Source organism: Sphingobacterium sp. UT-1RO-CII-1 (assembly GCF_026711005.1).
GTDB lineage: Bacteria > Bacteroidota > Bacteroidia > Sphingobacteriales > Sphingobacteriaceae > Sphingobacterium.
The window spans coordinates 57,672-115,342 of sequence record NZ_JAPPVJ010000001.1 but is presented as its reverse complement, the minus strand read 5'-3'; the positions used below and the strand labels follow the sequence as shown (position 1 = coordinate 115,342).

Annotated in this window: 30 protein-coding genes (2 of these 30 cut by a window edge); 11 read left to right on the top strand and 19 right to left on the bottom strand. The window is 38.1% G+C overall.

The window, feature by feature from the left end; all coding sequences use genetic code 11:
• Positions 1-920: the 3' portion of a hypothetical protein gene (locus ORI89_RS00395; RefSeq protein WP_268228439.1), read on the top strand. The gene continues 184 nt to the left of window position 1, outside the view; the window shows 920 of its 1,104 coding nt (coding positions 185-1,104); its start codon lies off the left edge, out of view; the stop codon is at positions 918-920.
• A 52-nt stretch (positions 921-972) separates the two neighbouring features.
• Here ORI89_RS00395 and ORI89_RS00390 read toward each other — a convergent pair whose 3' ends face one another.
• The 7 genes from ORI89_RS00390 to ORI89_RS00360 all read right to left on the bottom strand — a co-directional run bounded on the left by ORI89_RS00390 (position 973) and on the right by ORI89_RS00360 (position 11,990).
• Positions 973-1,821 carry a transglutaminase-like domain-containing protein gene (locus ORI89_RS00390; protein ID WP_268228438.1) on the bottom strand — a complete coding sequence of 283 codons (849 nt, stop codon included), beginning with the start codon at positions 1,819-1,821 and terminating at the stop codon, positions 973-975.
• Positions 1,822-1,877: 56 nt separating this feature from the next.
• Complete coding sequence (locus ORI89_RS00385; protein WP_268228437.1) at positions 1,878-2,540, bottom strand: ABC transporter ATP-binding protein; 663 nt, start codon at positions 2,538-2,540, stop codon at positions 1,878-1,880.
• A 56-nt stretch (positions 2,541-2,596) separates the two neighbouring features.
• Entirely contained in the window at positions 2,597-5,023 is a 2,427-nt protein-coding gene (locus tag ORI89_RS00380) for an ABC transporter permease (RefSeq protein ID WP_268228436.1), read from the bottom strand.
• A 203-nt stretch (positions 5,024-5,226) separates the two neighbouring features.
• Positions 5,227-7,629 carry an ABC transporter permease gene (locus tag ORI89_RS00375; RefSeq protein WP_268228435.1) on the bottom strand — a complete coding sequence of 801 codons (2,403 nt, stop codon included), beginning with the start codon at positions 7,627-7,629 and terminating at the stop codon, positions 5,227-5,229.
• Positions 7,630-7,650: 21 nt separating this feature from the next.
• Positions 7,651-10,089: an ABC transporter permease gene (locus tag ORI89_RS00370; RefSeq protein ID WP_268228434.1), complete on the bottom strand. Its 2,439-nt coding sequence runs from the start codon at positions 10,087-10,089 to the stop codon at positions 7,651-7,653.
• Between the two features lie 10 nt (positions 10,090-10,099).
• Entirely contained in the window at positions 10,100-11,233 is a 1,134-nt protein-coding gene (locus ORI89_RS00365) for a hypothetical protein (RefSeq protein WP_268228433.1), read from the bottom strand.
• Between the two features lie 154 nt (positions 11,234-11,387).
• A complete protein-coding gene (locus ORI89_RS00360) occupies positions 11,388-11,990 on the bottom strand; it encodes a helix-turn-helix domain-containing protein (protein WP_268228432.1) in 603 nt (200 codons plus the stop codon).
• A 1,009-nt stretch (positions 11,991-12,999) separates the two neighbouring features.
• Here ORI89_RS00360 and ORI89_RS00355 point away from each other — a divergent pair.
• The 8 genes from ORI89_RS00355 to ORI89_RS00320 all read left to right on the top strand — a co-directional run bounded on the left by ORI89_RS00355 (position 13,000) and on the right by ORI89_RS00320 (position 28,166).
• On the top strand, positions 13,000-14,313 hold the full coding sequence (locus tag ORI89_RS00355; protein WP_268228431.1) for an IPT/TIG domain-containing protein: 1,314 nt from the start codon (positions 13,000-13,002) through the stop codon (positions 14,311-14,313).
• An 86-nt stretch (positions 14,314-14,399) separates the two neighbouring features.
• The gene (locus tag ORI89_RS00350; protein WP_268228430.1) at positions 14,400-17,480 is read left to right on the top strand and encodes a SusC/RagA family TonB-linked outer membrane protein; all 3,081 of its coding nucleotides are present in this window, start codon (positions 14,400-14,402) and stop codon (positions 17,478-17,480) included.
• 4 nt (positions 17,481-17,484) lie between these two features.
• Positions 17,485-19,470: a RagB/SusD family nutrient uptake outer membrane protein gene (locus tag ORI89_RS00345; RefSeq protein WP_268228429.1), complete on the top strand. Its 1,986-nt coding sequence runs from the start codon at positions 17,485-17,487 to the stop codon at positions 19,468-19,470.
• A gap of 18 nt (positions 19,471-19,488) precedes the next feature.
• Positions 19,489-20,460 (top strand): DUF1735 domain-containing protein, encoded by a 972-nt coding sequence (locus tag ORI89_RS00340; RefSeq protein WP_268228428.1) that lies wholly within the window; start codon positions 19,489-19,491, stop codon positions 20,458-20,460.
• A 467-nt stretch (positions 20,461-20,927) separates the two neighbouring features.
• A complete protein-coding gene (locus ORI89_RS00335) occupies positions 20,928-22,202 on the top strand; it encodes an IPT/TIG domain-containing protein (RefSeq protein ID WP_268228427.1) in 1,275 nt (424 codons plus the stop codon).
• A gap of 65 nt (positions 22,203-22,267) precedes the next feature.
• Entirely contained in the window at positions 22,268-25,288 is a 3,021-nt protein-coding gene (locus ORI89_RS00330) for a SusC/RagA family TonB-linked outer membrane protein (protein ID WP_268228426.1), read from the top strand.
• Between the two features lie 78 nt (positions 25,289-25,366).
• On the top strand, positions 25,367-27,292 hold the full coding sequence (locus ORI89_RS00325; RefSeq protein ID WP_268228425.1) for a RagB/SusD family nutrient uptake outer membrane protein: 1,926 nt from the start codon (positions 25,367-25,369) through the stop codon (positions 27,290-27,292).
• Positions 27,293-27,326: 34 nt separating this feature from the next.
• Entirely contained in the window at positions 27,327-28,166 is an 840-nt protein-coding gene (locus tag ORI89_RS00320; RefSeq protein ID WP_268228424.1) for a BT_3987 domain-containing protein, read from the top strand.
• A 68-nt stretch (positions 28,167-28,234) separates the two neighbouring features.
• Here ORI89_RS00320 and ORI89_RS00315 read toward each other — a convergent pair whose 3' ends face one another.
• On the bottom strand, positions 28,235-30,622 hold the full coding sequence (locus tag ORI89_RS00315) for an ABC transporter permease (protein ID WP_268228423.1): 2,388 nt from the start codon (positions 30,620-30,622) through the stop codon (positions 28,235-28,237).
• Positions 30,623-30,637: 15 nt separating this feature from the next.
• The gene (locus ORI89_RS00310) at positions 30,638-33,001 is read right to left on the bottom strand and encodes an ABC transporter permease (RefSeq protein ID WP_268228422.1); all 2,364 of its coding nucleotides are present in this window, start codon (positions 32,999-33,001) and stop codon (positions 30,638-30,640) included.
• Positions 33,002-33,436: 435 nt separating this feature from the next.
• Between ORI89_RS00310 and ORI89_RS00305 the strand changes: the two genes are divergently transcribed.
• Both ORI89_RS00305 and ORI89_RS00300 read left to right on the top strand, forming a co-directional pair.
• A complete protein-coding gene (locus tag ORI89_RS00305; protein ID WP_268228421.1) occupies positions 33,437-36,580 on the top strand; it encodes a SusC/RagA family TonB-linked outer membrane protein in 3,144 nt (1,047 codons plus the stop codon).
• Positions 36,581-36,596: 16 nt separating this feature from the next.
• Positions 36,597-38,486 (top strand): RagB/SusD family nutrient uptake outer membrane protein, encoded by a 1,890-nt coding sequence (locus ORI89_RS00300; RefSeq protein ID WP_268228420.1) that lies wholly within the window; start codon positions 36,597-36,599, stop codon positions 38,484-38,486.
• 56 nt (positions 38,487-38,542) lie between these two features.
• Here ORI89_RS00300 and ORI89_RS00295 read toward each other — a convergent pair whose 3' ends face one another.
• From ORI89_RS00295 to ORI89_RS00250, 10 genes are all read right to left on the bottom strand, one after another.
• Complete coding sequence (locus ORI89_RS00295; RefSeq protein WP_268228419.1) at positions 38,543-39,007, bottom strand: GNAT family N-acetyltransferase; 465 nt, start codon at positions 39,005-39,007, stop codon at positions 38,543-38,545.
• Positions 39,008-39,247: 240 nt separating this feature from the next.
• Positions 39,248-40,210, bottom strand: a complete 963-nt coding sequence (locus ORI89_RS00290; RefSeq protein WP_268228418.1) for a DUF4097 family beta strand repeat-containing protein — start codon at positions 40,208-40,210, stop codon at positions 39,248-39,250.
• Positions 40,211-40,306: 96 nt separating this feature from the next.
• Positions 40,307-42,706, bottom strand: a complete 2,400-nt coding sequence (locus ORI89_RS00285; protein WP_268228417.1) for an FtsX-like permease family protein — start codon at positions 42,704-42,706, stop codon at positions 40,307-40,309.
• 26 nt (positions 42,707-42,732) lie between these two features.
• Complete coding sequence (locus tag ORI89_RS00280; RefSeq protein WP_268228416.1) at positions 42,733-45,117, bottom strand: ABC transporter permease; 2,385 nt, start codon at positions 45,115-45,117, stop codon at positions 42,733-42,735.
• Between the two features lie 17 nt (positions 45,118-45,134).
• Positions 45,135-47,534: an ABC transporter permease gene (locus tag ORI89_RS00275; RefSeq protein ID WP_268228415.1), complete on the bottom strand. Its 2,400-nt coding sequence runs from the start codon at positions 47,532-47,534 to the stop codon at positions 45,135-45,137.
• Between the two features lie 15 nt (positions 47,535-47,549).
• A complete protein-coding gene (locus ORI89_RS00270) occupies positions 47,550-49,931 on the bottom strand; it encodes an FtsX-like permease family protein (RefSeq protein WP_268228414.1) in 2,382 nt (793 codons plus the stop codon).
• A 17-nt stretch (positions 49,932-49,948) separates the two neighbouring features.
• Complete coding sequence (locus ORI89_RS00265) at positions 49,949-52,354, bottom strand: ABC transporter permease (RefSeq protein ID WP_268228413.1); 2,406 nt, start codon at positions 52,352-52,354, stop codon at positions 49,949-49,951.
• Between the two features lie 13 nt (positions 52,355-52,367).
• Positions 52,368-54,740 (bottom strand): ABC transporter permease, encoded by a 2,373-nt coding sequence (locus ORI89_RS00260; protein ID WP_268228412.1) that lies wholly within the window; start codon positions 54,738-54,740, stop codon positions 52,368-52,370.
• Between the two features lie 26 nt (positions 54,741-54,766).
• Complete coding sequence (locus ORI89_RS00255) at positions 54,767-57,166, bottom strand: ABC transporter permease (protein WP_268228411.1); 2,400 nt, start codon at positions 57,164-57,166, stop codon at positions 54,767-54,769.
• A 20-nt stretch (positions 57,167-57,186) separates the two neighbouring features.
• Positions 57,187-57,671 carry the final stretch of an ABC transporter permease gene (locus ORI89_RS00250; protein WP_268228410.1) on the bottom strand. It continues 1,933 nt past the right edge of the window, so 485 of the gene's 2,418 nt are visible here — the last part of the coding sequence; its start codon lies off the right edge, out of view — the gene reads right to left on this strand; its stop codon occupies positions 57,187-57,189.

Genomic DNA, 57,671 nt, shown 5'->3' with positions numbered 1-57,671 from the left:
TTTACCCGGCAGACTCGAGCGAGTTTAAATTTGCAATGCGTCATATATCGCAGGCTGAAGGAGGGGCAACGATTTATTTTAACCCTTATTTAAGACACGTAATACAAGCCAGTGCAAATAAACCAGGGCGGACAGATACAGCAGTTTATATGATGTCGCTAGGCGATAAAACAGGTCTTTTGACCAATTCCAACAAACTGGGAAATCAAGCATTTTCTTTTGTTCGGGGCTTAACTTATCACCCTATGACGCAGTCGTTATATGTAGTCGAGTCACAAGGGATTAATGCCGGGATATATGTTATCAATAGACCGGCAAATAAAAGAGGGCATGCGCGCCCGATTGCTAAATTTAAGACACCCGGACTGGAGACATGGGGTGCCGTAATAGCAAACGAACGTATTTTTATGTCCAACACAAAGGCTGATGCAGGCATCTATGTGTTTGATGATATGGTCAATAAAATTAAGCTAGTGAATAAGGCGGATTCCAGCCTGACGATACAGCCTGATCGAAATCTATTGATTAAAGATGCACAGAACCTCAGAGGCATGGCTTACGACACCCTCAAAAATGTATTAGCGGTTGTCGATTATCCTAATGGAAACGAAACTGTAGGCGCAGGTAGAGTGCTGATATTTGACAATTTTTCCAGCCTGATTAACCAAGCGGAAATAACGCCGTCCCGTATCATTACAGGAGCAGCTACGTTGCTTGAGCAACCTACTGATGTGGCGCTTGATACCCGTAAAGATGGTAAATATCTATATGTTGCAGACCGTAGAGCTAAAAAAGTAATGCGTTTCAAGTTGGATGGAAATGGTAATATAGCACCTGATAAAGTGATAGATACCCAGAATATGGGAACTCCTGTAGGTCTAGCATTAGACACCCGGGATGATAGCACTTTCGGACTTTAAAAAACCTATATAGGGTTAATGTCTAGGAAGAAGAATCCGGGAGAGGAGCGTATCAATCTTTTTCAATAAAGTCTAAAAGTTCCTGTGCTTCATTTTTCTTGTCTATATTATCCACATGGGCATACGCAGCAATTAAATTACGTAATACACGTTTTATTATCGATAGGTTATCGCAGGGTTTGGTATAGCTATCATCCGGAGGTAAGTTTAGCTGCTGCAGAAAAGAAGTTACGTCTTCTGTCCGCATAATCTGACCGCGGTTAAAAACATTAATATAGAAAAGGACCTTTTCACTATCGTTTTCCTCTGTGTAAGCTAAAATAAAATGTTTAGGTAAGTTCACCCCGTAAATAGGAATGTCCAACCGCTGCGCGACCAGGCTATAAATACAGGCTAAAGATATGGGGTTGCCTTTTTTAGATTCTAACACAGAACTGATAAAGGAATTTTGAGGCGCATGGTAGTCTGAAGTGTTACCGGATAACCCAAACTCTCTGAATAAAATGTTGTTCAGCAGTTTTACCTTTTCCACGGGCGCCATTTCATACATCAGGTGATACCAAACATCTCGTCGCAATTGAGCAAGTGAGTTGTATATCTTTTCTTCTTCTAGGTTTGGGTATTGAAAACGGTTAATAACCAAAAGACCTTCTAAGAGGTCTTCCTGGTTACTAATTTTCCATAATTGTAGATCGTGTTTGATCTGATTAAACTGTATCTTATGGATAATATCTTCTAATCGTGCCTGTTGTAGAGGGTCAAATGACTCCTCCCAAGACTTCTCTAGAAAGGGCACCACTACAGGGCCGCAGGTGATGAGTTTATCTTCTAAAACAGTATAAATTTCTGTGTCAGGGTCGTCAAGTAAAGAGATCAATGCGTTTAATTCCTTTTCTTTCATATACCCAATATACGACTTTGTTTTTTTAGCCGCAAAAACAGCGGCTAATTTATGGTCTATTCTTTTATCTGACCATCCAGCAAATTAATAATCCGTTTACCGTATTCAGCGTTTTTCTCGGAATGGGTTACTTGAATTATCGTGACACCGTCTTCATTCAACTGCTTGAATAAATCCATGATTTCTTCTCCTTGTTTTGAATTAAGATTACCGGTCGGTTCATCTGCTAATAGAAGCTTCGGCGTCGCTGCCAATGCCCTTGCAATACCCACAATCTGTTGTTGCCCTCCTGATAACTGAGCGGGGAATAGGTCTTTCTTTCCAACAATCCCAAACCTGTCTAACATGTCTCCTACAATAGCCTTGCGCTCTTTACCAGATAAGTTTTTGTATATAAGGGGTGTTTCTATGTTCTCGTATACGGTCAGTTCGTCAATCAGGTGATAAGATTGAAAAACATAACCAACGTAGGATTGAAATAGAGCAGTCCGCTTTTTGGGCTTTAATGCCAATACATCTTCCTCCATGAAAAAATATTTCCCTTCGTTGGGTTCATCCAACATCCCGATAATATTCAGTAAGGTCGACTTCCCCGATCCGGAAGGACCCATGATAGAAACAAAGTCGCCCTGTTCTATGCTTAGGTTAATGTCCTTTAAGATAAACGAACGTGTCCCGCCCACATTGTACCATTTAAATATGTTCTCTAGTTTTATCATGCTATTATGCTATCTATTTTCTAAATATAAGTTTTTCTATTCTTTTTGTTATTTTATTATTCATCTCTCAAGCTGTCGACAGGGTTTGCAATAGCAGCTCGCACCGCTTGGAAGCTTATTGTAAACAGAGTGACCATAAGTGCTAGTACGCCTGCTAATACAAACATCCACCATTCTATAGTTATGCGGTAGGTAAAATCTTGTAACCATTTGTTCATAGCCCACCAGGCAAGTGGGGAAGCGATGACAGCAGCAATGAAAACTAACTTTACAAAATCTTTAGAAAGCATCTGTACAATTCCAACAACGGATGCACCTAACACTTTACGGATACCAATTTCTTTAATGCGCTGGGTGGACGTGAGGGTTGCTAAGCCAAAAAGACCCAAACAGCTGATTAATATAGTTATTCCCGTTGCCAAACTGATCAGTTTTGACATCTTATACTCGCTCTCATAAAGTTGAGCAATCGATTCATCATAAAATTTATACACAAAGGCTGCATTTGGATAAATAGACTTCCATATTTGCTCAATTTCTCCAATGGTTTTTTGAAAGTGTTTCGGATTGCTCGCAGCGAGTTTAATATTAACAGTGTTTAACTGGCGCTTAGAATTAACGAAAACTGTAGATGGAATCTCTTTTTTAAAGTCATAGACATGGAAGTCTTTTACAACCGCAACAATCGGATAAGATTGCCTCTGCATTTCCAAATGCACCCCAATTGCATCTTTAGGAGATGAAAATCCCATAGCTTTTACTGCAGATTCATTTACAATAAACTCCCGAATGGTGTCCGATTTTGTTAAATTAGTTCCAGCTAAAACTTCAAAATTATATAAATCGAGAAGATCCTCATCTGCAAATCGTACAGAAATTTTCATTTCCACTTTTCCCGTGTCACTGATGTTGTAGACACTAGTGATATAACCTGAATTATCCAAAGGTCTATCGCCTAATGCCACAGATGCAATGGAGTTGTTTTTTACTAACTCATCTTTTAGGACAAACTTTTTGTCCACGTAAGCGGGATTTCGCAAGACCTTTGCTGGAAGGTCAATCGTCACTATAGCTTCTTTATCGAATCCAAGGTTTTTATTTACTGTATAATGCAACTGTTGCCCAATGATGATTGCCGCTATCACAAAAATTTGTGCAATTATAAACTGGAAAATAATTAGTCCTTTACGAAGAGTGAGACGTGATTGTCCATTCGTGTTTTGTACCTGCCCTTTTAGTACATTCGCTGTCTGTACACGCGTAATCAACCAAGCAGGATAAATTCCTGACAGAAGAGTAATTAACAGAATCAAGACAAGAAGAAAAACCGCTAAGTCCGCATAGTTTTGAAACGACCCCATTCCCTCAGGAATAAAATCAGCAAACATTTTAAGTGCGAAAGAAGAAACTATTAGTGAGAGTAAAACAGCAAAAAATGTAATAAAAAATGTCTCGCCTAAAAAGCGCCTCATTAATTGTGATGGACTACTTCCTAATGTTTTATGGATGCCGATTTCCTTCGCTCTATTGGGCAACTGTGCTGTGCTCAAGTTTATATAATTAATACAGGCTAGCAATAAGATAAAGAGTGCTATCCCAATTAAACCATATAACACGCTGTGGTCAGTAGTCGGATGATTGGCTCCAAATGTTGCTGTAAAATGTTTGTCCGCTAAGGGGATCAAATCATACCATTGTTTGCCATACTTGTCGATGTACTCTTTTCTATGTCCATAATTTATTGTATTTATTTGGTTGATGATATTTTCTTTCACCACATTCTCCTGTAGCTTTACAAATAAGTTGTCATCTGAATTGAAACTTCCCCACCAATCGTTATTCCAATCTTTATCAGTTAGTACGAAAAACTCTTGCGAATTGAAGCTGCTCGGAAAATCCAAATCAGCAACAACACCTGAAATGCTCATAATAGAGGTGTCATTATATGCAATTGTCTTTCCTAAAAGCTCTTCCGTCGGAGTGTTTGGGAAATATAGTTCAGCCCTACTTTTTGTCAGTACAACTTGCTTGGGCGAACTAAAAGCCGTTTTTACATTTCCTACAATCCATTGATAAGGTACCATTTCAAAATAAGATTCCGAAACAGATACTTGGTATTTAGGCTGTTCAAATACTCTAATTTCCTCTTTATCCTCATTTAAAATGCTTGCTTTTAGATCAGCCTTGTGATAAACAGGAACAACTAATTCCACACCAGCTATTTCATTTTTAACGGTAATCGGGAGAGCACGTGAAATTCCAGCGAAATCTGCCGTCTTTTCTTCTCTTTCTTCTCTATTTATAAACTGATAAATACGTTCCGCATCGGGATGTTTCTGGTCGAATCTAAATTCGTAATCTACAATCTGGAAAATAATCCAACAAGCACTAATACCAATGCTCAACCCCACAATATTTAGTATTGTGAACACCCGATTACGCCAGAGATGGCGGAGGGTTAATTTTATGTGGTTTTTAAACATAATGACTATTAAGTTCTAGACGTTAGTTATAAGTACGATCTTTTGTACACAATAGATGCAAATGTTTGGCCGTTTATTTAACTATCTTGTATATAGTGGTTTGTGTTATTTGTCTTCGTCCGTTTCTGAACACTCGATGTTCGGAAACGGACAAAGGTAGGAAAGCAGTTACTGAGTTCTCAATCATCAAGGATTCAATAAAATTATTCATCTCTTAAGCTGTCCACAGGGTTTGTCCGTACGGCTTTCGCTGCATGATAACTGATGACAACCAATAGTAAGCTTGTTATACTCAAAATACCAATTGAAAATACCCCAGGACTTATGCTTATTTTATATGCAAAATTGTCGAGCCAACTGCTCAAGAGCATATAGGTTATCGGAGCAGCAATAAAAATAGCGATAAGAAATAAGCGTAAGAAAGGCTTATTCAGTTGGTAAAATACCTCTGCAGCGGATGCGCCCAGTACTTTACGTACACTCATTTCTTTTTGTCGTCTACTGATCTGATAAGCCGACATACTGAACAAGCCTAGAATAGCAATAGCGATGGAAAGCAAAGTGAAACCGTTTAGTACTGCTTTCAATTGATCCTGCCGCGCATGTATTAAAGCATACTGTTGATCTAAAAATTCGTAATCCAGGGGTAATGACTCTGCATGTGGATTATCTTTCCATTCTTTTTCAACAGCTTGGATAGCCTGTGAAACTCCTCCTACTGCTGTTTTTACGATTAAGGATGTCTTATAACGACCTGGTCCGCACTCGTTTTTATAAGAGTAAATTGTAGGAGCTACTTTATTTTCAAAACCATACGCTTTACTGTCTTTCACAATGCCTGCAACTGTAAATTCGACATCGCAACCCATTATTTTAGCGCCTGCGATATCACCTTGAATGCCCATCTGAAGAGCGGCCGTTTCATTCAGGACGGCATAGTGCATTAAGCTATCATTCACTAAACGTTCAAGAGCTACTTCTGGCTTACCCGCAACGGTTGATATTCCTAAGGTCTCGAAATATCCCTTATCGATACCGATATGTTCCATCTCCACCTTCTTGTCAATATAAGAAAAGTGCTTTTTAGGTGGCAAGTTCTGTGTGCCGGGGATATTGGTAGCGGCAGAGACAGCACTGATCGAAGGAGACTGTAGTAAGCGCTGTTTCATATTGTATAAGGAACCGTCGAGTTGTCCGTCGTAATACATACCTACGCTTTTAAAATTGATGACTTGTGAAGGTTCGAATCCTTTATCAGAAGAATGTATATAGGCCATCTGCTGATTGACAATCAATGCACCTGTGATAAAAACGATAGCTATCACAAATTGGAAACCTAATAGCGAGTTGCGGAGCAAGGTGTGTGTCGATTTTTTTTCTAATTTACCCTTTAAGGCAGTAAGCGGATGAAAACTCGACAAAGTTATAGACGGGTATATGCCGGCAATCAATGTGGTTAATACAACAGCGGCAATTAACTGAACTAAAGTTTGTAAACTTAACAAGTAATGACTTAAATCATCATTGAGCCATTTCTGCAGTAAATTCCCACTAAAAAGAAGAAGAAGCCAAGCTAAAACCGCAGCCAACAGACATTGAATAAAAACCTCCGCCAGAAACTGTACAGAAAGCAACCGCCGGCTACTGCCGAAGAGTTTTTTCATCCCTATCTCCTTTGCTCTTTTATCCGCCTGTGCCATGATCAGGTTGGTAAAGTTTGCTGCCGAAAGGGTTAAAATAACGATGGAAAGTATGCCCAGTACCCAAATGGTCAGATAAGGACTATTAGACCCATGTTGCGGTCGTAAATGTTGATGGCTCAATGGGTCAAGGTAAGTGCTGCCAAGCGCAAAGCTAGACGAACGTACCGACTCGTGCTTAGCAGTCTTATTACTGTATAATGCACTTATTTTTTTATTTAAAGCCGCAACGTCCGTGCCTGGTTTTACCTGTATAAAAGTTTGGTATGTATAGGGGTTACCTGTAGTTTCGTCCTCTATTTTTTTAATAAAAAGAATTTCATAGTCTAGATAGGATAATTTTCTGTTTTTACTTACTCCATAAATAGCTTCTTCGACCCCTAAGCTTTTGCTCAGCACAGGGACGCTTTTCGGAATCGAAAAATCCTGGTAATCATTTGGAAAAAGTTGCTTAGCCAACGTCTTTGTCACTAATGTAGCGTCTTTTTGGTCTACATTTTTATAGAGTGGTCCAGATTGACTCTCCACCTGAAAAATAGCTGCAGCAGCAGAGTCGATAAGTACCGTGTTTTTCACGTTAACAGTCTCTTCTCCAAAAACCGGATAATAGCTGTAAGAATAGTCTAATACAGAGCCCGCATGCACCACCTCAGGGAAGTTTTCCTTGATGGTTTTTGCAAGCGATGGTGGAGTTTCTACTGTATAATTTCCTTGATAGGTTAACCCCACCAAATAGATGTCGTCATAGTTTGGGTTCCAGCGGTCGTAGCTCGTTTCCCGATTGATGTATTGGTAAGCCAAAATAAATCCCGTAAAACCCAGTGCCAATCCAATGATGTTAAGCGAAGTGAATAAACGGGTCTTATACAGATTCCGGCGTAGTAAAGTGATAAAATATGTAAACATGATATATAGGTTTATAGTTTTTTATTCATCTCGCAGACTGTTAACCGGATTGTCCAATGCTGCTCTAATAGTATGTACCGACACGGTAAGGAAAGCAATGATTAAAATAGCGCCGGCACATAAAATAAGCAGGGCAGGGCTGAGTTCGTAGCGGTAGCTGAAATTATTGATCCACTCTTTTGCCAGATACCAAGCAATTGGCAAGCCGATAATTAAGGCTATACAGACCATACGGATAAAATCTTTTGAAAGTAGTACAACAAGTTGTGAAACACTGCTTCCTAAAACTTTACGGACACCGATTTCTTTTGTTCTCTTTTGCGTAGCAAGTAAAGCTGCCGAGAATAGTCCCATACAGGCAATGCTGATTGCAATAATACCGCCAGTTAAAATAATACTGCTGATCCGTTGCTCTTGTTTATACAGGCGGGTTGTGTTCTCACCCAAATAAGAGGCGTTGTTGTTATAGTCTGGGTTTATTTTTTTCCACACCTCTTCAATCTCATTAAGCGAGCTGCTTAGATCATTTGAAGCTATACGTATAAAAATATAATCGATCTCAAAGCCCAAATCCGGATCTATAGATAAGGTTAAGGGTTCGATATTTTGTCGTAAATCTTTGAAGTTATAATCGCTCACTACACCGATTATTTCCGTGTCATTGTTAAATGGGGATAATACTTTGCCAATTACCTCTTGTGGATCGCCAAGTTGTCTGGCCATTTTCTCATTGATAATAACAGCTGTTTTATCGTTCTCGCGATCCATCGAGAAATTACGACCGGCAATTAGAGGAATATCCAATGTTTCGAAATAATCAAAATCTACCCTTTGCCAATGTGTATATACTTGTGTGCCTTCGTAATCAAAACCTAGTTTAGAGGTCGATTGATTGCCATCGCGGCCCATACCAAGATTGGTGTCCGACCCCGTAACAGATAAAACGTTTGGTTGATCAGCCAATGCTTGACGCATAAGACGTAAACCTGTTTCTCCATTGATTTTAGGTCCTACAGGAATACTTATCACTTGTTCTTTGTTAAAGCCTAAGGGCATTTTATCGATATACTGCATTTGCAAGACAATTGCCGCAGTAATGATAAGAAGTACAACAGCTATGGTAAATTGTAGGATAGGAAGAAGTTTCTGTAAGCCCCAGTTATTACCAACAGATAGTTTGTTTTTAAGCAATGTAATGATGTGGTAGCGGGTTACGAAAATAGCGGGATAGCCTCCCGCAATGAGGGTGACAAGTAAAAAAAGCAGGCAAACAGTTGCTAATATTTGCCATTCCAATAACTCACTAAGCACTATAGGGAACTGTGTAATGGCTTTATACTGCGGTAAAGCAAGCCAGGCTAGGAAAAGACCTACGAGCAGAGCAAAAAAAGTGTAAATAATGGATTCCAACCAAAGTTGTACACTTATTTGCTTACGACTACCGCCTACCGATTTTTTGATTGCTATCTCTTGTGTGCGGGTCAAGGCTGTGGCAATACCAACGTTGATGAAATTACTTACAGAAATAACAAGGATCAATAGCGCTAAAGCGAGTAGTATTTTAGGAAGGAGCGGGTTAGTCCCGTTCCCGAGCTGTAGCTTGTTTAAATGTAATTGATTAATAGGTAGTACATTCAACGAGAGGTATGAGCCTTCTTTTTGAGCAATTGCCCCGTTCTGTTTGAGCAGTTCTACCTCCTTTTGAAAATGCTGTGCGGTGAAACCAGCTACTTTAGCTGCAAAAACATTTTCGTCCAGTTTTTCTGCTGTTTGTATGAAAACTGTGTGATTCTTGTCGGTCCAACTTTCTCGTTTTGATTCCCAACCCTCTTTGCCCACATAATCTGGGAAGTTTTCAAAACGCTGTAGGCTTTGAAAGTTTAAGCTTGAGTTCTTCGGTACATCGGCAGATACAGCAGCGACCTGCATAGCTTTCCAGCTGCCTGAGGAGTTTACCTCAATCTGTTTGCCGACTACGTCGGTATGACCGAAAAGACTTTTCGCTGTACTTTCGGTCAGGATGATATTATTAAGCTCAGCTAAAGCTTGTTTGTCACCCTGTAACAGTTCAAAACTGAACATGGTTAGAAAGTCAGCATCAACATAGCGTGTCCCTACGGTTATTTCCTTATCGGCTGTTTTTAAAACTATACCTCCATTTCCCCAACGGCTTGCTTTCTCAACATAAGGAACTTCAGCCTTTAATGCCGTCATGAGTGGAATTGGCATGGTTTCACTCGCTTTCTGATGCTGTATGCTGTTGTGGTCGGACGAAAAGTAAAGTAAACCTAATCGATCTTTGTTGCTATGGAAATTATCAAAGGATAGCTCGTGTTTTGCAGAAAGAAATAGAACAATACATACGGCAAAGGCAAGTGCTAAACTGAATATTTGTATAAATGACTGTAGCTTTCTTTTCCGTAGATTACGCCAAGTACTGTTGAATATTGTTTTTAACATACCTTTTGTTTTAATTTTCAAGCTGGCGCATAATTTCGCCATAGTGATGGTTTGATTTGATGTTTTTTGCTTTCCCTCGAACGGCAGTATTTAAATCGGCATTTGCTGGCATATTTTTTATAATTGCTTTAAGCACCTCCGCTTGATGATAGTCCGATTGTATGATGTCCGTTAATGCGATAGTCTGCTTCCAGCCTTCTGTATCAAGTTTATTAGAAGTGATCATCTTTTTTAGAACTTCCGCTTTATGGTAATCACTATTTATATGGGCTAGATTTTCTAGAGTTAGCTTTGCTTTTGTAGAATTTAGATCATTAGTCTTTAACAGCATGGATAAAACTTCCGCTTGATGGTAGTCCGAATTTATATTTGCTGTGATACGAATTACCTTTTCGAATTGCTTATCATTGAGTTTGTTTGTAAATAGTTTTTGGATGGTCTGTTGCTTATAATAGGCTGATTCCATATTGCTCACTACTGCCAGATAAGCATCGAAGCTATGATCGTCTTTCAGAGCGTTATCCATAACTCCTCCAATAATTTCAGCTTTGTAGTAATCACTTGCTACATATTGGTCGATATTATTTAATACGTCGCTGCGGTGAGCGTTGGAAATGTCCTGACGTAATAGTTCGGACAGATAAATCTGTTTGGTATAATCACTTGAAAAATTAGCTGTCTCTTTTAAAACAGCGTGGATACCTTTTTTATTGTAAATACGGATTGCACGTTCTTTACCGTATATTCCTTGATTAATGAGGATTTGTATGCACTCAGCTAGTAAATCTTCGTCGCTAGCGCTTAATAGCTCTGTTTCCGTACCATTGATGCGGTAAACTATTTTTCCGTTTTTATCTGAAAAGACTTCCAGTCTTTTGTTTTTTATACTGTAGTTGATTTTTCCATCTTTTGATAGCTCTGTGATGCGTTTATCATCGTCAGATAATTTTATCTGACCATGCACATCCAGGTTCATCCCATTGTTTTTTATCTTGATGCTCACATTACCATCCGACTTGCTTGCTCTTTCTATATTATTATGTCCTGATGTGGTAAGGATGCCCTTGCCTTGCTGGGCCGTGACCAAAAGAGTGGATAAGCTAAGTAGTACGAAAACAAGCAGAAAAGTATTCTTATTGACCATGATTTTTATTTTTTATAAAATCCTAAATGTGTATTTCTACACATTTAGGAATACAATCCATGTTCCAATATTTTAAACGGTTGATTTATAGGGTTTTTTTGAAGGTGTCTACTGTTCGTTTTCGAACAGTAGACGTTCATTGTCGGACAGAGGTTTACTTCAACCAATCTATTCCTACAATTGTAATTGCCCTCTCAATGATGTCCTGCGGTAGAGGGGAGTTCAATATGTATAATTTTTCGGGTTTAGTTTTTCCTTTTCTTTTTTCATTACTATCTACAATGAAAGAGGAGACTATACTTTTGTTCCATTCTATTGACTTATCTTTGAATGTATTTTGTAATTCTTCTGTTAAATATGACTTAATTTCAGAGTTTGTGAATTTAGAACCTACTTTAAAGTATTTGTTGAGTATTAAAATACAGAATAATATAAGATCCCTTCGTTGTTGTTTTCGTACAGTTTTTCCTTTTCTTGATTGGTTTGCCTTTTTAACAATTAATGGTAGATCTGTCAATCTGGGGGGGGTAAGATTTGTGTTTAATAATTTAAGCGCTGTAAGATTGTAAACGTTGTGACCTATTGATATTAATTCGTCTAACTTTATGGATTGTTTTCCAGATATTATTCTGGAATAAGTATTTTTTCCTAAACCTGCTATTTCATCAATTTCTTGCATTTCTAGATTAAAATATAACCTAAGTTTTTCTAGATTATTAAGTGCTAATTGATACTCATTTTGACTGTTTTTTATCATAATTAAGAAAATCGAGTTTAAAATATTTTTATATTCGAATATTTATTTGTACGTTTGTTTTAGCATCATGATATACTATAATAGGTGGGATGATATGCTTGTCAATAAGTTTTGCGAAAAACAATAACCTAGATCGTTCGCAAAATGGAATCTGAGAAAAAGATGTGTTTTTTTATAGTATAAGGGTGTTGTGCGTATGATCTGAGCCCTGTGAGAAAGCTTTTTTAAGTTGTGTGGGTTTAGGTGTAGATTTTCTTTTGAAGTTTTGAGACTCATGGTGTTTTGTCTCGTTAATAATTGGTTTGTTTTTAAGATTTTACTAACCGATACAGATATAATTATTAAATAATGAAAAGAAAAAAAATTAAAGAACCAGAAAATCCTCCTAGCTAAATAGGAATATGCTGTTGTTTTCATTACCCATTGTTTTAAGAATACGTTTCTTGCCGAAGCCGTGTTAGATAAACTTTGTATAAAAACCAACACAATTCCTATAGGAATGGGTAATCCTTTAAGCTCAAGCATAAAGCATACTTCGAAAACAGCATTCGTTTTGCTGATCACAAATGAAGGCCTTTATCAAGTGATCTATGTAATTGCATATTAAGTAATATTGCGGTTGCAGCGCAATAGCTTGTAGTGAATTACATGTCTAAATTACACATTTTGCCCTTATTAACAATATTGGGGAGTTTGGGTTGGCGTTTACTTGAGCTTTTTTATTTGAGAATTTAGGATTACCTGATTTTCTTTTTTTAAAATTAGAATTATGAACCAATTAATAAACTCTTCATGAATAGTCAGTTTAAACCTCCTTAGAGCAATCATTCGATTAGAAATACTTCTTTTTACGAACCTGAGCTTAAGCAGTTCTATACTCTTTTTTTTGTTGATATATAACTTTCATAGAAAGAAAGAATATAGCCTTGCTTTTTAAAGAGACGCCTGAAAAACGAAGAGTTTTATAAGGAGGGCGGAGCTTTTTCTAAACTTTTATAAAATTAATTTTATGAGTAAACCAATTGTAATTATTTTTTACTTTGTGCTCTTTATCTTCTTGTCTTGTAGTAAGAAGGAGCATGATGATGTTTTGTATGATCCTACACAACCTGTAACATTAGAAAGTTTTTACCCCGATTCGGGAGGCTTTGCAACTCGCATGATTATAAACGGTACAAATTTTGGAACGGATACCTCCTTAATTAATGTCTTTTTTAATGAGAAAAAGGCAAGTGTAGTAGGAACAAATGGAAGCCAACTTTACGTGGTAGTACCTAAACTGCCAGGTGACACCTGTGAAATAAAAGTTTTAGTAGATGGAAAACAGCAGGTATTTGATAATACATTTAAGTATTTCTCTAGCTATAGTATAACGACTGTTGCAGGAAAACAAGGAAGCTCTGTTACTTCTATGGTGGAGGGAAGTTTAGCAGAAACAGAGTTTAGCGGCTATTTAAGTTTTTTAGCTATTGATGGTGAAGGGAATATTTTTGGAACTCAACGAGAAGATAATATTCTTTTCATGATTAATGAGACAAGAAATTTATCAAAAAAACTGTTTGTTTCCTCAATTGGAGGACCTCCTAATATGCCTACAATTAATCCTTTGAACCAAAGGATTTATGTGCCCACTGATTCAGGGCCTTATTATTGGGAGTCTGACCCTGAACTACAATGGACAACTAAGGTTTTACAAATTTTGCATCCGAATGATGCTGAGAAAGACTATACACCTATAGATTGGAAACACTCTTTAGCTTTTAACGCTAAAGATAAACTGGTTTATACAAGGTCTTGGAGAGGAGACTTTATACGTTTTGACCCTAAAACTAGGGTTGGAGAATTATTAGCATCCACAACTAGTGAACAGGTATTCCCAGAACCCTTGTTCGGAAACATGGACGCTTATCATGTTTTTGATCCGAATGACGATGATATTTTATATATTATTTATCAACCTAGGCACTGTATATATACGCTTAATATTAGAACCTTAGAGCATAAATTGTTCGCCGGAACGAATGGAGTCGCTGGATATAATGATGGTGAAGCCAAGAATGCTGAGTTTAAGAATCCACGTCAACTGACAGTAGATAAGGAGGGAAATGTATATGTCGCTGATTCAGGAAATCATTGTATCCGTAAAATTAGTAATGGAATGGTTACTACTGTAGTTGGCAGGGGAGGTCAAGCAGGTTATGTTGATGGTTCTGCGGAGGATGCTTTGCTAAACGACCCATGGGGTGTAGCGGTAGATGAGAACGATGATGTTTATGTGGCAGATCGAGGAAATAGGATAATAAGAAAATTATCTTTTCAATAAGTCAATTATCGAGCTCTCATTTTTTAAATGTAGAGTAATTCACATGAAATATTCTGTATGACAGATAAAAAATAGACTATATACATATGAGAAAAATATTATGCATTCAAATACTCCTTTGGGTATTTGCCGGGGCTGCTATTGCACAAAAAAAAGGAGACCCAGTTGACCTCTCTGGCTACGTTAAAGATTTAGAAGGAAATGTGCTTTCAGGAGTTTCAGCTATTCTTAAAGATAAACCAATTGGTACAACGACAAATGATAAGGGTTATTTTGAGCTTAAAGCAGAAATTGGTGACATTATTATATTTAGTAGTGTAGGCTACAAAAAAGTGGAAAATTATGTTGCTAAGTCTGATAAAGCTATGGAGATTGTTCTTTCTTTAGATACCGATATTGAAGAGGTGGTTGTTACTGGTTTAGGGGGGACGCAACGTAAGATCACAATGACTGGAGCCGTTACTACTGTAGAAGTGAAAGATCTGCAGACTCCTGCTACTAACTTGGTCAATATGTTAGGCGGTCGTGTACCTGGAGTTATTTCGTTACAAACAAGTGGGGAACCAGGAAAAAATATCTCTGAATTTTGGATTCGAGGTATAGGAACTTTTGGAGCGAATTCGAGTGCCCTTGTATTGATCGATGGGTTAGAGGGAGATTTGAGTACTATAGATCCTGCAGATATTGAAAGTTTTTCTGTTCTTAAAGATGCTTCTGCAACAGCTGTATACGGAGTGCGCGGAGCCAATGGAGTAGTGTTAGTGACTACCAAACGTGGGGTGGCAGAAAAGATGAATGTTAGCGTCCGTGCCAATACAACATTTTCCCAGCTTAATAATATGCCAAAATATTTAGGCGCCTATGATTATGCTTTGTTAGCTAATGAAGCTAAGTTAGCACGTGGAGAAGAAGTTTTATATACTCCTCTAGAACTTGACGTTATTAAGTACGGGCTTGATCCAGATTTATATCCGAATGTCAATTGGCGAAATGAGGTACTTAAAAATTTATCACAGCAGAATACACTTTATGCTAGTGCTCGAGGGGGAGGAAATCTTGCCCGATATTTTTTGTCATTAGGTACAAGCAATGAATCAGCAGCTTATAAGAATGCCTCTGATAGTAAGTACTTTAAAGATGTTCATTACAATACTTATAACTTTCGAGCCAATATTGATATGAACTTAAGCGAAGCTTCACGCTTGTACTTTGGCGTTGATGGCTTTCTCTCCAACAATACGCAGCCAGGAATGGCTAATACGGATTATTTATGGTGGGCACAATCGAAACTAACACCTTTAACTATTCCTACTCGGTATTCTACTGGAGAGCTCCCAGCCTATGGACCTAATGATGAATATTCACCTTATGTAATGTTGAATTATACAGGCTTAGTGAACAGCAATACGAACCGTGGTAATTATACGTTATCGTTTGACCATGATTTCTCAAATTATTTTATCAAAGGGTTAAAGTTTCGTGCCCAGGGGGCTTATCAAACGGCTGCAGAGTTTGCAGAGATACGTTCTGTTATGCCGGATATGTATTTTGCTTCCGGACGGAATGCAAATGGAGAGCTTTTATTAACACGTAAAATAAATAAGGCAGGTACAACCTATCATGAAACTACGAATAAGCAATTGCGTAATTATCATTTTGAAGGGAATTTAAACTACTCCACGACAATCGTCGATAAACATCGGATATCAGGGTTAGTTTATTATTATATGAGTGATAATAAAGCATCAGGCGAAACATCAGGAATGGCTGCTATTGCTAAACGTTATCAGGGTATTTCCAGCAGAATATCCTATAGTTTTGACGATACGTATATGATTGACGGAAATTTTGGTTATACCGGGTCAGAGAATTTTGAGCCAGGTAAGCAATTTGGTTTTTTTCCTTCTGTTTCAGGAGGCTGGATACCCACCAATTATAAATTCATGAAGGAAAGTATGCCTTGGTTCAACTTTTTTAAAATCCGTGCTTCCTATGGTTTAGTAGGTAACGACAGGATTAGTGATGCACGTTTCCCTTATCTCACTATTATAAATGAAAATAGTGGAGCAGGTTGGGGAGGGATTGGAGGTATAACAGAGAGTGCTATTGGGGCTGATAATTTAGCTTGGGAAAAGGCTAAGAAGTTTGATTTAGGTATAGAAGGGAAATTTTTAGAAGAACGTTTAAGTTTCGTTGTCGATTTTTTCTCAGATCAGCGAGATGGTATTTATCAGCAGCGTGTACAGATACCAGATTATGTGGGGTTGATAGCTATGCCTTTTGGTAACGTAGGAAAGATGAAAAGTTTCGGCTCAGATGGGAGTGTAAGTTATTATCAGCGACTGAATGATGATATGAGCTTTACTTTGCGGGGTAATTTTACGGTTTCGAAAAATAAAGTGCAGAATTGGGAAGAAGCTTTCCCTTTATACGATTATCAAAAGAGGACAGGTTTGCCACATAATATTCAGAGAGGATATATAGCTTTAGGATTATTTAAGGATGAACTCGATATTGCTAATAGTGCTGATCAATCTGGCTTTGGAAAATATCTGCCCGGAGATATTAAATATAAGGATATCAATGGTGACGGGAAAATTACGAGTGACGATCAGGTGCCTATCTCTTACTCTAATTACCCTAGGCTGATGTATGGCTTTGGAACAGAGTTTACTTTTAAAAAGCTGACAATAGGTTTGTTATTTAAAGGTACAGGTAATACTGATTTTTACCATGTGGGCAGAGGATATGATTTGGGCTATATTCCTTTCCAAGGTGGTAAGTTAGGAAATGTACTGACAAGTGTTGCAAATCAGACTAATCGTTGGACGCCAGCAGAGATTTCAGGAAATCCTGCAACCGAGAACCCAGATGCTAAATATCCACGTTTAAGCTACGGAAATAATAACAATAATTCACAATTATCTACATTCTGGAAGGCTAATTCCAAATATCTTAGGCTTCAGGAAATTAACGTAAATTACAATTTAGCGACCCCGTTTTTAAAGAGTAAGGTGGGGATTAATTCTGTAGACTTACAGTTTGTTGGGTCTAATCTATTTGTATGGGATAAGATTGATATGTGGGACCCAGAACAAGCCGAAAGAAATGGTCTTGTGTATCCTATTCCTAGAAGGTTTGCATTCCAGTTGTATTTTAATTTATAAAATTATGAAGAGATATTTTTTAAGTATTATGGTTGGTATGGGCTTTTTAAGTTCGTGCAATTATTTGAATGTCGATGAGTACTTTGATGATACTTTAAAGTTTGACTCTATTTGGACTAGGAAGGATTATATCGAACGATACATGTGGGGAGCCGCAGCCCTATTACCTGATGAAGGACAAATTCTTTCAGGACCATGGACACCTGGTCCTATGGCTACGGATGAGGCTATTTGCAATTATACTCCTGAAGAGTTTAAAGGTTTGGCCTATATATTAGGTCAAGTTTCTGAAGATGATCAGAAAGGATTGGGAAATTGGGCTAATAATTATAAAATAATTAGAAAGTGTAATACGGTTTTGGCTAATCTTGACAAGGCAAATGACCTACTAAATATTGATAAAATCGAAATTACAGGCTATACTAAATTCCTAAGAGCGTATGCTTATTATAATTTACTTATGGATTTTGGACCTTTAGTTTTATTAGGTGATGATATTCTAGATAATAATGAACCTACTGAATATTATAATACACACCGTCAGACTTATGATGAATCTGTTGATTATATCTGTGAGCAAATGGAAGAAGCGGCAGGCTTAATGCCGGATATTGTAGCGGCTAATCTTTTTGGTCGCCCGACGAAAGGAGCTGCTTATGCCCTTATAGCACGTTTACGTTTGCAACAGGCTAGCCCACTTTATAATGGGGGGACCGAAGGTGCTAAACGTTACTTTAGCAGTTGGACTAGAACCGTAGATGGGCAGCATTATGTATCGCAACAGTATGACGAAAAAAAATACGCATTAGCCGCTGCTGCTGCCCTTCGTGTGATCGAAATGAATGCTTATCAACTTCATACAGTAGATAAGGAAGACGACACGATGCCTTTACCCACAGGAACTGGAGATGTAAATTTAACATCTAATAATTTTCCTTATGGCGCAGCGAACATTGATCCGTTTCGTTCTTATAATGATATGTTTACGGGTGAAACTGTGCCATTTAGGAATAAAGAGTTTATTTGGGCACGCAATTCAGGGGCAGTTAAAGCAACGACTAGACATGCCTTTAATGTTGATTTAATGGGAGGGTGGAATGGATTATCTGTTACGCAAAAAATGGTGGATGCATATTATATGGTTGATGGTCGTGATATAAGTAATGCCAGTAAAGACTATCCTTATGTAGAAAATCAGGCTGGTTCAGGTGGAGATATTAAGTTTTCAGGCTATACACTACGTCCTTCCAAAGTAGATGGTATGTATCAAAATAGGGAAATGCGTTTTTATGCCAATATAGGTTTTTCTGGAAGGTATTGGACTGCTAATACAACAAGTGAGGGAAGGTATAAAAATCAAATCATTGAATACTTTTTAGGGGCTAACTCAGGAAAAACGGGGTCTTCGTCAAATAGTCAAGATTATCCAATATCTGGTTATGTTTTGACAAAATATGTACATGCCGATGATGCATGGAAAGGGACAGGAGGTGTGGTAATGGATAAATCGTATGCTATTATTCGCTATGCAGAAATTTTATTGGCTTTTGCGGAAGCTTCAAACCATCTGACTCAAAGCCATACTATTGAGCTGGGAGGGCAAACTTTTAATGTGGGACGTGATCAGCAAAAGATAAAGGAAAGTTTTAATCAGGTGCGGTATCGGGCAGGGCTACCAGGAATGAAAGATCAAGAAGTAGCTTCCGTTGAAAAAGTGCAGGAATTGATCGAGCGTGAGCTGATGATTGAGTTTTTGTTTGAAAATAGGAGGTATTATGATGTGCGAAGATGGGGGAAATATGAGGAAATAGAACGAGAACCTATTGTTGGGATGAATATCGAAGCTCCACAATCAGGCTTTCATCAGAGGGTCGCTATAAATCATAGAGCCGTCCGTGAGCGAATTGTTGATAGGAAAATGATCTGGCTCCCCGTTTCGAAGAACGAAGTTCGTAAGATAAAAGATTTTGATCAGAACCCTGGCTGGTAATTTATTAAGATATTAAATATGATAGTTTTTAAAAAAACAATACGCTCTATATATAGTCTGCTAATATTAATGGTAGTTACTTCGTGTGATAGAACAGAGTATTTTGACATAGAGCAATATGAGAAAATGATTTATATTGTAAGTGGAACTAATAATGTGGATGAGGAAGAATTTTCTTATAGTGAAGAAGAAAACGTTCGTTATGTTGCTTTTTCTAGTAGTGGCTCAAAGCCAGTGGGAGAAGATGTGCATATTGAATTGGAACCAGATACAGAACTTTTATCTAAGTTTAATAAGTATACTTTTGATGAAGACAAGGAGAAGTTTGCGAAAGTGCTAAATCCTGATTTTTACCGAATTGAATCCTATAAGCTGACTTTAAAAAAAGGTGAATATACGGGCTTATTACCAGTTTACATTAAATCGGAAGTTCTTGCAAGCCTTTCTCCTGATTCTATTTTTATGATACCCTTGTCCATTAAAACAGTATCTGCTTATAAAATACAAGAAGATAAAAAAAATGTTTTAATGCGTATACGAACTAGAAATGAGTTTGCAACAACTGGAAAAACTACATACTATAGTTTAAAAGGTTATCGTTTGGATACTGTAGGAACGACTTACAATAATGTTTTGTTAACATCAACATCAAAAATTATGCTCCCTTTATCAAACAATGAAGTTCGAATTTTTATTGCTAATAATAATGTTGATACTGATAAGGTGACAAGTATTAATAATAATGCATTGCGATTGAAAATTTCTGAGGGTGGTAAAGTAACTATAGAAAGTTATGCTCCTGAAAATAAATTGCTAGAAGTAGAGCAACTTTCTCCGCCATCAGATGAACCGAATTTTCCCTATTTGAATATTTATGATAAGGAAAGAGAGAGATTTATGCTGTATTATCGTTATCGAACCCGAGCTTCAAATAGTGAAGAGTGGGGAAGGTGGTATTACCTTCAGGAAGATTTGAGGCGATTAGAATAAAAGAAGATATAAGTTTAGTGAAAAAGTCGAATAGTATTTAGCTATTCGACTTTTTTACTTTACTCATCCCTTAAACTATCTACCGGATTTGCCCGGGCAGCTTTATAAGTTTGCAGACTGATCAATAGTATTATAGTAATAACGCTCCTTTATTTTAGATTATTTTTTAAAACAGTTTCAAAGATGTGTTTAAGAGTATAGAAGAACAATGTATTAATATGATTCTGTTCTCTGGGATTAGTATCGAGTATATGGATTTTTTAAATAAAGATTTGTTGAGTTATACTAAAAACAGAAAAGTTGTAATAATGGTAAGTTTAGTTTTAGTAAACACTTTTTGATTGATTTAGATTTGTCATAATAAAAATTAACATTTATAAAACCGAAAAAGTAAACGAAGTATAAGAGTGGCTGTTTTGAGAAAATAAGCTGTTTATAACTTTTAATCAATTAAACCTGTTTAAAAAATGAATATTAAACGAAGTCTCTATGGTCTTTTTATAATGACCTTTTGTTTGTCGTGCAGTAAATCATCTGAAACTTCTGAGGGAGCACATGACCCAACTTTACCTTTAGTGTTAACTGATTTTTCTCCGCATGTGGGTTCTGCCGCGTCAAAGATTGTAATCTCTGGGGAAAATTTCGGTAATGATCCTGAATTAATTAAGGTATTAATTGGAGGTAAAGAAGCTTCGGTAGTCGGCGTTAGTCCGACCCGAATCTATGTAATATCACCTCGTCGTTTAGATCCAGCCAATGACATTACCGTTAGTCTTTTAGACAAACAGCAAACCTTTAATACACCCTATTTGTACACATTGTTGCAAACAGTTAGTACGGTATCTGGCAAAATTAATGCGGATGGTTCGGGTGGTGATACCGATGGTGCTTTAACTCAAGCAATGTACAATAATCCTCGTTATCTAAATATCGATGAAGAAAACACTTTATTCGTAATGCAATATCCTGGTTCTAAAAACCTACGAATCGTAGATGTTGTTGGCAATAAGGTTAGTACGATACCGGCTAATGTCGTAAAATCTGCACATGGTATGACTTTCAAAAAGGGAGAGAATGTTCCTTACGTGGTTGATAGGGATGGTGCACCAAAAATAATTTTTAAGCTACCGCCTTCGAATTCATGGCAACCGGTTCTGAGCTTTTCGGATATAAAGAATGAGTATTCTTATCCGCTCGATATAGTTCTAGATGAGCCACGTAATATATTTTATATACAGGAGTATACTGAAGGAAAGATTTTAATGGTAGATGCTACTTCATTTTCTAGTTTGGGGGAGGCTTATCGAACGAATGTCAACGAGATAGATCGATTGGCACTAGACAAAAAGGGGAATTTGTACATAGCAAGAACGAGCAGTCATCATATCATTAAGTATAATCCTGAAACGAAAAAAGCAGAACTCTTTGCTGGCGGGCAAGGAGTAGCTGGCATAAGTAATGGGCCACGTCTACACGCACGGTTTAACAAACCTGAAGCTATGGTCTTTGATGACGAAGGCAATATGTACGTAGCAGATAGTGGAAACCATTGTATTCGAAAAATTGATGCAGCTGGTAACGTTACTACATATGCAGGCCAGATGGGTAAAGCAGGGTATTCAGATGGTCTTCCTGCTGTTGCTTTATTTAATGAGCCTACTGGGTTAGCTGTTGATAGTGAGGGTGTCATGTACGTTGCAGATTCTAAAAATCATAGATTAAGAACCATAATTATAGAATAATGTTGAAAATCAATCAATTATATATATACCTATTACTTTTACTAAATTGCTTACTAAAGTGTAATGTGTATGCACAAGAAGCTGTTGAATTAAAAGGCCTCGTAAAAGATAGTTTAGAAAGACCGATAGATGGTGTCAGTGTTATTGTGAAGAATAAGCCTGGTTTTGGAACTTCTACAGATAATCAAGGGCATTTTGTATTAAGAGCAGTGAAAAACGAGGTTCTTGTTTTCTCAAGTGTGGGATATGAAAAGAAAGAGTTTTTCTTTAATGGGACCAATTTAAACATTGAAATCATTCTAAAAGAGGTTGGTAATAATGAACTAGATGAGGTGGTAGCGGTGGGCTACGGAACACAACGCAAAGTAAGTACTGTTGCTGCGCTGACGACGGTAGCACCAGAAGCATTAAAAACGCCGACAGCATCTATAACGAATGCTCTCGGAGGGCAGGTGGCTGGGGTAATCACGCAACAAAAATCTGGAGAGCCAGGATATAGCAATTCTACGTTCTGGATTCGAGGGATTAATACCTTCGGAGCAAATCAAGGGGCTCTAGTCTTAGTCGATGGTATAGATAGAGGGAGTATCGACGATATTAGTGCAGATGATATCGAATCATTTACAATTCTTAAAGACGCTGCCGCCACTGCTGTTTACGGAGTTAGAGGAGCGAATGGTGTAGTCTTGATCACGACGAAAAAAGGTAAAGAAGGAAAACCAACATTTAGTACCCGTTTGGAGAGAGGTTATTTATCCCCAGCAAGGCTCCAGGATTTTGAAAACTCCTATAATTATGCACGATTAGCAAATGAAGCGAGAGCCGTTAGGGAATTAAGTCCTTTGTACTCTAGAGAAGAGTTGGAGATTATTAAGCATGGTTTAGACCCAGATATCTATCCCGATATTAATTGGAGAGATTATGTTATGCGTAACTCTACGAATAATACAAACTTTAACGTTAGTACTAGTGGTGGCGGAGAAACGGCAAGGTATTATGTGTCAGCAGCATATTATAATGAGTCAGGTTTGTACAAGTTTGATGACTTAAATAAGTATAATACAAATGTAAACTTAAATCGCTACAGTTTTAGAACCAACGTAGATATCAATATTACGAAAAGTACATTAACCTCCGTTGGGGTGGGAGGGTACGTTTCTGATCGAAATTTTCCTGGAATAGGTTCTTCAGATATATGGGGGAGTCTTGCAAACTTGACGCCTATAACTGTGCCTGTTCGTTATTCAAGTGGAGAGATGGCATCTTATGGGGCAGGAAATATGGCAAATCCTTACGTATTACTCAGTCAAACGGGCTTTATAAAAAACTGGACGAATAGAATAGAATCAAATTTGCGTGTCAACCAAGATCTTTCAGTTTTGTTAAAAGGGCTTAAAGCTCATGTACTTTATTCTTTTGATGCCAATAACCATCACGATATTAATCGGACAAAGTTTCCAGAGCTTTGGAGAGCATCGCGAGAAAGAGATCGGAATGGAGATCTTATACTCCGAAAAGTCACAGAACAAACACCTTTGCAATTTAGTAAAAGTGCACACGGTGATAGACGTAATTATTTAGAGGGGGCTATTAACTATAGTCATACTTTTGGAGATCACGATGTTTCTGCATTATTACTTTATAATCAATCTGATCTCGTAAGAAGTAATGCAAATGATGAAATTGCCTCCATCCCTTATCGTATACAAGGGGTGGCTGGAAGAGCTACCTACGGCTTTCGCTCCAAATATCTATTGGAGGTAAATTTTGGATATAATGGTTCTGAAAATTTCGAGAAAAAGAGTCAGTATGGTTTTTTTCCTTCCATCGGAGCAGGCTGGGTCATCTCAGAAGAAGATTATATTAAGAAAAACTTCTCTTTTATTTCGTTATTGAAAGTTCGTGGCTCGCATGGTGAAGTCGGAAATGATCAGATTGGAGGAGGTAAAAGATTTCCGTACATTTCGTTTGTAAATTTAGAAGCAGGAGGAGGTGGCACTTTCGGAGACTATGGAAATAATGGTTTTGCGGGATTGACTGAAGGTGATTTAGGGGCAGATAATTTAACTTGGGAAATTGCTAAGAAGACCAATCTAGGGATAGATTTAGAGCTTTTTGCTAATAAGTTTACCGCTCAAATTGATTTGTTTAAAGAGAAGCGCTCAGGCATTTTTATGCAGAGAACCACTTTACCTGATATTGTTGGGGTGAGGTCTAATCCTTGGGGCAACGTAGGTATTATGGCCAATAAAGGGATTGATGCTTCCGTTGCATTTAAGCAGCAATTGGGCGAGCTTTTTCTTACTGTTAGGGGGAATGTGACTTATAATAAAGGAGAGATAATCAATTTTGATGAACCAGAACCCCGATTTCCTTATCAAGGCTCAAAGGGACAACGTTACGGTCAGTTAAAAGGGTTAATTGCTTTAGGTTTGTTCAGTGATTCACTAGAAATAGCTAGTAGCCCAAAGCACTATGGAGAGGTTAGACCTGGAGATATTAAGTATAAGGATGTGAATGCTGATGGGAAAATCGATGATGATGATATCGTTCCAATTGGCAAAAGCTCCGTTCCTGGATTAATTTATGGTTTTGGCTCAGAAATATCGTATAAGTCTTTTTCGTTCGCATTCAGATTTCAGGGGGCAGGTGAATCCAACTTTTTCTTAGGAGGAGCAGGAATGTATCCCTTTGCTGGTGGAGAAACTGGAAATATACTTGAAATTGTTAATGATGATTCAAAGCGATGGACCCCAGGTTGGTACTCGGGTGATCCTAATACAGAAAATCCTAAAGCTCGCTTTCCTCGTCTAGATTATGGAGAAAATTTGAACAATAATCGTAACTCTACATTTTGGCTTGCAAATGCCCGATATCTGCGGCTAAAGGAAATTCAAGTGGGCTATACTTTACCAAATAACTTTATAAAGCGTTTGAAAATGAGCCATGTTCGAGTGTACGCAACAGGTTTTAACCTATGGGTTTGGGATAGTATTAAATTATGGGATCCTGAGCAGGCAAGTAGTAATGGAGCCGTTTACCCGATTTCAAGAACGTTTAACATGGGGTTAGAGGTTCGTTTTTAAAGTCAATAAATCAATAATGCTACAATCAATATATAACCCAAATAGAGGGTGTTTTTGTAAAAAAAATAAAATAAACGAATGAAAAACTTCAATTTTTTAATAATAGCAGTCATATCATGTATAATGTTCTTTACTGCATCCTGCAAGAAGTTTTTGGATGTAGATCCCTACATTAACGATATGTTTAACATGGATACTGTGTTTACCAAAAAAGTCTTTGCTGAGCGTTACTTATACACCATATATAGCAGCATTCCTGATGAGGGCAAGTTTGTTAGTCATGGTGTCCCTTGGGTTGGAGCTTCTGATGAGGGAGCATGGAGATGGATGAGATCTGATATTCCAGCAAACTACTACGCCTCTGGAGATTACGATGCTTCCTTGCCATTTTTTAATTCTTGGACTCCTTTATATCAAGGTATTCGATCTGCTAATACATTTTTAGCTAGGGTGGATGAAGTACTTGATATGAAGCAGGTGGAGAAGCAGGAGCTAAAAGCACAGGCGAGATTTTTAAGAGCCTATTTTTATTACTACTTAATTATGCAGTATGGACCAGTTACGCTATTGCCTGATGAGCCGCTGTCGTTTGATAAGGACCTTTCTGAATTGTTACTTCCGCGAAATACTTTTGATGAGTCGGTGGAGTATGTGGTTGCCGAATTGGATGCGGTGGTAAATGAACTTCCTTTAAATCAAGATCCTTCCTGGGTCGGAAGGCCGACAAAAGGTGCTGCTTTAGCTGTTAAGTCGAGATTACTTTTATATGCTGCGAGCCCACTTTTTAACGGAAATACGCAGTATGCAGACTTTTTGAACGTGGATGGTAAGCATTTTATCAACCAAACTTATCAGGAAGAAAAATGGGCTAAAGCAGCTGCGGCAGCGAAAGAAGTGATTGATTTAGGGATTTACCAGCTGTATACTGTACCGAAAACAAATGAAACAGCTTCCTTGCCAGCTGCTGTACCTACTTTAGACTTTCCTAATGGCGCAGGTAATATTGACCCATTTTTATCTTATAGAGATTTGTTTGCAGGAGGTACATTACTTCCAAGTATGAATACAGAAGCAATTTTCGTTCGTAACAGCACTGAACTTAATAATAGTATACGTTTTAGTATGCCGAAAAATATGTCAGGATGGTCTGGAGCAGGAGTCACACAAAAGTTAGTTGACGCATATTATACAAGAGATGGTCAAGATATTTATACTCCAAGTGCGGAATACCCTTATTCTGAGAATGGTTTTAGCGCCACAGGCGATGATTTTACATCATCAGGAACAGCGATGATGTACGTAAATAGAGAACCTCGCTTTTACGCATCAATTGGTTATAACGGGAGTTTTTGGGAAGGAACTAGTGCGACGAATAATGCGGTTAAGAATTTTGTTGTTGAATATTATTTCGATGGGAACGAAGGTAGAGGTTCTGATGCCGAGAATTATACTTTAACGGGTTATGTAATTAAAAAATTCTTGAATCCCGAGGATAATTTGGCTTACGGGGGAGGGTCATTGCAGACACGCAAGGTATATCTACTTTTTAGATTGGCTGAAGTCTACCTAAATTATGTAGAGGCCCTTAATGAACTTTCGGGAAGTTATACCTTTTATGGACAACATGTTTCTCGAAACACTGCCGAAATCAGCAAGTATTTAAATATGATTCGCTATCGCGCAGGTTTGCCTGGAGTATCTGCTTTAGAACTTAGTGATCAGGTAACAGCTAGACTCAAGTTAAGAAGAGAGAGACAGATTGAGTTAGCTTTTGAAGGCAGAAGGTTTTTTGATACTAGAAGATGGAAAATAGCAGAAACCGAAGATAATCAGCCTGTCTTGGGTATGAATATTAATGCTACGAAAGCAAATAGAGAAGAATTCTTCAAGCGTACCTTGGTGAGAGATTTAAAACGAAACTTTAGTAGAAAGCAATATATTTGGCCGATTCCTCGAACAGATATTGTGAAAAATAAAAATATCGTTCAGAATCCTGGCTGGTAAATAATTAAGAGTGGAAATAATAACTACAAATTTTATGTCTAGAAATATATTTAATACAATGCTACTTTTTTATATGTTTTTTTCTTCCTGTAATAAAGATAGTTTTGGCGAATTAAGTGAAAAACAACTTTACCTTGTGGGAAGCGGAGAACCTTTAAAAGAGGAAGTTAAATTCGAGAAATTTATAAATAGTAAATCAATTAGCATTTACTGTTCTGGTATGGAAATGCCAGATGCGGACATTCAAGTTGAACTATTAATAGATGATGCAATAATCGCCGTTGAGAATAATAAACTAGGAGAGAATGATGAACCATATACTTTGCTACCTGAACAACATTTGACTTATGAGCACCTAAAAGCAGTGATTCCTAAAGGGGAAGAATACGGGTTGCTAAATTTTGAGATAAGTCCAATAGGTTTAGATCCTTATCTGACTTACGCAATCCCTTTCAAATTGATTAATACAAGCCGATATGCGATTAATATGAAGATGGATAAGTTATTATATCATGTTGTATTAACGAATCAGTATTCTGGTGATTACAGAATGGTTGGTACGCTCGATGGGAATAATGTAAGTGCCGTGAAAAAATTCAGGGCGGCATCTGATAAGGAGGTGATAATTTATGTTGACATAAAACCAGAGCTCAAAGTTAATAATGATTATAGAATAATGCTGAGAAAAAATACGGATAATTCTATATCGCTTTCTTCGAAAACCTTATTAATTAGCGATCAAACGAATTGTTACTATAACGAAGAGGACGAGTCTTTTAATTTGTCCTATGTTTATCAAGATCCATCGACTAAGAATGATGTTGTTGTTGTGGAGAAACTTGTTAAAGAAGATCTTACTGAGGATACAGACTAACATAAGATATCGTGTGTAATGATTTTGTGAAAAAGTCGAATAGTATTTAGCTATTCGACTTTTTTACTTTACTCATCCCTTAAACTATCTACCGGATTTGCCCGGGCAGCTTTATAAGTTTGCAGACTGATCAATAGTATTACAGTAATAGCTAAAAGTAGTATAGGAACGCTAGTTTTTAAAATATCGTAACTTGTTTTTTCTTGAAAGTTATTGAGCCATTTATTGATTATCCAGTAAGATGCAAGTAAGGAAATGGGTAAAGCGGTTAAATAGAGATAGCCTATTTCACGGATGAATAATCCATTGATTTGATTTGCAGTTGCCCCCAATACTTTACGTACGCCGATTGCTTTTATACTTAATTCTATGCGCTGAGCTAATAGGCTGAATATTCCCAATAGGGTAATTATTAATGTTAGTATTGTTGCAACGATACCCGCTTGTTGTATTCTACTCTCCGTATGGTAACGGACAGCCAGCCGCTCGTCCATAAAATTGTATTGGAAGAGTGCATCGGGCATTATCTTGTGCCATTCGTTTTCTATGTTAGAAATAGTTTGTTTCAGATCACCAGGCATCAGACGTATAGAGAAAAAACGAAACATAGGTCTGGAAACCATAGGTAGCCAGATGGTGGCAAGCATTGGGCTGTGTAGAGAATTGCTATAGAAATCGGCGGTTACGCCTGATATTGTGATCTCGGTGTTATAAGCTGGAATAAAAATAGTGTTTCCAACAGCATCAGATGGGTTTGAATAACCCATGTTTTTCGCTAAGATAGTGTTTATGACCACGCCGTTGTACCCCTTTTCTTTGCCAATAAATTCGCCAGCCAACATGGGTATTTTGTATGTAGTTGCGAAGTACTCATCAGCAAAAATATACTGGGCAGGGAGCTCTTGTGTCGCAGCAGCATTTGTTTTTACAGCGTCAATGCCTGACCCCATAGCTGTAGGGATGTCATAAGAGAGACTAATAGAAGCAATACTACTGTGTTGTGACAGTCGATCTCTAATGTCATTCATTTGTTGTAGCCCTTCATGTGACCAATTGCGAGGCGTAGTAACGGTTATGAGCAAGTCTTTGTCGTATCCTAATTTGCTGCTGGAGTGTATAACCTTGATCTGATAGAAAATATAAACTGAACAGATCAAAATAGTAAGTGTCACAGCAAACTGAAAGCTGACTAGCCCTTTTTTAATAAGGGTGTTTTCAATCGGGTGTGTAATCTTACCTTTAAGTGCATCACCTGTAGGGAGTGATGAAAGCCTAAATGCAGGGTAGATACCTGCAACAGCTGAAATGAGTAGAGCAATGGCAAGGGTGTAAAGCCAAAAGTTCATGTCGAAGACATACAGAGGTGGAAGCTGTTTTCCAAACAATGCACTGCTCCATTTTGAGAGTAGGGGATAGCATGCAATAGAGATTAGCAGCGAAAGCCCTACAAAAAGTAGAGACTCCAGAAGGATAGGTAAACGTAGGTGCCACTTATCTGCGCCCAGTACTTTACGAACACTGATTTCTCGAAGTCTTTTTGTTGCCGAATTAGTGTTTATATTGATAAAGTTTACGCTGGCCATGAGTAGTATAAAGCCTGCGATTAAACTCAGGGTAATGAGCATGTTTTTAATGCTAGCATTAGCTTTTTCTAAATGGTAGGTGCTGAGGTTTGATAGCTTAGTTTGTCCTAAGAACTTTTGTTGATCAGCCTGCATATGAGTGTCCAAAAGCTTTAGTATCGGAGCTTTCAATTGTGCTGTAGCTACTCCCTCTTTAAGTTTTATGTAAGAAGCGATGTAGGGATTTTCCCATGAATCGAGGTTACGGCCTAAGAAATCTCCACTTTTTAAAGGGAAAATAATTTCGGTCGGACTATCTGCGATAAGATCAATGACAGAGTTTTCGCTAAGTTTATTTAACACCCCGCTCACATGGAATAACTTTTTTTCCTCATTGAAATTGTTTATTTCAAGCTGTTCTCCGAGAATGTTTGTGGTCCGTCCGAAAAATCGAAGTGCAGTTTCATAGGTTAGTACCACTTGGTCAGGCTGAGTAAGAGCGGTTTCTGGATTCCCTTCTTGAAGAATGAAGCCGAACATGTTGAAAAAACTGTCATCGGCAATAATAGCGGATAAATTATGCTTATTATTATTGTAACTAGCTATACTTTGTATACCATCAAAGCGAAAGTAATCTTCAACAAGATTAGGATAATCTTGAGTTAAGGTCGGAGCAAGTAAACCAGCAGTAGTGATACCTGTGGCTTCACTATGTAGTAAATATTGTCGCTCAATATCTTTTAAATCAGCATTTACATGTGTTTCGTTCCATACAAAAGCAGCGATTAGCAATGAAAACGTGAAAGCACTGCTTAAACCCAACAGATTGATTATGTTGTTTAAAGGCTTCTTTGCTATATTACGTTTTAAGTTTTTTAAATATGTTTTTATCATATCTTAATAATTTTACTACTCATCCCTCAAACTGTCTACAGGATTTGCTCGGGCGGCACGTAAAGCCTGTGTTCCAACCGTAAGTAAAGCAATAGTGATTGCAACAGTACCCGCAACAATAAATATCCAAATAGGGATATTGATGCGGTATGTGAAATCGTTCAACCATTTATTCATTGCCCACCAAGCAAGGGGAGAGCCTATAACTAAAGCGAGTGTGACAAGCTTAATATAATCTTTAGAAAGCATGACAATTACACCTGCAATAGATGCTCCTAATACTTTTCGTATGCCTATCTCTTTACTTCGTGTTTCTGCCATATAGGCCGATAGACCAAAGAGACCAAGGCAAGATACAAAGATCGCAAGGATAGAGAAGGTCATGGCTAGTGTTGCCATCTGCTTTTCACCTTTAAATTTGTGTTGGTGCAATTCGTCAACAAAACGATAATTGAAAGGATATTGGGGGTTAAATTTTTTGAATACCTGTTCTATAGCTTGTAGATTTTCTTTACGGTCTTGGTGCGTGTTCAGACGTATGGCTATGTTAAATAGAAAATTATGAGAAGCATTAATTAACATGGGGCGTATTGGTTCGTACGGTGACCCTAAGATAAAATCATTAAAAACTCCCACTATAGTATATTCCTGTTCATTTCGGTATATTATTTTCCCTATAGGTTGATCTATTTGCATGGCTTTTATTGCACTTTCATTAAGCAGTATAGCTGTACTATCTGCTGCTAAGCGTGCATAATCTATATCACGGCCATCAATAAGTTGTAAGCCATAAGTACGAATAAAGTTACTTTCTGCACGGTACAGGCGAAACCCCATGTTTTTCTCTTGTTCAGGCGTAGAGCCCTCCCATCGATATCCTCCTCCTGCACTAGAGTAATCCCCGGTTATGGTCCAACCAGTGCGTGTTACTTCTTCAGCAGCTTGATTTTGCAGGAGTTCTGTTTTTATTGCTTCAAAATTTTTGTCTGCATTGCCCTCAGCTTGAATCTCTATTAAATTGCTTGTTTCATAGCCTATGTCACGATTGATACCGTGAACAATTTGCATACGAACGATAATAGTCGCAATAATAAGCATGAGTGCAATACTGAATTGTACTACTACCAATGATTGTCGCAGATTAAAACCCCATTTGTTTTTCAGGGTCAATCCTTTTAATGTTTTTGAAGGATCAAAAGCAGATAGTACAAAGGCCGGATATATCCCGGCTAATAGGCCGGTTAGCAATATACAAGCTATTAGAAGTAAGAAAAAAGGGAGGTTAAAAAAATCAAGTGCTATGGGAGTGTCCAGTAATTGGTTAAATAAAGGTAAGGCTACAAAGGAAATAAGAATAGCGACTGCTCCACTTATGGAAGCTAATAAGACGGATTCGGTTAAAAACTGAGCTATTAAGCTTTTTCTTCCTGCTCCTATAACTTTCCGAACACCTACTTCTTTGGCTCTACGCTGAGCACGTGCCGTGCTGAGATTGACGAAATTGATACAAGCTATAAGTATGATTAATGCACCTATACCAGCGACGAGCTGTACCTGCTCAATTTTGCCTCCTGAAGGAATACCATTTTCAAAATTTCCATATAAATGCATTTTTGACATCGGGTATAGGAAAAGTTTACTGTGGTCTTTACCAGGTACATATTTTTTTAAAAATGAACTTAGTTTTTTGTTGAATTGCTCCGTATTTGTGTTTTCCTGTAGCTTAACATAGGTATAAAAAGTATTTGTATTCCAATCACTATATAACTGTTCATCGGCTTGGCTGATACGAATAAGAAAGTTGAAGTCAAAAGTAGTATTGCCGGGAAGATCTTTAACGACGCCTGAAACGAGATAAGGATCTTTGTTATTGAGGGTAACTATTTTGCCTATAGGATCCGTTTTACCAAATAAACTCTTTGCTAAGCTTTCAGTCAGTACGATGTTGTTTTCTTCTGCCAGAACGGTGCTGCGTTCTCCTTTTAACAAAGGGAAATCAAAAATTTCCAGAAAAGATTTATCTGTGGAATTACCCGTAGACTTGATATGTTTCCCGTTATAAGAAAGTAAGTCACTTGATGACCAGTATAATCTGGCAGTATGCAGTACTTCGGGATATTCATCTGCTAAGGATTTTGCTACAGCTCCTGCTGTGATATCGTGAACAGTTACGGCTTGTTCATCTTTATAATGATTCCATACCTTGTAAATATCTTGAGAATTACTGTAAAAACGATCATATTGCCATTGACTTTTTACCCACAGTGCTATAATTAAAACTGCACCCATACCTATAGCTAGTCCAATAATATTAATCAAGGTGAAGCTGCTGTTTTTCCACAAGTTACGCCATGCGATTTTTATATGATTACGTACCATAATACTTTTTTAAAACCCTAAAAAAATTGTTGCAAGCGACGTGCCTTTTATGTAAGTGGTTGTTTATTATGGTTTTGGTGATAATGTTCGATTGGATACTGTTCGTTTTCGGACAGTTGTATGTACGACACTGAACAGGGACTACATATTGGCGTATTTCAAAAATATTAAGTTTTAGGAGGGTTAGTTTTATTATTGCGCTGTTTGTTAGCTGTTTATGGGTTTTGTTTTTAATGTATTTGTTCCGGTGGAGCTACAACGATTTCGTAAATATTTATTGACTGTTTCTTTTTCGAAAATCTTATAATTTTTATGTTTGATTATAACTAAATCTAAATACAAGTGCCGGTATTTTTCCTAAGAGAGGTTGAAATATCTTATAAAGATCAGTCTGGCGTAGTCTAAGTTTAATTTTAAACCATTAAAAAAGCAATTATGATATCATTAAGAAATGTTATCTTATTATTAATGACCTTCTTCTCTTTGTGGGCATTGGCCCAGGAAAAGGAAATAGTTGGGACAGTACGTAATAAGAGTGGTGAACCATTAGCATCTGTTTCCGTTATATTAAAAGGAAGTACAACAGGTACGTCTACAAATGAAGAGGGAAAGTTTCAGTTGAATCTGAAACAAGGAAGTTCTGGTATTCTTGTATTTAGCCATGGCGGGTATCAGTCCCGTGAAGAGCGATTAGCAGGACAGAGTACTGTGGAAATTATAATGACCGAATCTCTAGAAGATCTGGAAGAGGTTGTAGTAGTGGGCTATGGAACCGCCAAACGTAAAGATTTAACAGGTGCTGTATCATCTGTTCAAGCTGATAAATTGGAGAAAGAGGCGCCACGCTCTGTACAAGATCTTCTTCGAGGAAATGCAGCGGGGATGATCATTGGTCAGGGAAGTACGGCAAAAGGCGATGCACCTATGCTTGTGCGTGGTAAAGGGACATTAAAGGCTGGAAGTAGCCCACTAACTGTTGTAGATGGAGTGATTTTTGATGGTAGTTTTGAAGATCTTAACCCTAATGATATTCAATCTATTGATATCTTAAAAGATGCTAGTGCCACAGCTGTATTTGGTGCGAAAGCAGCAAATGGTGTGATCCTCATTACTACTAAAAAAGGTAAGACTGGTAAACCCATGATTTCCTTTAATGCAAATGTAGGTGTGGTTCAAAATGCAAAAATGCCCAGAGTAATGACAGGGGAAGAATTTCTAGCGTATCGGTATGATTATGAGATAGGGAGACGTACGGATGAATATCTTAGTGATCATCCCGAAATGTTTGTTGACCCTCGTAAATTAACTGGTGTTAATCAATTAGATTGGTATAATTATGATCAAAAAGATCCAGTAAGCTCGGTGAGCGAAAAAGAATTGTTAAGGAGCTGGCTTTCTCGTCTGGAGCTTAAATCACCAGAAATTGATAATTACATGGCCAATAATTTAACAAATTGGCAAGATTTGGTTTTTCATAATGGCTTTCAGCAGGATTATTCGGCAAGTGTGTCCAATAGTTCAGAACATAGCAGCTACTATCTTTCTTTCAATCATATCGATAGGGAAGGTGTTGTAGTGGGGGATCGGTTTAAGAATTTTCGTACCCGTTTAAACTTAGAGGCTAAAATCGCTCCGTTTCTAAAGGTTGGTGCAAACAATAATTTTGCAGCACGTAATGAAGGATTTTTAGCCGCGGAGTGGGGACAATCTGCTATTATTTCTCCTTATGGGTCAAATAATATAGGGGATTCAAATAGTCCATATCAACGTTTACCCACAGGAGACGTGACGCCACTAAACCCTTTTTATGACAATATGTTTCGTGATCGGGTAGATCGTTATAATACATTGACATCAAATTTATATGCAATAGTTAAATTACCATTTGGTATAGAATTTCAATCTACTTTTTCACCTTATTTATCGTATAGAGAATATTATAACCACGACTCTTCAAATAATCCTGAGTGGAAAGCCAAAGGTGGAAGCTCAGAACGACGCAATGAAAAAACCTACAATTGGCAGATAGATAATATTCTTCGCTGGAAGAAAAGCTTTAATGAACACAGCCTTGAAGTTACTTTGTTGCAGAATGCGGAAAAGGGACAGTTTTGGATGACTTCTGCAAAAGCTTCAAAATATACTCCAAGCGACGTGTTGGGATGGCATCGTATACAGGCTGGATCGGTTCCTCTGAACGAAAGTGATGATACTTATAAGACTGGTGATGCTATGATGGCACGTGTTTATTATTCGTATAGGAGTAAGTATATGGTAACAGCCTCTGTTAGGCGGGATGGTTACTCTGCTTTTGGTGCGCAGAATCCAAGAGCTACCTTCCCAGCCTTGGCATTTGCCTGGAATTTTTCAGATGAAAACTTTATGAAATTTGCATCGAGCTGGCTAGATTATGGAAAACTTCGCCTCTCGTGGGGTAAAAATGGTAACAGAGATATTGGGCAGTATGACGCATTATCAGATATGACCTCGGGGCTGCATCCATATATAGATCAGAAAGGAAATCTTTATTTGTATTCACAGCTTTATGTTAATAGAATGGAAAATTTAGGTCTTAAATGGGAAACCAAAGCTTCCTATAACTTAGGGCTTGATTTTTCTTTGTTTAGTAATCGTTTAAGTGGTGCGTTTGAGTATTACAACGCAACAACAAAGGATCTATTAGTTGATAGAGCCCTTCCTAATATTATTGGCTTTAATAGTGTAGCGGCTAATTTAGGAGAGTTGGGAAATCATGGGTTTGAGTTCACGTTGAATGGAAGCATCTTGCGTAAGGATAACTTTAACTGGAATGCTACAGCTATTTTTATGGTAAACCGGCGTAAGATTAAGAAGCTGTATGGGGATATGATACCTGTGCGTGATGCTTCTGGAAATATTGTAGGAGAACGTGAGGCGGATGATATTAAAAATAAATGGTTTATAGGACAAGATCCGGATCGTATATGGGATTATGAAAGAGTAGGCGTATGGCAGGTGGGCGAAGAAGCTGAAGCGAAAAAGTACGGCTTACAGCCAGGAGATTTTAAATACAAAGATCAAAATGAAGACGGGGTAATGACGAATGCGGATAGGGTATTTCAAGGGTATACTACACCGAGGTTCCGTTGGTCATTACGTAATGATTTCAATTATAAAAATTTCGATCTATCCCTTTTCCTTTACTCGAATTGGGGCCAAAACCACTCCTTTAATAGAGCAGCTAATAATAGTGTTTTTGCTGACCGTGCAACAGATTATTATATGGGGCGTTGGACAGCGGCCAACCCAATTAATGATTATGCACGTATAGGGTCAAAAAATATTGGGAATAATTATGTAGACAAATCTTTTGTACGCTTGGAGAGCATCACTTTTTCTTATAGAGTACCTGCAGAATGGTTAAAGAAAGTTCACGTTCAAAACATGCGTATATCGGCAGCTGTCCGTAACGCTGCAGTTTGGGCCCCACATTGGAAATTTAGAGATCCGGAGGCTGAGACACATACTGATTCAAATGATGATAAAGGGAAGGGGCCAACACCGAGAACATTTTCATTAGGGGTTAATTTTGCATTATAAAAAAAGAATATAAAACATGATAAGAAGATATAAAAAAATAGGCTTATTGGTGGCTGCAAGTGTTTCTCTTAGTATTTGGAGCTGTAGTGATAGCTGGTTGAAACCCAAGCCACTTGCTTTTTTTGATCCAGATATTGCACTGACGAATGCCGAGGGAATGTATGCAGCACTAACGGCTTGTGAAAGAAATATGCGCCATGAATTCTTTGGAGACGGAGCGCCGATTTTAACAGAGATTATGCATTCGGAAGTAGCTGTGGAAGGAACGACGGATAAGGCTGGTCCACAGATGGATATGGATATTGCGCTTATGCCAGACGCTAGTTTAAATGATGTTAACACGACCCGATTGGGCTGGTATTGGGATGAAGGGTATAAAGGAATTAAGTATGCGAATATGGTTATTAATCGAATAGATGATGCAGAGTTTAAAGATGAAAAAGAGAGAAATGCGATATTGGCAGCTGCTTATTTTCAACGTGCATACCGTTATTTTAAATTAGTACATCAATTTGGCGATGTACCATTCTTAGAAGGAGAGATAAAAGAGCCTGTGTATGATTTTTATACCCATGACAGGTGGTCAATTTTGGAGAGACTTAAAAAAGATCTAGAATATGCCTATGAGTGGTTACCTCAGGTCGTAGATAGGGGAAGAACCTCAAAGGCGGCAGCTGGCGTATTATTAATGAAAGTAGCAATGGCATTGACGGATTTTGATCGAGCCGTAGAAGTTGGAAAGGAAATCGTTGCTAAAAATCCCTTAATGCGCAACCGTTTTACAATTAATAAAGATCGCCCAAATACTAACCTCATGTTTGATTTACACAGTGTTGAAGCTAAGTTAGACATGAGTAATACCGAGGGACTGATGTATGTGGTGTCGTATCCGGAAATTGATGGATCGCAAACTATTGCAACCATGCGAAATGGAGTTCCTTTCTGGAATAATGGTGGTATTAAGACACCGGATGGTGAGACGGGCACCAGTCTCAATCTAGCTCCTGGTGAAACTGACCCAGAAATGGACCTGAATAAAACCTATGGTAGAGGTATTGGAAGATTAAGACCAACTTGGTATTTTAGTAATGAAATATGGAGAAAAGATAAGGAAAAAGATGATTTGCGCGGATATCACAATAGGGATAGCTGGAAGCGTATGGAGGATCTTAAATATAATAATCCAAGTCTAAAAACAAGTAATAATCAATGGTATGGAAAAAACTTTGTAAAAAGTAACTCCATGCCTGTGGAAGATACGATCCGCCTATGGTTTTCTTGGCCCCATTATAAATTGTTTGTTCCAGATCCTCTTTCATCTTCGGAAGCACGCGGTGGGGAAACACCATGGTATGTGTACCGAACAGCAGAAGTTTATTTATTAATGGCAGAAGCCTATTACTGGAAAGGTCAATTGGGAGATGCCGCTGTGGCCTTGAATGAGGTTCGTACCAGATCAGGAGCTGCTTCCTTATCTGCAGCTGACGTGAATATTGGAGAGATACTTGATGAACGTGCTCGGGAGTTATATTATGAAGAGAATAGGCATATAGAGTTGGTACGGATGTCTTACACCTATGCTAAAACAGGTAAGCCTTGTGAAATTTTTGGTGGACGTGTGTATCAATTAAATAACATTACCGGGCCGGGAGGTATAAACTCCAATGTAAAACAGGAAGGAGTTAATTTTTGGTATGATAGGGTTGTAGATAAAAATAATTTCTATAATAAGGGCGTAAAACATAAATGGGCGGAGTATAAAATTAGTGTGCATCATATGTTATGGCCTATACCGGCAAATGTGATTAATTTAAATGTTAAAGGAGTTATTAACCAGAATGTTGGATATCCTGGTGCAGAAAATAATGAGACTCCTCAGGTTGTTCCTCCAGGAGTAGATTTGTAGCGGAAAATTAGGATATACCCCTTTTGGCTTCTTTAATATGGAGAAGTTAAAAGGGGTTACTTCATTTTCATACGCATATTTACACTGAATGGTATTAAACCTTCTCGTTCATAGAGGCGGATAGCGGCTTGGTTTGCCGATAAAACAGTCAGCTCAAAATAATCTACCGCATTTTCTGTTCCCCATTCTTTTACCCGATCAATCAATGCTTTCCCGATTCCTTGATCTCGGCTATTCTCATCGACGACAATATCGACAAGGTAAACAGCTTTTTGAGGAATATAATTACTGTATTCCGGAGAATCACGTAAGTTAGCGATTACAAAGCCAAGTATATTTTCATGCTCTTCATATACGAAAGCAATCAGATTGTTTTCTTCAGTAAGTACGCTGATTAAGAAAAGTTCTTCTTCTTCGGGCGTTTTCATATAATTGGGTTCCATCTTTTCCATGAGCTGAAAAAGAGTGTTATAGAGCTTGAATAACGCTGTAAGATCTGATATCTGTGCTTTCCTGACCATATTCGCAAGATAAAGATTTTACTTCATTTCGCGTATTTATAAACTTATCTTCAGTATAATCTACAGAGAGGTAGTTAAGTAATGCTGGTAAGTTTATACAGACTCTGTTTCCGTCTATATATTACTATCCCTTAATGATTAACTGCGAGAATGGGGGGCTATTATCACTATGCCATAATAAAACATGCTGAACAAGCTCAAATTATGAAGTTCAGCATGTTTTATTTAAAACTTTAGTCCTTAGTCAAAATTCAAACGGACACTTCCCGCACTAGTATTGGCTTTTATTTGAGCGCCACCATTACCGATAGTTCCTTCCGCTGATCGTTTATCCTGTTTTCCTGTAAAGCTGGAGCCGTTCGGTAGACTAATGCCTGAACCATGTAGCTGTACTTTGTAGCCCGCCTGTGGAACACGTATGTTAATTGTTCCGGCACTCGTGCTTAAGTCAAGTAAGTCTACTACTTTATCCATTTTGACGTTGACACTGCCACCGCTTGTTTTTGCCTGTAAGCTACCCGCTAAATCATTGCCGTTTATAGAACCACCCGATGTACTGACAATCATAGGGCCTTCGATGTCATTCAGGTTGATGGAACCGCCTGAGGTACGAGCTTCAAGTTGTCCTTTGCTATCTTTAATAGTAATGGAGCCTCCGGAAGTTTTGAGGGTCGCAGGGCCATTTAAATGAGCCGCTGTAATGCTGCCACCCGATGTGAGTCCATTAATTGTACCGTTAAGTTTGTTGAGTGTAAGACTTCCGCCAGCGGTTTGGAAAGTTGAGTTTCCATCGAGATTGTTTAACGTAATGCTGCCTCCTGATGTTTTTAAATTGCTGTTTACTTTCTCAGGAACAATGATTACGAATGAAACGGACACAGGGTTGTTACCTGTTTTCCCTTTTTTCGCTTTTGCCGAGGCTGTTAATGTCCCGCCTTGTAGCGCTATTACGATATCGAAATGTTCGTTAAGTAATTTTTTGAGATCACCCTTGTTGCCAAATCGAATGCCATTTTTTTGAACCCATAGTTCAACAGAGGCCTCGCCTTGCTTGGCGCCGTTAACCTGTATATATCCTCCAGTTGTTGACACAGCTAAATCTTTAATTGCGCTTAGTGAAAATGTTTCTTTGCGGGCTAGTTCTTGCGCAAATAGACCAGTGCTAGTAATTAAAAAGATTAATGCAATTAGTGTTTTTTTCATAACGTTTTTGTTTTAATTGATTTTCTTATTGTTGTTAACAAAGTTGCGACGATTCTGTTTCTCTTCCAAGATTATTGTTTTTTATTTAAATATACACTATTCATCCCTTAAACTGTCTACAGGTGCAGTTCGTGCTGCTCGCAGAATATTAATACTTAAAGTTAATAACACAGTTGTTGCAATCAACAGAACGGCTACTGCAAACATCCACCATTGTAAGTTTATGCGATAGGCGAAATTTTCTAGCCAGTTGTTGAGTAACAGCCAAGCTATCGGAGATGCCAGCGCTATAGCGAGAAGCAAGATTTTAATAAAATCCTTAGCTAATAGATAGCTGAGGCGTGATGAGCTAGCTCCCAGAACCTTACGGATTGCTATTTCTTTTGTTCGTATATTTAAAGCATGTATTAATAAGCCAAAAACACCAAGAACAGCTATAAGAAGAGCGAGTAAGCCAAAACCAAAGATTAACTTATTTAATTTGTCTTCTGCTTGGTATTGTTTATCTATCGTTTCTTTAACAATGTTTAGGGTTAGCAGTTTGTCTGGATAGATATCTTTCCAAACGCTGGGGATATTTTGCATAACTTCCCGTTCTTTGCCTATTTCTGTACGGATGAGTAAGGCACCGTGTTCTGGATTTTTGTAGCCTACAATGACGGTAGGGGCAATATTGGAGTGCAAAGATTCGCTGTTGAAGTCTTCGATCACGCCAACAGGAGTTATTTTTACTTCAGCTATAGATTTATTGATTGTAGCATGGAGGGAAGCAGCAGCTGTAGCTGTTAGTACAGCAGGTCGTATGGCATTAGCTTCTGCATCATAGTCATTAGCCGCAATAGCGTCCGTAGGTAAGGAATTACTTAAGTGCCGTCCGCTCTTAAGACGCATGCCGAGGGTCTCGGCTAAATTTGTCTCGCCAGCTATGTACCAAAGATCTATTTTCTTATTCGGATCATTGGGGTCTGTAAAATTACGGAGCATATATCCGGCACCCTCCGAAGGTATCCAACTACTAAAGCTCATGGATTTGATGGCAGGATTTTTCTGTAGTTCGCTTCTTAAAGTGTTTTCCTTATTATCCCATGACACATAGTCTATACTGATTAAGCCTTCGGTGTTGAAGCCTAAGTCTTTTGTTTTGAAGAACTCTACTTGCTGATTTACGACGATTATGCCCACAAAGATCACAATGGTCATGCTGAACTGCATGACAACAAGCGTCTGGCGTAGCCAATTACGATGTCGTTTTGTATCTTTTGATAGGTTGTTTAAGCCCGAAAGTACAGCTGTATCAGCTGTAAGTAAAGCAGGATATAAACCCGAAAGCAGGCATACCCCCGTTATGGTTAATAGCAGGTTAAAGATATGTTTCCAGTTTTCTTCTATACGGAAAGCAATGGGGTGTCCGATAAACTTTTCGAGCTGTGGGAAGGCTAAAATATATAGTAATAAAGAAATAAATAGAGCGGTGCCGAATAATAATAAAGACTCACTTAAAGATTGAGCAATAATAGACCAGCGAGAAGCACCTAGGGTTTTTCGAACAGCAATTTCTTTTAGCTTTTTACTGAGTGATGCTGTACTTAGGTTGATATAATTCATACAAGCGATGAGCAGGAGCAATACAGCCGCTGCTCCGAAGATGTATACGTTTCTGAGGCTTCCTTTGATAGGCTGATAGGCACTGAAATCAGTCTTCAAGTAAATATCAGGCATAGCTTGTAGCGCAAAGCTCATATTATCGCTGCCCCAAAACTCCTGAAACCAAGTGTTAAGTTTGGTTTCAAACGTTTCCGCATTCGTTCCCGGTTTTAATTGGATATAATGTCGTGTATAGCGTCCAAAATTCTGTTTGCTAAGTTCTTGTTCTTTGCGGTCACTGAGCAGAATCATGTCACCTCGTAAATGACTGTTAACGGGAAGGTCTTTCATAACGCCCGCTACCACATACTGCTGTAACCCATCGTCGTATGGGGATACCTCAAATATGTTGCTGTTCAGCACTTCTTTTCCTGAAAAATGTGTCTTGGCAAAGCTTTCTGATAGTATAACCTTTTTTAAGTCGCCCCTCGGAATTAAATCGTCAGCCGAAATAAGCTTGACATCTAATAGATGAAAAACAGCTGTATCGGCATGTAGTATGTTCGTTTTTATAACTTCATCGGTACCTCTACTAATTTTTAAGCTGCTGAGTTCGGGATATATTTCGCTGTATTCAACAACTTCTGGAAAGTTGTTTTTTAGTGCCGGTGCTAACATACCGGGAACAGTTCCTCCTTTTTCCTGATAGGAGCCTGCATCTTTCATAATCGTCAGTAGACGGTAGTTGTCGTTCGCATGCGACCAATGACGATCGTAAGAAAGTTCATCGGAGATGACTACTGCGATAAGAATGGTTGCTGTAAGGCCTATGGTAAGTCCTAATAAGTTGAGCAGACTATTGGTCTTATTGTTTTTTAGTGAGCGGAAAGCTTTTTTAAATATAAATAACATGGTTAAAGTTCTTTAGCTACTTAATCTTATTCGTCTCGCAAACTGTCCACTGGGTTTACCTTTGACGCTGTGAATGCCTGTATACTGATAGTCAATAGGGCAATAATCAATGCTGTGATTCCTGCAAATGCAAACATCCACCATTGTATTTGTATTTTGAACACAAAACTTTCTAACCATCGGTTAAGCAATAACCAGCCAATAGGAAGTGCAATGATGAAAGCTACAATTAAATAGCGGATAAAACTGCTTGATAATAGACGTATAATTTCCAAACGACTTGCACCTAAGACTTTTCGTATACCTATTTCTTTGGTTCTTTTGACAATCATGATAGACAGTAAACCTAAAAGGCCAACTGAACTTATGATGAGCGAAATTACAGCTGATATCCATATTAACTTCAACAGCAGGCTTTCTTTCTGATAGAGCTGTGCTATACGATCGTCCAAGTACTGGTATTCTAAAACACTATTCGGATACCAGTTGTTCCATTTTTTTTCTAGATCAACCAATAAGTTTTGAGGGCTACTGCCACTGTATTTTATGGCAAGATTTTTTAACCGTGATTCATTAAAACCTATTACAGTAGGAGATAGATCTTCATTTAAGCTATTGGTATTAAAATTTTGTACTACGCCTACAATGATACCCTGTTCTTTGTCATTCATACCTCCTGCATGTAGGGGTTTACCCAATATTTCAGCAGGATTGTCAAAACCTAATGTTTTTGCCATCAATTCGTTTATCAGATACTCGGGTGTAGCGGCGTCTGTACGGTAGTTGCGCCCAGCGACTAGTTGAATACCGAATGTTTTTATGTAGGCAGAGTCAGCTATTGCGTAACGAGGTGCCCACGTTTCCCACTCGTCCCGATTGTCAAATCTAAAAGTGCCGCCCCATGCTTTATCATTGGAAGGCGGGTTATCACAGAATGTGTATGCAGTAATATCGTTACGTGCAGATAGGTATTGGTTTATGCGGTCTTTATCTTTCAGTATATCTATTTTTAGTGGAAATACGAGAACAGCCTCTCTGTCGTATCCCATATTACTGTTTTGTAAAAAGCGCACTTGCGAAACTACAACAACTGTAGCACTAACTAAAAGTATAGCTATGGTGTTTTGAACAATAAGAAGTCCGGTTTTGCTGACACTCCAGCTTCCTGTTTCTTGTTTTTTTAAAGAACCGACCAACGTTGTTCTGTTTAAAAATAGGATAGGATATATGCTGTTGATAAAGGCTACTAAAAACCAAAGCCCAAGAGCTAATATGATTAATTTGATATAAGAGATAATTTGTATGTATTCAGGCTGAAAAAGCTTAAGGTTGGCTAGGTGTAATGCGAGCCAGAAAAGTAAACCGCCGAAGAGTGTGGCAGCCAAGGAAATAATTAACGACTCAATAATAAACTGTAAAAAAAGCTGCTTTCTAGTACTCCCTGCAATTTTTCGTATAGCCATTTCTGTGCTCCGATAAATTTGTTGAGCTGCTACGATATTACTATAGTTAATAATAGCCATGAGTAATATTCCCGAAGCAATTAACGCTAGTATCCATAGTAGAGAAGCTTGCGTGCCTTTGCCATAATCTTTATCAAAATGATAAGCTGTGATTGGTAATAATTTGTATGTATAATACTGGAGTACATCTTTATGCCAATGTTTCGCAACCAGATCATGGATAGCCTGTTCTACTTTTTCCTTTTGCTCTGCGTTTCTGAGTGTTACGATGATATTATTAGCAGAATTGGTATAGCCCCAATTTGTAAATAAACCATCATTTTTTGAAATATTTTTAAAAGTTGGCATAGAGGCCCAAGAAAAGTAGATGTCAGAATGGAAGTCTGAAGGATCGTGGCTGTCGGATAATATACCGACTACTTTCACGGGAAACTTTCCTTCAACTTCAATGGTTTTGCCGATCGGGTTACTATTGCCAAAATATTGTTTGGCAAGTTTCTCACTAAGAGCGACCGTGTACGGCTCGTCCAGTTGGTTTTTATTGCCAGCTATCCATGGGATACTTGAAAAATTAAAATAATCAGAAGTGACATAAGCCGCATTTGCACCTGTGTTGAAGAGGTGTTGATCGATTTTTAATGTAAACTCTTGTTTGTCTGTGTAGAGTATAGCTCGTTCAACTTCTGGAATCTCATTTTTAATAGCTTCAAACATGGCTATAGCTCCGCCCTTATTGTGCTCTAGTTTATCAAGCTTTAAGTCTTCCACCAGTAAGAAAGTGCGGTCCGCATCGCTTGAAGAGCGGTCAAAACTCAGTTGGTAACTATTATAGGTGTATATAAATAAGCAGGTGGCCAGCGCTAAGCCTAAACCAAAAACACTCAATATGCTGTGAAATTTATAGCGTCTAATTTGTCTGAATGCTGTTTTTATATAGTTTTTTAACATAGTTGTTTTTTTTATATTTATTCATCCCTCAAACTGTCCACGGGGTTGGCTTTTGCTGTTTTAAGCACTTTTGTGCTTACCACAATTAAAGTGAGCATAAGTACGCTTATTCCTGCTAAAATGAAAGTAAAATAAGGGATGTCAATGCGATAAGTGAAATTATCTAACCATTTGCCTACAAGCCACCAAGCAACAGGAAAGGCTAAGAGAAAGGAAATAACTAGTAAACGAAGAAAAGAATCAGATATGAGACGGATAACAGTCCTGAGCGAAGCGCCCAGTATCCGGCGAATGCCAATTTCTTTTACACGTTGTTGGAGCGTAAAAGTTGTAAGCCCAAATATTCCTATCAAGGCAATGAATAAGCTGATACTACTAAAGAAAGCTAATTGTTGGTATTGTTTTTTTTCTTTGATATACTGCTGATTAACTAGGTTTTCAACTTGTTTTATCATAAGGGTTCTACTTGGGAAGAATGTTTTGTATATGTTAGTTATGGCTATTTCTGCCTCTCGTTCTTGACCTTCGTTGACTCGGATTAATAAGCAGCCCTGGTCCCAAGCCCAATCCGACTGTCCTTGTATCATCATGCCTAATGAAGGGTAGTGCAAGCTAGCGCCAAGAACATCAGTTAATACACCGACCGGCTTGTGCCGGATAAGGGAAGACTCTTCGTCTACCCTAAGGTTTAGTTGAGTGAGAATGTTTGCAGTAACGAGGACATTAGTTCGAATAGCATCTTTGGTATCGTCTGGATCGAAAGTCAATCTATCCATGGCATAATCTGACTGGAGGTAGCGCCCTTCCTTTAAATCTAGTTGTAAAGTTTGTGGAAGGTCGAAGTCTGCAACGAATTTTCCAAATGTTTCCTCTTTATTTGTGCTGGGGGATTTCACTTTGTCAAAATCGACATAACCTCCGAAAGGAGCCCATTGGCTATAGCTGGCCGAAGAGATGCTTGGCTGCTGTAACAATGTTTGTTTGAATCGTTGAGCATGCCCTTCCCAATCCGAGAAATCTATCAGCAGCAAGTTTTTAGGGTTGTAACCTAGATTTTTGTTCCCAATATAGTTTAATTGCGCTCGCATAGCGAACATGCCAAAGACAATAATTAAAGCAGTGGTAAATTGAAAAACCACTAAAAATCGGGTGAGCCCCATTTTTAAAGGGAGGCTTAATATGACAAGTTTTTTCTTAAGTGCAGTTGTAACTTTTGTTTTAACAAGGCTACTTGCTGCTAATGTGCTAATGAGTAAAGCGATCGAGAACCAGAAGAAGCTGAGCGAAAGTAACATCGTTAGCGAACTGGTAAACGTCATGGTTAAAGGATAGCCTAGATAATTCTCGAAGACTGGTATAAATAAAATGTAAGCACCTAAAGCAAAGATTAAGGCAAGACCAAAAAATACAATACTCTCGGTTGCAGATTGTGTGTAAATATGTTTCTGTGTAGCTCCAAGAACTTTACGGACTCCTGTGTTTGTACTTTGCTTCAAGGCTTGCGCAAAGTTGAGGTTGATATAATTGAAGCTTATTAATACGAGAATAAGAATGCTGATGGTCGCTAATAGGTAGATATCTCGCATGGGGCTACTCCATCCTGTTTCTGTACGCAAGTGTATATCTTTGATCGATTGTAAAAAGAATGTATTGTTTTCAAATTTTCCGTCAGAATTTATAGAATTATACCATGCTTTTATTTTATTATTTAATGCTAAAATATCAGTGCCTTTGGCCACTTTTATGTATTGTGTTTGGGGTGTATAGTGTTTTGCAGGGACAAAGTTGTCGTTATTAGGTTGTACTAAAATCGCATCAGCATGCAGGTGGCTGTTGTGAGGTATATCTGCAATGATGGCACTGATATAATAAGTTTCGGATTCTCCCTCTAAAGGTAAAGTCTCATAAGTTTGACTGACTACCTCTTTCTCTCCAAAATAGCGTTTATAAGCCGAGGCTGTTAATATCAAATTTTTCATGTGCCCAACGGTTTGTTTCGGATTGCCCGACAGAGCTTGGGTCTCGAAGAGATTAAAAAAAGTTGAATCAGTAATCAAAAGATTTAGGTTAGCCGTGGCTTTTGTTTGTGAATTTAAAAGTAAGACTTGCTGATGCTGCAATACATTTGTTTCACCTTCAATCTCCACTAAATCTCTTCTTAAGGCTTTTGCAAGTCCTATTGGAGCAGTTTCGCTTTTAAATCGCTCTTTTCCATCTGCATCATAAAAAATAGAACGTACTCGAAAGAGTTCGTCTTTATGTATCCACTGACGGTCATAAGATAGTTCATTAAATAATAAACTAGCCAGTAACATAAAGGAGAATAATCCCACCGTTAAACCAATGATATTTGTCAGAAAATAAGTACGGTCATGTGTAATATTACGCCACGCTGTTTTGAAAAAATGATTCATCATAATTTTAATTTATATTTATTCATCCCTCAAACTATCCACTGGGTTGGCACGTGCGGCACGTATGGCGAGTAAACTAACGGTAATAAGTGCAATAAGCGTCGCTATTATGCCGACTAATATAAACATCCACCAATCCATTTTGATGCGGTAGGTGAATGAATCTAGCCAATTGTTCATAGCCCACCAAGCTATGGGAGATGCGATAATAAAAGCAAGTATAACTAATTGTAAAAACTCTTTTGATATCAGTGTGTTAATGCTGCTAATAGATGCTCCAAGTACCTTTCGTACACCAATTTCTTTTCTTCGTTGAACAACAGCGTAAGCAACAAGTCCGAATAACCCTAAACAAGCGATAAAAATGGCTAAAGCAGAAAAGGTAGCTGTTAGTTTTGCGGTACGTTTTTCTTTATCAAATTTTTTAGCGTAATTTTCATCGACAAAACGTAAATCTACCGGATAATTAGGGTTGTGCTTCTTGAAAACGTCACTGATCTGTTGTAAAGCCTGCTGTTGATCTTTATTGGGGTTAAGCCTAATATGCATAACGTAGAAATAATCTGCAGGTCCTTTTACAAACATAGGATTGATCTTCGAATAAGGAGACTCGCTGATGAAATCGGCAATAACACCTACAACCTTCCATTTTATTTCATACGCCGTGCCTTTTGCTTGAAAGATTTCAGCACCTATAGGATCGCTCAGGTTCATGCGTTCAGCAGCAGCTTGGTTGATTAATAATGAAGTTGAATCGGAAGGATATTTATAGATATCTATATCTCTTCCTGATAGTAACTTGATCCCCATTGTTTTTGTAAAATCGGCATCCGTACTCATATTATTAAAAACAACATCATAATGCTCAGGCTTGCTATTAGGCCATGTGTAACCCCAGCTATTGCCTCCGGTTGCACTGATCCGACTTTGTGTTTTAGTAATACTTTGAGCAAGATCAAGATCTAGCAATTCCTGTCGTATGATGCTATAACTGCTCGGTATGTTACCATCCATATACGCATAAATGAGTTTGTTAGGTTGGTAGCCACTATCCCGTTTTTGCCCGTACTGTATTTGTTGCGTGATAATGATAGTGCTGATGGCTAGCGAAATAGATATAGTAAACTGTAAGACAACCAAAGTGCGGCGGGGGCTTAAGCTTCTTCCTGTTGAAGAAAGACCTTTTAATGTTTTGATAGGCTGAAATGCAGATAGGAAAAAGGCAGGATAGATACCGGCTAAGATACCCGTTAAACATATAAAGACAATAAATCCTAACCAGAATAGAGACGATTGCCAAGGTATCTGATTAGCACTTTGCATAACCTGATTGAAGAACGGTAAACTTAACCAAGTAAAGGCTAGTGCAATAATTCCTGCTAATGCTGCTAATAGTAGAGATTCTGTTAGAAATTGACCCACTAACGAGCTTTTTTGGGCGCCAATAACTTTACGGACGCCAACTTCTTTAGAGCGGCGTTCCGCACCGGCAGTGCTTAAGTTGATAAAGTTAATACAGGCAATTAGTAAAACAAAAATGCCTATAACGCCGAATATCCTTAAATTATTGAGGTTACCAGCAACCATTTTACCATTTTCCGATTTATTATAAAGATGCCAACGACTGGCTGGGTATAAATATATACTGGCTTTGGTATCTTCTTCGTTGTGACGTTTGACCAGATCTGCTATATTATTGTTGGTCTTTGTAAGAGAAGCACCTTCATGTAGTAGAACAAAAGTTTGATGATTGTAAGCTGTCCATGTAGCATTGTCTATTGTCCAACCCAATTTGCGAAGCACATCAAAAGAACAAAAATATTGGGTTCCTGAAAAACGAGAATTATTGGGAATATCTTCTATAATCGCACCTACCCGCATACTGCCTAGCTTTTCCATGTCTAAAGTTTTCCCCACAACATCTGTGCTGTTGAAAATTTTCTCCGCCATTGATTTGGTCAATACAATATCCGTTGGGTCTGCCAATGCGCTTTCCGCATCTCCTGCGATAAAATGATAGTCAAAAAGTTTAAAAAAAGCAGGATCGGCAGAAATACCATCACTCTTGAAGTTTTCTCCGTTTAACCCTAACATCATATCGACATTACTGATACGTACAGCCTCTTCAATTTCGGAACTTTCTTCTTTAAGGTGTGAAGCTACTCGTGCAGATGTACCTCCCCAGGTATGCTTTTTTCCCTCAAATTCATCCAGTGTAAAGACTTGATAGAGCCTGTTGGTCGTACTATAAAAACGATCATAACGCAACTCTTGGATGATCCACAAACCTATGAGTAGAGCTATGCACATTCCTAAAGCTAGCCCTAGGATGTTGATAGTAGAATAGCCTCTGTTAAGGCGTAAGTTACGCCATGCGATCTTTATATAATTTCTTAACATATCAATTTTTACTATGTTTATTCGTCCCTTAAGCTATCTACAGGATTAGCTTTGGCCGCAAATATTGTTCGTGATAATAATACTAAAGTCGCAATAGTCAGTAAGCCCATTGCTGAAACTGCAAATATCCACCAACTGATAGTAGTCCGGTAAGCGAAATCATTCAACCAATTGTCCATCATATACCAAGCGATCGGGAAGGCAATCAGACAGGCTATACCGACGAGAAATAGCAAGTTTTTTAAAAGTAATATGGCTATTTGACCGACCGATGCACCCAATACTTTGCGTATACCTATCTCTTTTGTTCGTTGATTTGCCGTAAATGTAGCGAGACCAAAAAGTCCAAGACCAGCAATAAGAACGGATAGCGAAACTGCCCATCGCAGTAGCTTTGATAGTTTTTGCTCTTGTTGATAGAAGCTTCCTATCGTTTCATCAAGGAAAGTGTAATTAAATTCGTCGTCAGGAAAAACAGAGGCGAAAGCTGTTTTGCTTTTCGCTAAAGCGGTCCTCCAAGTTTCCGGTTGTGTAGGATTAAGCGCAATATGCATTACGTAGCCATCTTTTGTTCCTTCATACATGACCGGGCGTATAGCATGATGTGCAGAAGCGATATCGAAGTTTTTCATGACACCTACTATAGTTTTACTACCTGTAGCTATTGTTTGCCCAAGCGCGTCTTCGGCGGTTTTAAATTGTAAGAGCTCTAAAGCTTTTTCATTGATGAGGACTTCGCTTGTTGAATCTAATAAGCGAACGTTCCGGCCTGCTACCAATGGAATGTTGTATACATCCAAGTAGTTTTCGTCGCCATTGCGAACGTCTATTGACAACTCCTCTTCACCTCCAGAACCTTGATGTTTGATATTTGTGGTCATCATACCAGAAAATGCAGGCGACTGATTACCGAAGCTGACCGCTTTAATTTCTGGAATTTGCTGTAATTTATTTTTTACCAGTAGCCCTCTATCAGCGTTGCGATAGTTGCCCGGAATATAGAAATTGACGATAGCTTCTTTTTGGAAACCTAAGTCTTTGTTGGTGGCGAATTGTATTTGTTTAACAACTAATAATACACAGATAAGAAAAACTTGTGCGAGTACAAATTGAAAAATGGTTAGTGCTTTACGGACCCATGCGCTACGCGAAAGGTTGTTATTGCTACTGATTGTGTTTTTTAACGCAGTAAGCGGAGAATAACCAGTGAGAACCCAAGCGGGATAAAAACCGGCCATAAGTGTAACAAGTAAGAGTTGAGTCAGTAAAAAAAGGATAAGACCTATGATCGTGTGTTTTTGTAAAGTAAAATCAGGCGGCATGAAGTCGCCAAAAGCCCGCATTAGAATAGGGAGTAATAGAATAGATAGTATGGTGGCTACGAATGTAATTATAAATGTTTCGGTCAAAAATTGAAGTCTTAACCTATTTTTTGAGCTACCCAATGTTTTACGCACACCAATCTCTTTAGCCCGCTCAATAGATTGGGCGGTGCTGAGGTTAATAAAATTGATTACACCTAACGAAAGTAGAAAAACAGCAATCAATACTAGGTTGCGTAATGTTTCAGGTTTTGTAGCAGTGTAGTTGAAATTACGGTTGAAGTGTACATCAGATAAAGGCTGTAAGTTGAATTTATCCCATTCTTTATTGATCTCCTTATGTTTAGCAAGTAATACAGGGAGCTCAGCTTCTATACTTTGAGCGGTTGTGCCGGGAGACAATAGCACTAAGCATTGGTAGCTGTCGGAGTAATTGCTCCAAGTATCCCATTGAAATACCTGATGCAAGGATTTGTTTGCAGGGATACTTGCTGTAGAAATAAAGCTGGCATATTTGAAATCCGAATTTTGTTTCATTTCTTGAACGATGCCAGCTACTTGTAGAGCGATGGAATCAGAAAACATGACAGTTTTCCCTAATGCATCATGCGGATTGGTGTTTGGGAAATAACGGTGTAGATCTGTATGGGTTAACACGATATTATTTGCCTCATTGAGAACCGAAGCACTACCGGCAAGCCAGATATGTGGGTAAAGATCAAAGTACTGACTATTGGTTAAGACAATTTTTGATTCATTACTGAATAAGGAGAAATCATCACTTTGTTCCTGAGGAATTTTAATCCTTCGATCAGGACTTTTTAATAAAGGAACAACAGTTTCTATGCCTGTAAACTCTGCTTCTATGGTGCGCATTAGAGGAACTAAAGTACCTGCATTTTTAAAAGCTCCGTTGGTAACGATGCGAAAAATACGGTCTTTATTTTTTACATGTTTATCGAAACTGTAATCATGTTGTAGTAACAAAAATATAACCAACGTAGCACTAATCCCAATAGCTAAACTTAGGACGCTGATTGCTGTCATAAGCTTGTTTTTTCGAAAAAAACGAAAGGCAGTTTTAAAAAAGTTCTTGATCATAGCTGTGTTTTTATTATTCGTCTCTTAAACTATCTACCGGATTTGTTGTAGCGGCCTTTAGTGCTTGGTAGCTTATGGTCAGCATGGCAATGAATATTGCAATGCCACTACCGAAAATAAATACCCAAATATTTAACTCGACTTTATAAGCAAAATTTCCTAACCATTTGTTCATGCTATAAATGGCTATTGGGCAGGCGATGATAATAGCAACACAAATTAGTATAAAAAAATTCCTGCCGAGTAGTTTGATGATTCCAAAGGGACTAGCACCTAATACTTTTCTGATGCCTATTTCTTTAAGACGTGTTTGCACATCGTGCGTCGCTAAAGCGAACAAACCGAGCGTGGAGATCAATATTGCAACGCCCGAAAATATATTGAACAGTAAACCTGTCTGCCGTTCAGATTTGTATAAATAATCAAATTGAGTGTCGACAAAATTGTAATTAAAAGGAGTGTCAGAAGGGTAACGCTTGTACACAGCTTGTAGCGCAGAAATTGCTTCTTGCGCTTGATTTTTTGTGGTTTTTACATACAAAGTGTTCCCTCTCCAGTGTATCCAAAAAACCATAGGTCTTATTTTTTCTTTAACCGAGCTGTAATGAAAGTCTTTAACGACGCCAATGATTTGCCCTTGTAAGCCCTGTAAACTCATATTGGTGCCAACGTATGGATGAGCTAGCCCCATTTGCTCAGCCAAAGCTTCATTGATTATAAAGCTAGATGAATCGGAAGGTAGTCCACTAAAATTCACCCCCTCTTTTAACTGTATGTCCATTAATGGAATAAAATACTTATCTATAGATGCCTGTGATGTTACGAGTTGACTGTGTTCTTCTTTGCTAGGCCATTGAATATCACTTGTCGACTCTCCGTGATTCGTCAAATTCGAAATTCGGGAAAGTGAAACTGCTTGTATAGCTTTGTTGTTGGTTAACTCTGTCCGAATAGCATCGATGTGATTTGAAGCTGCAGCAGGTAATTCAACAGTGAGTACATGCTCTTTGTCGTAACCCAAGTTAATATTTTGGATAAAGTTGAGCTGGTTTTTAATAACTAGAGTACAAATGATCAATGTAATTGATATCGTAAATTGAAAAATTACTAGAGCTTTTCTTAGGCTGTTTAAAGATAGTTTTTTTGAAACTCTGCCTTGTGTGGCGGTCATCGGATTGAAAGCGGAAAAACGTAGAGCGGGATATATACTGGATAGACAAAATGTACCAAAGATTGCAATAGCGATATACAACCATAAAGCAGGGTTATGTAATGAATAACTCAATGTCTTTTTTGTAAGGTCATTGTATCCAGATTGCAATAGAAAGATAAACAATAGGGCGAGGCTTAATGATATGGAAAACACCACAACAGTTTCAAGAATAAACTGCCGAAATAAACGGCTTCGGCTAGCACCTATTATTTTGCGTATACCAACATCTTTAGCTCGATCTAAAGCTCTTGCTGTACTTAAATTAATGTAGTTTATTGCACCGATAAGCAATAGTAATAACGCTACAATACTGAAAATATTCACCGTTTGAAGAGCAGACCTGTTGCCGTCAGGGCTTATAAGATGCAAGCTTTCTAGTGGAGCTAAAACAAAGGATGTTGTGCTTTTCCCGTTTTGTGCTTTTCGATATGATTTTGTTAGGTACTGACTAATCTCTTTGGTATCGGTACTCGGATTGGTCTTGATAAAAGTTTGATAATGATAAGTGCCTAGGTCTTCATCAATTGTCTTCCTGTTACCATTCCCTCCGCGCTTCGTAAAACGTTGCGCATGATATTCCAGCGGAATAAGCACATCAAATTGTAAAGAAGAGTTTTGAGGCAGATCTTTTAAAATACCTGCAACAGTAAAAAGTTCATTGTCATACCTGAAAGTTTTACCGATAGTAACCTGATTGTTGAATATTTTATATGCAGTAGATTCTGTAATTAATGCTTGTGTAGGGGAGGAGTGGAAACCAGAAAGGTTGCCTTCCAATAAAGGGAAATTAAATATACTTAAAAAGTTACTGTCAATATAGTGAATGTTAATTGCTGTTGTGGCGTGGTTTCGCTCATTATCTACGAGCGTAACATTTTGCTCGCGAGGGAAAATACGCGTGGCTTTGTATACTTGAGGAAGTTCCTGTGCATAATTGGCAATTATTGCTGGCGTTCCAGGCCATACATCTCCATTCTTTTCGGGGTTTAGATGAGCATTGACTTTGTATATTTGTTCAATGTTGGAGTGAAATTTATCAAAACTATATTCGTCTTGTACCCATAGTAAAATTAATAAAGCAGTGGACAAACTTATCGCCAATCCCAGGATATTAATTACGCTGTATATTTTCTTGTTCCTTAAGCTTCTGAATATTGACTTTACACTACTCATGTCTTTATTTTGTTTAATTTTTCTTATTATTCATCCCGCAAACTATCAACAGGATTAGCTTTAGCAGCTTTGAATGCCTGAAATGCGATAGGAATACACGCTATGAGTAGGGTGAAGGCCCCAGCATATGCAAATGCTGACCAAGGTATGCTGATATGGTATGAAAAACCTGTTAGCCATTCGGAAAATAACCACCACGAAATGGGGAAAGCTATGAACATAGCTATAATAACTAGAACGAAAAAGTGGTTAGAAAGCATCTGCATAATACTCTTGGTACTTGCACCTAATACTTTTCTAATGCCGATTTCTTTCTTACGCTGTTCTGCAGTGAAGGCGGCTAACCCAAATAGACCAAGACAGGCAATACCGATTGTGAGTAACGAAAATAAGCGTATAATTTGTGCCGTTTTATTTTCTCCTTGATAATGATCGGCCAGATGCTCGCTGATATATTGATAATCAAAAGCTGCTTCAGGAATTGACTGTGCATATACTTTTTTAATTGCCTCTAAGTAGGCGGATTTATCGCCCCCTGATTGGCGGACCAAGAGGTATTGTGGCCCTTCGTTAGGGGAATGCATATGGTAATACATATAACCTCCTATTGTCTCTTTCAGATCTAAGAAATGGAAATTTCTGATCACGCCTGTAATCACACTGTTTTTAGCCATCTCGGTTTCTATAACTCTACCTACTGCATCTTCCGGGTTTTTATAGCCGAGATACTGCGCTACAATTTCATTAATGAGTATATAGCAGGTACTGTCACCTTTAGCAAGTTGTTTGGGGAGGTCTTTGCCAGCAAGCATATGTAAGCCTAATGTTGGGCTAACTTCTCCTAAACTTGATGATGCCAGGGTGGGAAGTCCCAACCCCGTTTGACCAGGGCGCTGTATGTTTTTTCCGCTTTCGTTAAAGCCTGGGAAACTTTGTAAGGCTGCAACAGATGCGGTGCCGCTAACATTTTGTATAGATTCTTTAAGGCTATTTAATTGAGAAATATTGGAAACTGAACGGATTGAGATACTCAAGAGGTCTTTTGATTCGTAACCAAGGTCTTTTTCGTTGATATAACGTAGCTGCATCGTCATCACGATGACGCCTATAATCAATATGATAGAACAGGAAAACTGAAAAACGACAAGGCTTTTACGTATAATTTCATTACTGCTATTTGCACGTGTCCATTGTTTCATAAGCCCTAGTGTGGGTAGGCGTGACATCAGTAATGCGGGATAGCTACCGCCAAGAAGGCTAATGCCTAACCATAGTAGAAAGAACATAGCGATATTGTTGGCCGATAGCATTGTGCCTACAGAAAGAGAGCTTTCGCTTATGTTGTTGAATAGAGGCAAAAGCAAATAAGCTAGTGCGAGCGCTGTAACTATAGCAATTAAATTTATTAGCGCAGTCTCTATATAAAAACGTAGTTGTATCTGTTGTTGAGAGGCTCCCAAAGCTTTATTAACCCCAACCTCTTTTGTGTTATTATTATAGCGAGCAGTAGCGAGGTTCATATAATTGATGCAGGCTATGCCAATAATGAGAACTGCCAATAAAAAGAGCACCTGTATATTGTTTATATTTCCTTTTTTTGATGAAATAGCGTGTTTCAGGTCGTTTGAGTAAAGAAAAACATCTTTTATAGATTGAAGGTTAAATTTTACATAGTACTGGTCTTCTTTAGAAACATGTTTATCGATAAGCGCAGTGGCTTGTTTTTCTACGGAAGCTAGGTTAATATTTTCATGTAGTAAACAGTAGGTCTCGTAGCTGGCATTTGCCCAATAAAGCTGTTTACCCATCCAGGAATCCATGATGTTAGAGAAGTAACGTCCGTCAAAACTACTGTTTTTAGGTATATCATGAAACACACCTGTGACGTTGAATTCTAGGTTTTGATTAACTAGTATACGTTTGTTTAAGGCAGATTCATCGCCGAATAGGCGCTTGCTTTCACTTGCCGATATGACAATGCTATTAGGGTCCTGGAATAGCTTTTCTGTGCTTTTCTCAATAAATTTAAAATCGAATAGTCTGAAAAAAGCTTCATCTGTTAAGTAAAAATCTGTGGCTAGATAATTTTCATTATTTGTTCGTAAAGATGCTGTCCCACCAAAATTCAGTCGTACTAATCGAGCCATGTCTTTTACTGCTGGAATCTCATTGAGCATAGCCGGGCCAACAGCATTAGGAATATTTACCCACCGCTCGCTATCATAATCAGGCACCATGGTCATATTCACCCGATAGAGGTTGTCAGCCTGTGAAAAATCCTTATTGTAGCTTAGTTGGTCTTTAGCATAACTGAAGAGTAAAATGGCTACTGTCAGACTGATGGCTAAACCACCTATATTCAGTAAGGTGAAAAAACGGTTCTTTACTAAGTTGCGCCAAGCTATTTTGATGTAATTTTTAAACATTGGGTATCTCCTTTCTAATTTTACTCGTCCCTTAAGCTGTCCACCGGATTAGCCCTAGCAGCTTTGAATGCCTGATAGCTGACCGATAGAAGTGCTATAACAAGGGTTGCCACGCCTGTTGCCATTAATAACCACCAAGGTATATCAATGCGGTATGCAAAATCTTGTAGCCATTTATCCATTGCCCACCATGCGATAGGACAAGCAATGATAACAGCTACAAGAATGAGTTTTATATATTCTTTGGATAGTAGTGTCATAATCCCCACTATAGAGCTGCCAAGCACCTTGCGGATGCCGATTTCTTTGGTGCGTTGGTAGGCACTTAATGTAACAAGGCCAAATAGTCCTAAGCAACTAATAATAATAGTGATCGAAGTAGCGAGGTTGATCATCCGAGCTTGACGACGGTCGGATTCGTAAAGTGATGCCAATTGTTGATCGTAGAATTTGTATTCAAAGGGAGCATTGGGATAAAGCTTTGTCCATTCTTTTTTGAGGTTTT

Excerpts from the sequence above, each read along its gene's own strand:
- ORI89_RS00255 (WP_268228411.1), bottom strand. The coding sequence starts at position 57,166 with ATGTTTAAAAATTACATCAAAATAGCTTGGCGCAACTTAGTAAAGAAC.
- ORI89_RS00335 (WP_268228427.1), top strand. The coding sequence starts at position 20,928 with ATGAATATTAAACGAAGTCTCTATGGTCTTTTTATAATGACCTTTTGT.
- ORI89_RS00290 (WP_268228418.1), bottom strand. The coding sequence starts at position 40,210 with ATGAAAAAAACACTAATTGCATTAATCTTTTTAATTACTAGCACTGGT.
- ORI89_RS00285 (WP_268228417.1), bottom strand. The coding sequence starts at position 42,706 with ATGTTATTTATATTTAAAAAAGCTTTCCGCTCACTAAAAAACAATAAG.
- ORI89_RS00310 (WP_268228422.1), bottom strand. The coding sequence starts at position 33,001 with ATGGTACGTAATCATATAAAAATCGCATGGCGTAACTTGTGGAAAAAC.
- ORI89_RS00325 (WP_268228425.1), top strand. The coding sequence starts at position 25,367 with ATGAAAAACTTCAATTTTTTAATAATAGCAGTCATATCATGTATAATG.
- ORI89_RS00370 (WP_268228434.1), bottom strand. The coding sequence starts at position 10,089 with ATGTTAAAAACAATATTCAACAGTACTTGGCGTAATCTACGGAAAAGA.
- ORI89_RS00380 (WP_268228436.1), bottom strand. The coding sequence starts at position 5,023 with ATGTTTAAAAACCACATAAAATTAACCCTCCGCCATCTCTGGCGTAAT.
- ORI89_RS00260 (WP_268228412.1), bottom strand. The coding sequence starts at position 54,740 with ATGAGTAGTGTAAAGTCAATATTCAGAAGCTTAAGGAACAAGAAAATA.
- ORI89_RS00390 (WP_268228438.1), bottom strand. The coding sequence starts at position 1,821 with ATGAAAGAAAAGGAATTAAACGCATTGATCTCTTTACTTGACGACCCT.
- ORI89_RS00350 (WP_268228430.1), top strand. The coding sequence starts at position 14,400 with ATGAGAAAAATATTATGCATTCAAATACTCCTTTGGGTATTTGCCGGG.
- ORI89_RS00270 (WP_268228414.1), bottom strand. The coding sequence starts at position 49,931 with ATGTTAAGAAATTATATAAAGATCGCATGGCGTAACTTACGCCTTAAC.
- ORI89_RS00265 (WP_268228413.1), bottom strand. The coding sequence starts at position 52,354 with ATGATCAAGAACTTTTTTAAAACTGCCTTTCGTTTTTTTCGAAAAAAC.
- ORI89_RS00275 (WP_268228415.1), bottom strand. The coding sequence starts at position 47,534 with ATGATGAATCATTTTTTCAAAACAGCGTGGCGTAATATTACACATGAC.
- ORI89_RS00305 (WP_268228421.1), top strand. The coding sequence starts at position 33,437 with ATGATATCATTAAGAAATGTTATCTTATTATTAATGACCTTCTTCTCT.
- ORI89_RS00345 (WP_268228429.1), top strand. The coding sequence starts at position 17,485 with ATGAAGAGATATTTTTTAAGTATTATGGTTGGTATGGGCTTTTTAAGT.
- ORI89_RS00295 (WP_268228419.1), bottom strand. The coding sequence starts at position 39,007 with ATGGTCAGGAAAGCACAGATATCAGATCTTACAGCGTTATTCAAGCTC.
- ORI89_RS00375 (WP_268228435.1), bottom strand. The coding sequence starts at position 7,629 with ATGTTTACATATTTTATCACTTTACTACGCCGGAATCTGTATAAGACC.
- ORI89_RS00280 (WP_268228416.1), bottom strand. The coding sequence starts at position 45,117 with ATGTTAAAAAACTATATAAAAACAGCATTCAGACAAATTAGACGCTAT.
- ORI89_RS00340 (WP_268228428.1), top strand. The coding sequence starts at position 19,489 with ATGATAGTTTTTAAAAAAACAATACGCTCTATATATAGTCTGCTAATA.
- ORI89_RS00320 (WP_268228424.1), top strand. The coding sequence starts at position 27,327 with ATGTCTAGAAATATATTTAATACAATGCTACTTTTTTATATGTTTTTT.
- ORI89_RS00300 (WP_268228420.1), top strand. The coding sequence starts at position 36,597 with ATGATAAGAAGATATAAAAAAATAGGCTTATTGGTGGCTGCAAGTGTT.
- ORI89_RS00365 (WP_268228433.1), bottom strand. The coding sequence starts at position 11,233 with ATGGTCAATAAGAATACTTTTCTGCTTGTTTTCGTACTACTTAGCTTA.
- ORI89_RS00385 (WP_268228437.1), bottom strand. The coding sequence starts at position 2,540 with ATGATAAAACTAGAGAACATATTTAAATGGTACAATGTGGGCGGGACA.
- ORI89_RS00315 (WP_268228423.1), bottom strand. The coding sequence starts at position 30,622 with ATGATAAAAACATATTTAAAAAACTTAAAACGTAATATAGCAAAGAAG.
- ORI89_RS00360 (WP_268228432.1), bottom strand. The coding sequence starts at position 11,990 with ATGATAAAAAACAGTCAAAATGAGTATCAATTAGCACTTAATAATCTA.
- ORI89_RS00355 (WP_268228431.1), top strand. The coding sequence starts at position 13,000 with ATGAGTAAACCAATTGTAATTATTTTTTACTTTGTGCTCTTTATCTTC.